Raw genomic sequence first — 48,455 nt, forward strand, 5'->3', positions numbered from 1 at the left:
CTACCGGGCGATCCTGGTGATGCCCGAGACGATGAGTCTGGAGCGTCGCAATCTGCTGCGGGCCTATGGCGCAGAGCTGATCCTGACGCCTGGACCGGAGGGGATGAAGGGGGCGATCCGGGTCGCCAAGGAGCTGGTGGACGGCCATCCCGATTATTTCCCGGCGCGACAGTTCGACAACCAGGCCAATGTGAAGATACATCGGGAGACGACCGGACCGGAGATTGTCGATGCGATCCGCTCGCTGGACGACGATCGGCTCGACGGCTTCGTGGCCGGTATCGGCACGGGAGGCACGATTACGGGGGCCGGAGAGGTGCTTCGCAAGGCGTATCCCGATATCCATATCGTGGCGGTCGAGCCGGCGGCGTCTCCCGTGCTCTCGGGCGGCAGTCCGAGTCCGCACAAGATTCAGGGCATCGGCGCGGGATTCGTCCCTTCCATCCTGGATACGGGCATCTATGACGAGATCATAGCGGTGACCAATGAAGAAGCCTTCGAGTCGGCGCGTCTGGCAGCCAGACAAGAGGGCATCCTTGGCGGCATCTCCTCCGGCGCGGCGATCCATGCGGCGCTGCAGTTGGCCCGGCGGCTTGGCCCGGGCAAGCGGGTGGTTGCGGTCATCCCGAGCAATGGCGAGCGTTACCTCTCCACCGTGCTCTATGCGGAGGAGCAGCAAGTCTAGATTTATCCTACCTGACAGATCTGATCTACTGGACATCCAGAGACATGACTTCCTCTAGCGGAGCATGTCTCTTTTTCACCTTAATTCACATTAAAGGAAGGTTGATCATTATGGCATATACGCTTCAAATCGGCGCAGAGGCGCCGGACTTTTCCTTGCTGGCGACAGATGGCAAGACGTATACGTTGGCTGACTTTGCAGATGCGAAGGCGCTGGTCGTCTGGTTTACGTGTAATCACTGTCCGTTCGTCAAAGGGTCGGATGAGGTGACTCGGATTACCGCCGACACCTATGGTCCGCAGGGCGTCGCATTCGTCGCGATCAACGCCAACAGCGCCACCTCGTACCCGGAGGACTCCTACGAATTGATGATCGAGCGTATCAACGAGCATCGGTTTCCCTGGACGTATCTGCACGATGCACGGCAAGAAGCCGCGCTCGCCTACGGGGCATTGCGGACGCCGCATTTCTACGTCTTCGATGCCGAACGCAAGCTGATCTATACCGGCCGCGCCGTCGACTCCCCGAAGGATGCCGAGAAGATTACGGTCAACGATCTGGAGGCGGCCTTGGCCGATTACCTCGCCGGGCGCGAGGTGGCGGTGCCGCTCACCAATCCGATCGGCTGCAATGTCAAGTGGGAGGGCAAGGACAAGCGGTGGATGCCTGAAGAGGCGTGCGATCTGGTTTTGAATTAAACGGATAGCGGGGTCGTCGCTCTGACGCGCGGCGGCTCCTTTGTATTTTACTGGGGGTGGGAGTATGGCGAGCATCTCGATGCAGCATGTGTACAAACGATACGGCAAGGATAAGCAACTGGTGGTCAACGACTTTCATCTGGATATCCGCGACAAGGAATTCCTCGTCTTCGTCGGGCCGTCCGGCTGCGGCAAATCGACGACGCTGCGCATGATCGCCGGGCTGGAGGATATTAGCGAAGGGGAAGTGTACATCGACGAACAACTCGTCAACCATCTGCCGCCCAAGGATCGCGATATCGCCATGGTGTTCCAGAATTATGCCTTGTATCCGAATATGTCCGTCTACGAAAATATCGCCTTCGGGCTGCGCCTGCGCAAGCAGCCGCGCCACGAGATCGATCTGGCCGTGCGCCGGGCGGCTCGCGTGCTGGAGATCGAGCCTTATCTCGAGCGCAAGCCAAAGGAGCTCTCCGGCGGCCAACGCCAGCGGGTCGCTCTCGGCCGGGCGATCGTCCGCAACCCGAAGGTATTCCTGATGGACGAACCGCTCTCCAACCTCGACGCCAAGCTGCGCGTGCAGATGCGGATGGAGCTGATCAAGCTGCACAAGACGCTTGGCGCCACCTTTATCTATGTTACGCACGACCAGATCGAGGCGATGACGATGGCGGACCGGATCGTCGTCATGAAGGGCGGACTGATCCAGCAGATCGATACGCCGGAGGCGATCTATCAGCGGCCTAGCAACACCTTTGTGGCCAGCTTTATCGGCTCGCCCCAGATCAACTTTGTCGAAGGCAAGATCGTCGAGCAGGCGGACGGTCGTCTGGCCTTCGCGACCTCGCGCTTCATCCTGCCGGTGCCCGGGGACGCGGCAGAGCTGCTGCGCAGGCACAAACGGATCGAACGACGGATCACGCTGGGCATCCGGCCAGAGCATATCGGTCCCGAAGGGCTGTATTCGGAAGCGGTGTTCACCGCCGTCTACAAGCTCGACGAGCTGATGGGAGCCGACCGGTTCCTCCATCTGGACATCGGGCAGCCGAGACCGCTGGTCGTCCGCGTCGAGGCGCATTACCGCTGCGAGGAAAACGAGCGGCTGCGCCTGGTGATGGATCTGTCCAAGGCGCTGTTCTTCGATGCCGACGACGGACAGCGCCTGACGTGAACCCCGGGGGACCAACGATGCACACATCATGGCAGAAAGGGGGGCAGCGTATATGCAAACAAGAGCAAGTCGGCGGCTCCTGAGCGGGACGTTCGTCCTGCTGGCGGCATTGCTGCTGCTGACGGGACTGCTGCTCGCCGCGGCTGCCGGAGGAGGGGCGCGGACAGGCGGCGTCTACGAGCCGGTCGCCGAGCTGGCAGGCTTCCGGGAATGGGAGGACCGCTCGGTCGCCGAGGCGGAGCTCGAGCCGTATTATGCCGAGGTGCTGGCCGGATACGAGGCGGAAGGCGCGGCGTACGGGGAGGAGCGAGTGGTCATCCCCGGCGGCGAGCCGTCAGCCGTATCCGAGGCCGCAGCGATCCGGACGGGGAGCTACGAGGGCAAGGAGCAGGTGCTGCTCTGGGAGTCCAAGTCGACCCACTGGGTGGAATACGAGGTGCAAGTGCCGACGGCGGGACTATATGAGCTGCATGCAACCTATCATCCGCTGATGGGCGAGAGCTACACGCGCCCGATCGTGCTCGATGTGACGATCGACGGGGAGCGGCCGTTCCGGGAAGCCTCGGCGATTACGCTGTACCGGCTCTGGCAGGATCAGGACGAGATCAAGACCAATGACGATGGCGATCAGATCCGCCCCGTCGCCCGAGATATCTCCGGCTGGATGACGCATCCGCTGGTCGACTCGGGGGCGGCCTATGCGGAGCCGCTATTGTGGCGCTTCGCGGCGGGCACGCATACGATCCGGCTGCAGGGCTACGAGCCTGTAGCGCTGGCCGAGCTTGCGCTGGCCCCGCCGCAGCAGATCCCTACCTACGAGGAGGTGTCGGCTGCAGCGCCAGACTCGGCGCCGGCTGTAGGAGAGACGCTGACGCTGCAAGCCGAGCAGATGAGCTGGAAAAATGACCCCTCCGTCGTCGTCATGTGGGACCGCGACTGGCGCACCGTGCCGCGAGCGAAGGGGCGGATTACGTACAATACGATGGGCGGCGTGCGCTGGGACTGGCCTAACCAGGAGGTAGGCTGGCAGTTCAGCGTGCCGAAGAGCGGCTATTACAAGATCGGCCTGCGAGCGCTGCAGGATCGCTTCTCCCAGAAGGCGTCCTTCCGCACCTTCCGCATCGATGGCGAGGTGCCGTTCCGCGAGCTGCTGACGTACCGTTTTCCTTACAGCTCCGATTGGCAGGGTCTCGTCCTGTCGGATAACGACGGCGAACCGTTCCGCATCTACCTCGAAGCGGGGGAGCATACGCTCTCGGCAGCTCTGACGCATGCGGCGGTCAGTCCGATCGTGCGCGGCATCGAGAATCTGAGCGCCCTGCTGCGCGACATCGAGCGCGATCTGAGCTCGCTGACGAGCGGTCTCACGGACCGCAATCGGACGTGGCGGATCGCCAGCGATCTGCCGGGGCTGACCGATCAGATGGCGCAAGCCGCCGACAATCTGGACGTCCTGGCGGCGGAGATGGAGCAGGTGAACGGCCGCAAGGACAGCGCCAGCGAGGGCTTCCGCTCATCGGCCGGCGATCTCCGCAGCCTGCTGGAGCTGCCCGACGAGATCCCGTACCATGTCGACGAGATCGCCTCGATCACCGAGAAGATCAACAACTTTGTCGTCAATCTCCACAAGCAGCCGCTGCAGCTCGATGAGATCTATATCGTGCCGGCCGACGAGCCGCTGCCGTCCATGACGGCCTCGCTGGTCGACAAGGCGGCAGGTCTGGCGGCGAATTTCGCTTATTCGTTCGACACCCGGCAGAGTCTCGGGGATATCGACGACGGGGTGCTCAACGTCTGGGTGCTGCGCGGCCGCGATTACGTCACGCAGCTGCAGGATATCGCCGACGAGACGTTTACGCCGGTCACCGGCATCCGGGTGAAGGTTAATCTGCTGCCCAATTCGCAGCTGCTGGTCATGTCCAATGCGGCAGGGCTGCAGCCCGATGTGGCGCTCGGACTTAATCAGGATCTGCCCGTCGATTATGCGATTCGAGGCAGCGTCTATGATCTGAGCCGGTTTGCCGATTTTGACGAGGTCTACGATCGTTATAGTCCCGGCTCCTGGCAGGCGCTCTATTATGACAAGGGCTATTACGCGGTGCCGGAGACGCAGTCGTTCCAGGTGCTCTACTACCGCAAGGATATCATGCGAGAGCTGGGGCTGGATATCCCGCAGACATGGCAGGAGGTGTACGACCTGTTGCCGACGCTGCAGCAGAACTTCATGAATTTCTATATTGATCCCAATGAATTCCTGCCGTTCGTCTCGCAAAACGGCGTCGAGTTCTATACAGCGGACGGCTTCGCCACCGGCCTGGATACGCCGGCAGGCTTCGCTGCCTTCAAGCAGTGGACGGACCTGTTCAACATGTACGCGCTGGAGAAGCAGGTGCCCAGCTTCTACCAGCACTTCCGCAGCGGCAAGATGCCGATCGGCATCTCCGATTACAACATGTATGTCCAGCTTGCGGCAGCGGCGCCCGAGCTGAACGGCCGCTGGGGCATCGCGCCCATCCCCGGCGTGCCGCAGCCGGATGGAGAGATCAAGCGCTGGGCGGGCGGACAGCAGACGACAGGCGTCATCTTCGAGGCCTCCCGCAAAAAGGAGGAGGCGTGGCGCTTCCTCAAATGGTGGATCTCCACGGACACGCAGGTTCGGTACGGCTCTGATCTCGAGGCGATCAACGGCGTCTCGTTCCGCTGGAACACCGCCAATATCGAAGCCTTTGTCAGGCTGCCATGGAAGCGCGAGGACGCTAATGTCATCCTGCAGCAATGGGCTTGGTACAAGGAGAAGGAAAACCCGCCCGGCGGCTACTTTATGGGGCGGGAGCTGAACAACGCCTGGGTGCGAACCGTCATTGACGGCATGAATTACCGGGCTTCGCTGGAGACGGCGATCCTCGACATCAATCGCGAGCTGCGGCGCAAGCAGCAAGAGTTCGGCTTTGTCGACAGCGAGGGACGGACACTCCGGACGCTCGACTTTCCGGTCGTCACGGAGCCATGGGATGAGGTGAACGACTATGTCAAGTAAAGCGGGAGCAGCCGTCGCCGAGCAGTCGCCCGCAGATCGCTCGGCGGCTCATCCCGTCGCTCCAGCTCCGCTTACGCCCGCGGCTCCAGCTTCGATAGCGGCGCCCGTCGCCGCTCCTGGTCGGCTGCGGCGGCTGTGGCGAGAGGTGTGGGCGTACCGGGTCAGCTATCTGTTTATTTCGCCGTTTTTGTTGTGCTTTGCCGCCTTTATCGTCATTCCGGTGCTGGCGGCGGTGGGCCTGAGCTTCACTTATTTCAATGCCATCGAACCGCCTCGCTTTATCGGCTGGCAGAACTTCCAATACCTGATCTCGCAGGATCTGCTGTTCCTGAAGCATGCGCTGCCCAATACGTTCAAGTTCGCCGTCATTGTCGGTCCGGGCGGCTACATCGCCGCCTTCCTGCTCGCCTGGCTGATCTCGCAGCTGCCGGCGCTCTCTCGCAAGTGGTTCGCGCTGGCGATGTACACGCCGTCGTTGACGATCGGTATCGCCATGTCGATCGTCTGGCTGCCGATGCTGACCGGCGACCGGATCGGCTATCTGAACAGTGTGCTGCTGCGTCTGGGCTGGATCGATACGCCGCAGCTATGGGTGACCGATCCGAGCTATCTGATGAATGCGATGATCGGCGTCACGCTCTGGTCGAGCATGGGCGTCGGCTTCCTGGCGATGCTCGCCGGCATCCTCAACGTGCCGAGCGATTATTACGAAGCGGCGCGGATCGACGGCATGCGAAGCCGATTGCAGGAGATCTGGTACATTACGATTCCCTCGATGAAGCCGCAGATGCTGTTCGGCGCGGTGATGGCGATCGTCACGACGTTCAAGACGGGGGCGATCGGCGTCGAGCTGTCCGGCGTCAACCCGACGCCCGCCTACTCCGGCCACCTGATCATCAACCATATCGACGACTTCGGCTTTATCCGCTTCGAGATGGGCTATGCGGCGGCGATCTCCGTGTTCCTGCTGGTCCTGATGTATGTCTCTAACAAGCTGAGCTGGCGTCTGTTCGGCACGAAGGGAGAGGAATAGATGAAGCGTTCATGGCTGACCCTGCCGCGGTGGCGACGGCGCTCGCGGCTGAGCAGGCTGGACGGCTTCCAGAAGCTGCTGGCGCTGCTATTGATCGTCCTGTCGGTATTTATGCTGCTGCCTATTGTCTACATTATCAATCATGCCTTCAAGCCGTATCACGAGCTGTTCGTCTATCCGCCGACCTTCCTGGTGAAGGAGCCGTCGCTGCAAAACGTCAACGAACTGCTCGCCGTGACGACGCGCTCGACCGTGCCGATGATCCGTTATTTGTTCAATAGCGTGTTCGTCTCGGGGCTGGCCGTCCTCCTCGTCACCGGCGTCAGCGCGTTGTGCGCCTACCCGTTGTCGAAGCACCGGTTTCCGGGATCGGCCTTCGTATTCGCGGCGATCCTGTTGACGCTGATGTTTGCGCCGGAGGTCGTGCAGATCCCCCGCTACCTGGTCGTGAGCGGGCTGGGCATCATGAACACGTATTTTGCCCATCTGCTGCCGCTGATGGCGATGCCGATCGGCGTCTTCCTGCTCAAGCAGTTTATCGACCAGATCCCCGATTCGCTGCTCGAGGCGGCGCGGATCGACGGGGCCAATGAGTTCGTCGTCTTCCTGCGTATCGTCATCCCGGTGTGCATGCCGGCGGTGGCGACGGTAGCGATCCTGGCGTTCCAGAGCTCCTGGGGCAATATCGAGACGTCCTCGCTGTTTATGCTCGACGACGAGATGAAGAGCTTCGCCTTCTTCCTCTCGACCCTGACCAATAATCTCGCCAACAATGTGGCGATGCAAGGAGCGGCGGCCGTCGCCTCGCTCATCATGTTCGTGCCGAATCTGGTCGTATTCGTCATCCTGCAGAGCAAGGTGATCGCGACGATGGCGCATTCCGGCATCAAATAAAAAGGAGGGCGCACAGATGATCAAGCGACTCGCACGGCGCGCATGCCGTCTGTTCGCGGCAGTCGCGCTCGTATCGGCGGCGTTGCCGGCGGGCGGGGCGCATGCCGCTGTGCCTTATCAGACGTATTACAAGGATCAATACGGACAGCAGGTGCCGATGCAGACGGTCTATCGTCCGGCAGGCGTGCTGGGCCGGGAGCTGTCGATATTCGATCCCGAGGCGCCGGGCGGCCAGCGGCTGTCCCCGCTGAGTCAGCCTCAGGATCTGTATATCGATGCTACCGATCATATCTACATCGCCGACACGGGCAACAATCGCATCGTTCATCTGGATGCGAGCGGCGAGCTGGTGCGCAGCCTCGAGTTTCCCGAGGACCCGCTCAACCGGCCGCAAGGCGTATTCGTCCGGGAGGACGGCGATATCTACATTGCCGATACCGGCAACCATCGGATCGTGCGGGCCAATCGGGAGGGCGAAGTGATCGCCGTGTACGGCAAGCCCGAGTCCAAGCTGATCCCGGAGAGCTTCAAGTATGACCCCGTCAAGCTGGTCGTCGACAAACGCGGCTTCCTCTACATTGCAACGCTCGGGGGTTACCAGGGGTTGCTGCAGCTCGATCCCGAGGGGGCGTTCCAGGGCTTCTTCGGCGCTAATCAGACGAGCGTGTCCTTCATCGACAGCGTCAAGCGTCTGTTATATACGCGCGAGATGTACGAGCGGGAGATTAGCAAGCTGCCAGGCTCGATCACCAGTGTCGATCAGGGGTCAGACGGCTTCATCTATACCGTCACCAAGGAGGTGCGGAGCGGTCAGCTCAAAAAGCTCAACATCGCCGGTCTCGATCAGCTCTCAGGCAAGGGCGAATACGCCGACTCGCTCGGCGTCGGCAGCTACGGCGAGCGGATCCTGGATCATTCGACGGGACGGCAGCCGCAGCCGCAGCTCAGCGACCTGACGGTAGACGGCGACGGCAATATTACCGTGATCGACAGCCGCCTGAACGTCGTCAGTCAATACGATGACAACGGCAATCTGCTCTTCTACTGGGGCGGTGCGACCGGCGACTCGACCCATAAGCTTGGTCTCGTCAAGACGCCGACCGCGATCGCGAGCAACTCCAGCCGCGATCTGTTCATCCTCGACGGCGACAATCATGTCGTGCAGCAATACCGGGTGACGGAGTTCGGCGCGCTCGTCCATGAGGCCAACCGGCTCACCCAGGACGGTCGCTATGAGGAGAGCGAGCCGCTATGGCGAGAGGTCTACCGGCAGCATGCGTATTATGCGCCTGCGGTGCTCGGTCTGGCCAAGGCTGCCTACAAGCGTGGAGATTATACGGCTGCGCAGCAGCTGTTCGCCGATATCGGGTGGGCGCAGGGCTACTCCGATGCGTTCTGGCACAATCGGCTGCTCTGGTTCCAGAGCCAGTTCGGACTGTTTATGAATGTCGGATTGACGTTTTTTGCGGGCAGCATGGTTGCGGGCCGAATCGGGCGACGGCTCGGATGGGCGTCGCGCTGGCGGTCGCTGCGGAGCCGTGTTCGCGGGTTGCCGGCGCAGCTCGGTTTTGTCGCTTATGTGCTGAGACATCCGATCGATGGCTTCTATGGCATCCGCCACGAGGGCAAAGGCAGCGTCCTGAGCGGCTCGCTCCTGCTGCTCCTGGCGTGGGCGTCCTATGGCTATTTGCGCGCCGGGACCAGCTTTATCTACAACCCGGCGGTGGTCGTCGATGTCGGCGTCGCCACGCCGCTCGTCCAGTTCGCGGTCGTCTGGCTGGGCTTCGTGCTCGCCAGCTATCTGGTCGGCTCGCTCAATCATGGCGAGGGGCGATTCAGAGACGTCTATATCGCCAGCGCATATGCGATGTTCCCATTCATTCTTATCGGCGTACCGCTAACGATACTCTCGGAGGTGATGACGCTCCATGAGTCGGCCATTTATCATTTTATCGCTTATGGCCTGTACGGCTGGGTAGGTCTGCTGCTGTTCTGGAAGGTGCAGGGTGTGCAGAACTTCAGCGTCGGCGAGACGGTCAAGCATCTGACGCTCACTGTATTGACGATGGCCGTCATCGCGGTCCTGATCTTTATCCTGCTCAGTCTCACCAGCGAATGCATCGATTTTATCTACTCGATCTATCAGGAGGTGGCGATCCGATGAGCAAGCGGACGATAGGGCTGATCGTTACGGTATCGGTGGCCTGCCTCCTGCTGGCGGGCCTGCTCTGGCAGTCATGGCGACAGCCTTATGCGGATGACGGGGTTGCTGACGCTGCTCGGCTGGCCAATAACGCGTCGACGCCATTCGTGGCCACCTCCGCGCCGATCGAGTCGCGATTGCCGGAGCAGGCGGACTTCGCCCTGGTGGCCGAGTCGGAGCAGCTGCGACTGCTGGCTGACCCGCAGACCGGCCACTTCCAGGTGGAGAGCAAGTCGAGCGGCGTGCTGTGGCGCTCCTATCCAGACCCTGCCGGCTGGGAAGCCGAGAGCTCGGGCGGCGTCTGGCGGAGCAATCTGCTCTCCCCGCTCATGCTGGAGTTCATCGATGCCTCCAGCTCCAAGTCCCAGACCAAGCTGTCCAACTGGATGGAGGAGCGCGGCACGCTTGCCTTTGAACGGCTGGCAGGCGGCTTTCGCGTTACCTTTGACTTCCCTGTCTCCGGCTTCCGGGTGCCGCTGGAGGTGCGGCTGGCGGAGGAGCATGTGGAGGTGAGCATCCTGGATGAGGGGCTGCGGGAAGGCGAGCTCAGCTTGCTTAATCTCAAAGCCTATCCGCTATTCGGCGCGGCGCCCTCCGACGGTCGCGACGGCTATCTGCTGCTGCCCGACGGCCCGGGGGCGCTCGCGCGTTTCGATGCCAATCCCAGTCAGGACAAATCGATCTATCGTGAGTCGGTCTACGGCGACGACCTGGCTTTCTACAATGAAGAGACGAATCGCAGCGACGCGAAGATGCCGATTTTCGGCCTCAAGTCGGGGACTCAGTCCTTTGTGGGCGTCCTAACCGGGGGCGAAGCTTACGCCAAGCTATTTGCTGCACCGGCAGGCGCGCTCGGCGTCAACAACTGGATCACGGCGGAGTGGCAGTACCGGATCAAGTTTTTTCAGAGCACTGACCGGCGCGGCGAGGAAGGCTTCTATACCTTCAGCAAGGAGCGCTTCACCGCGCCTTCGCGGACGGTGCGCTATTATCTGCTGGAAGGCGAGGCGGTCGATTATCCGGCGATGGCGGCCAAGTACAGACAGTATCTGATCGACGAGCGCGGCGCCGCGCGTCTGCAGCCGCAAGCGGACGGCATCCCGTTCTACGCCGATCTGATCGCTGCCGATCTGCAGCAGGGCGCGCTCTGGGACGACTATATCGTCGGGACGACGACGGCGCAGGCGCAGCAGATCCTCAGCGAGCTCGAGCAGGCGGGGATCCGCAGCGTCACGACGATCTATCACGGCTGGCAGCGCTACGGCTACAGCTCCTATGGAGGCCTGCTGCCAGCAGACCGCCGGATCGGCGGCGACGAGGGCTTGCGCGAGCTGGCGGCCTATGCCCGTTCGCGCGGAGGCGCGTTATGGCTCGGCGCCAACTACGCACTGAACAACAGCAGACGCGGCGGCTTCTGGAATCTCAACGATGGCTTGCGCAATCTCTCCGGCACCTTGCTCTACGACAAGCTGCCGAACAAGGACGAGGAGGTGCCGATGGTCAGTCCGCGCTACGCTGTGCGCGAAGCGGAGGGCGACCTGGCGGAGCTGGCGGAGCTTGGCATCGCCGGCGTGCTGCACAGCGGCGGCATCGGCAGCGGCCTGAGCACCGACTTCAACAGCCGCAACCGGGCCTCCCGCGAGCAGGTGCTGCAGCTGCAGCGCGAGCTGCTCGCCTCGACCCGGCAGCAGCTTGGCATCGCGGCCGCGGAGCAGGCGTCGTTCTATGCGCTGCCGGAGGTGACGCATATACACCGGCTGGCGGACGATTACTCGTACGATCTGTTCGTCGATGAGGTCGTGCCGTTCGCCCAGATTGCGTTGCATGGACTGGCGACCTACACCTCGGAATGGGGCAATCTGCGCGACGATTACAAGAGCGACTTTTTGCGCAGCGTCGAGTATGGCGCGTACCCTGCGTATGTGTTCACCGCAGCGCCTTCGGAGACGTTCAGGAAGGCTTACTCCGTCTGGTACTACAGCATGCACTACCGGGACTGGCTGGACACGGCGGCCGCGCAGTATGCCCGTCTGGACGAAGCGCTGGGGGGCGTGCAGGATCGCTTTATCGTCGATCACGGCAGCCTGGCGCCCGGCGTCAAGCGCACCGTCTATGAGGACGGCCGGGAGATTATCGTCAACTACAATACGGCGACCTATCGCGGCGAGAGCTACGAGGTGCCGCCGCAGGATTTTGTCATTCGGGAAGGAGGCGGCCGCTAGATGAGCCTGGAACTGGAGCAGCATGATCGGCGAGCGCGCCGCGACGACAGCAAGAGCAGGACGGGGCTGGAGGATGACCTCGCAGGGAGCGAGAGCGCCGGTGGCCGCAACAACCAGTCTGACGGTTGGGTCGGCCGCGAGCGGAGCGGCTTGCTCGGGCTCGGCCGGGCGCGGCTCGCATTCTCGCGGCTTGGCCTGGCGCTTCGGCGCAACCCGCAATGGCGGCGTCAGCTCGAGGGCTCGCTGTTTATCGCGCCCTGGGTCGTTGGATTTCTCATTTTCGTGGCGTTTCCGCTTGTCTACTCGCTTTATATGAGCTTCCATCAAGTTCGGATTACCGTGACAGGGGTGCAGACGGCGTTGGTCGGCCTCGCTTATTATCAGGAGATTTTATTGGCCGATGGCGGTTTGCTTTATGACGATTTGATGCCGTTTCTGCGCGAGGCGCTGGTGATGATTCCGATCATTCTCGTATTTTCGTTGCTGGTCGCTATTTTGCTTAACCTCGATTTTCCCGGGAGGGGGCTGTTTCGGGTCGTTTTTTTCCTGCCGGTCATCTTCGCCTCCGGCCAGATCATTACCGAGTTCATCGCGCAAGGCGAAGGCTCGCTAGGGGTCATCGCGTCTCTGCGCATCGACGATATGATGATCCGTTATTTGCCTGGATCGTGGGCTGGGCCGATCGTCAGCGTCATCGACTCGTTTGTGCTCGTGCTGTGGTATTCGGGCGTGCAGATTCTTATATTTCTGGCTGGACGCCAGACGATCTCCCGCAGCGTCTACGAAGCCTCCCGCATCGACGGCGCCGATCCGTGGAGCACCTTTTGGAAGATCACGCTGCCAGGCATGGTGCCGTTTATTTTCCTCAACCTGATCTATACGATCGTGGACCTGTTCACGTACCCGTCCAATCCGATCATCAGCAAGGTGACGACCGATAACTACGGTCTGTCCAGCGCGCTCGCCTGGATTTATTTCCTGCTCGTGCTGCTGTTCGTCGGCCTGGCGCTGCTCATCTACAGCCGGATCAATCGCAACCTGGCGCCGCCCCGGTGATATTCGATGCCAGGCCGCATCCGATACACAAGAAGCGACCTGTAAAATTACAACGAGGAGGCAACGTCATGAACAAATCGCTGCGGGCTATGCGCATGAAGCTTCTCGGAGTGGAGGCGGATAAAGGGCTGCTGTTCCGCATCGCTCTTTATGTCGTGCTGATCGACGTCGCCTTTATCTACCTGAAGCCGATGATCTATATGGTGACCACGATGGTCAAAGGTACGTCCGATCTGCTCGATCCGGCCGTCATCTGGGTGCCGACGGCAGTCTATGGCGGTCATCTCGCCGAGGCGTTGCAGATGCTGGACTATGCCCGCAGCTTTGGCATCAGTCTGGCGATCGCTACGCTATCGGCGGTGCTGCAGGTATTTTTCTGCGCGCTCGCCGGGTACGCGTTTGCGCGTCTTGACTTCCCGCTCAAGAAGCTGTGGTTCGGCGCGCTGCTGTTCACCTTCATCATGCCGCCGCAGGTGACGATCCTGCCCTCGATCCTGCTCTTCAAGGAGCTGGGCTGGATTAACACCTTCCTGCCGATGATCGTGCCTGCCTTGTTCGGACATGGGCTCAAGGGAGCGCTGTTCGTGCTGATCTTCCGCCAGTTTTTCTCGACGCTGCCGCGCGAGATGGAGGAGGCGGCCCGGATCGACGGCGCCGGGGCGCTGCGCATCTTCTTCCGGGTGATGCTGCCGATCTCGCGTCCGGCGATCATCGTCGTCTTCCTGTTCTCCTTCGTGTGGGCGTGGAACGACGCGTACTTCCCGTCGATGTATATGTTCGCGGCCCAGGATATCCCGCTGTCGGTAGGCATGTCCAAGCTTAATGCGCAGTTAGCGATGGAGGCGCAGGAGGGCGGCCTGCGGGCCTTCCTGGAGCCAGTGAAAATGTCCGCGTCGTTCCTCATCATCCTGCCGTTGCTTATTCTTTACGCGTTTACGCAGCGCTGGTTCGTGGAGGGCGTGGAGCGAACCGGTCTGGTGGAGTAAATGAATCGTCCGAAGGAAGGGATTAAAGTTTGGACTCTCAACGCATCCTGGCCGATTTTTTCAAGAAAACCTGGCCTTATTACGTAGTATCCATCAGCTTGCATTTGCTGGCGAGCGTCGTGCAGGTCAACTTCCCGCGCGTGCTTGGCCGCTTCACCGACGAGCTGAAGGCAGACGCGCTGACGATGGACGGCGTGGTCCGCTACGGCTGGATCCTGCTGGCTATCGGCGCAGGCTACGCGCTCATCGGCGGGCTCGCGCAGTACCTGGTCATGTGGACCGGACGTTTCTTCGAGTATATGAACCGACGCAAGCTGTACGTCCACTTCACGACGCTTAGCGAGCGGTTCTACTCGAGCCATGGCGTCGGCAAGCTGCTCAGTTATTTCATGAACGATGTCACCGCCGTGCGCGAGTCGATCTCGATGGGCGTCAACCAGACGGCGGGCGCTTCGATGCTGCTGCTCTCGACCGTCGCCATGCTGGCGCTGACCGATGCTCCGATCGGTCTGATCCTGGCCTGCATCTTCCCGCTGCTGCTCATCCCCGTCGTCGTCGCCTGGTTCGGGCCGCTTATCAAACGCCGCTCGATGCTGGTGCAAGAGGCGCTTGGCGCGATGACCGAATCGGCGGAGGAGCAATTTGGCGGCATCCGCGTCACCAAGAAGTTTGCGATGGAGCAGGTGATGGCGGCGCGTTTCGGCGAGACGGTCGAGCGGATTCGCGAGCGGCAGCTGCGGCTTGTGCGCGTCTCGTCTTTCTTTCAATCGCTGATCCCGTTCCTTGGCGCGGTCTCGCTCGTCATCGCTCTGGGGGCGGGCGGCTATCTGACGATCCGCGGCGACATCACGCTCGGCAGCTTCGTGGCGCTGACGCTCTATGTACGGATGCTGACGGGGCCTCTACAGCAGATCGGCAACGTCATCAATGTCGTACAGCGGGCCCGCGCTTCGCTGGAGCGACTGAACGATCTGCTCTCGAAGAGGGCGGACATCCTCGAGATCGAGGCGGCAGCGGAGGTAGCGATGGAGGCGGCGACGATCGAGGTGCGGGACTTGACGTATACGTATGAGGGCGATGAGGACGCACTCGACTCCGGCCAGCATCGTTCGCGCGAAGGCGATAAAGCGAGTCCCGGCAATGGTGACCCGCGCGAGCGAGGAGACAGAGATGCGCGTCTCGAGCAACGTCGTCCCCGCGAGGGAGAACGGGGCGACGCTGAAGCCAGCCGGCGCCGTCCGGCGCTGCAGGGCATCGATCTGCGCGTCCCCGCCGGCACGACGCTGGGCATCATCGGTCGTACCGGCAGCGGCAAGACGACGCTCATGAAGCTGCTGCTGCGCACCTACGATCCGCCGCCTCAGACCGTCTTTATCGGCGGCGAGGACGTCCGTCGGCTCAGCCTGAGGAATCTCAGGGAAGGCATCGCTTATGTACCGCAGGACGGCTTCCTGTTCAGCTCGACGATCCGCGAGAACATCGCTTTCTACAAGCGCGACAGCGCGCTCTCGGAGGTTGAGCGTGCAGCCAGGCTGGCGCGCGTCTACGACAACATCGTCGCCTTCCCCGACCGCTTCGAGACGAGGCTCGGCGAGCGTGGCGTGACGCTCTCGGGGGGCCAGCGGCAGCGGACCTCGCTGGCGCGCGGACTGATCAAGGATGCGCCGATCCTCATCCTCGACGATAGCGTCAGCGCTGTCGACACCGTGACCGAGACGGCGATCATGGAGACGATCCGCGAGCTCCGGCAGGGCAAGACGACGATCCTGATCGCCCACCGGATCAGCGCGATTCGACATGCCGATCAGATCATCGTCATGGACGAGGGCGTCATCGTCCAGCGCGGCGACCATGCTTCGCTGCTGGCCGAGGACGGATTGTACCGCACGTTGCACGAGTTGCAAGAGGAGGGGACGCTGCAGCATGGCACAGGCAATTAACAATTGGCAGATGGATCAGAAGGCCGATCTGAACGCGCCCAAGGAGCAGGTGAAGTACATCTCCACGTTCAAGGCGCTCTCCGGTTATATGCGGGCGCATCGGCTAACCTTTGCCGGCTTCATCCTCTGCACGCTGATCGCGATTACTGCGGAGCTGCTGCAGCCGTATCTGGTGAAGATCGCGATCGACGACAACTTGCTGGCGGGACGGGGAGATTATAGAGGCTTGCTGATTATCTGCGGCATCTACATGGGGCTGTCGGCGGCGAGCTTCCTGTTCAGCTACCTCCAGCACAATCTGCTGCAGCAGGCGGGCCAGAGCATCGTCGCCAGCATTCGCCAGCGGTTGTTTGAGCATATCGCCAGACTGCCGATGTCCTATTTTGACCGGGTGCCGAGCGGCAGTCTCATCACCCATGTCTCGAGTGATACGGAGGCGATCAACCAGTTTTTTAATCAAGTGGTGCTCAGTCTGTTCCGGGACGGCTTGACGCTGCTGTTCATCCTCGCGCTCATGTTCGAGCTGGACCCGCAGCTGACGCTCTACTGTCTCATCCTGGTGCCGCTGATCGCAGCGATCGCCATCGCCTTCCGTTCCTTTATGCGCAACACGTACCAGATGGCGCGCACGCGGCTGTCTCGCCTCGTCTCCTTCGTCGCGGAGAATCTCTCGGGGATGCACCTGATCCAGGTGTTCCATCAGCAGGAGGAGCAGCGGCGTCAGTTCCGCGAGCGCAATGACAGCTACTTCCGGGCCAACGTCCGCGAGATTCGCACCAATGTTGTGTTCAACCGGACCTTCGAAATTTTGAACAATATCGCGATTGCCGTCATCGTCTGGCTCGGCGGTCGGGCTGTGCTGGGCGCCGAGCTGGAGTTTGGCGTGCTGTACGCCTTCATAACGTACATCCGCATGTTCTTCCAGCCGATCAACACGATCACCCAGCAATGGAATACGCTGCAGTCGGCGACCGTCGCGATCAGCCGGGTGTGGAGCATCTTCGCCATCCGTCCCGAGATCGATGACAAGCCGCAGGCGCAGTCGGTGGAGCCGCAGAGCGTCCAGGGCCGTATCGACTTCGACGGCGTCGCTTTCGGGTACGGCGACGGCAAGCCTGTCATCGAAGGGCTTGATCTGCATATTCGCCCCGGCGAGCGGATCGGCATCGTCGGCGCCACCGGCGCGGGCAAAAGCTCTCTGATCAGTCTGCTATGCAGGTTCTACGATGTCCGGGAGGGCAGCATCCGCATCGATGGCCGCGATGTCCGCGACATGAGGCAGCAGGAGCTGCATCGGATCGTCGGGCTGGTGCAGCAGGAGCCGTATTTGTACGCCGGTACTGTACTCGACAATGTCCGCATGTTCGATCCGGCGGTGTCGCGCGAGGAGGCGATCCGGGCATGCCGCTTCGTCGGCGCCGACGCCATCATCGAGCGGATGGAGGCGGGCTACGATACCCGGCTCTCCGAGCGCGGCAGCGGCTTGTCGGCCGGCGAGCGGCAGCTCATCTCCTTTGCTCGCATCCTCGTCTTCCAGCCGAAGATCCTCATCCTAGACGAAGCGACGGCCAATCTGGATTCTCATACCGAACAGTTGATCCAGCACGCCCTGCAGCTCGTCTCTGTCGGCCGGACGACGCTCGTCATCGCGCATCGGCTCTCGACGATTATGGGCGCCGACCGCATCCTCGTCATGAGTCGCGGCCAGATCGTCGAGCAGGGCGCGCATCAGGAGCTGTTGGATGCCGACGGCCACTACGCAGAGCTGCATCGGCATGCGCAGGGGAGACAGCGGGCTCAGCACGGCGCGGGTGCGGCTATCGGATAAGCATCGGCTGTGGCTCCGGGCGCAAGGGATGACCAGACGATCGTCGATCTCTCGCTTGCGCTAGTCTTGTCCGCCGAACATCTCGTCCAGCAGCCCGAGGAAGCGAGCGGCAGCAGGCGAGAGGTGGATGCTGCGATGATAGGCGTAGCGGATGCCGCGCAGCATGGATACGCCCTCGATCGGTACGATGACGAGCTGACCGTTCCGCACTTCATGGCGGACGGCCAGGCTGGAGACGATCGAGATGCCCAGCCCGTGGACGACGCTCTGCTTGATCGCCTCCAGATTGCTGATCTCGATCCGCCTTGGCGAGCGGAAGCCGTAACGTTCGAACTCCCGCTCGAGGTAGCTCCGGGTCGCCGATTGATGCGGCTTGAGCACCCACATCTCGTCGGCGAGCTCGGCGAGCGTGCAACTGGTCGCCTTGGCGAGACGATGCGCGGGATGGACGATCAGCACCAGCTCGTCCTGGTAGAAGGTGCGGGCATGATAGCGGCTCTCGTCGATCGGGATGCGGTCGGAGACGACGAGGAACTCGACCTTGTTGGACTCCAGCATCGCGGTCAGCGAGGCCGAGGTCGTAATGTTCATATTGATCGTGATGCCGGGATGCATGCTGTTGAACTCCCCGAGCACAGCGGGCAGCAGGTGGGCGCCGACGAAGTTGCTGGCCCCGAAGGACAGCGTCCCGTAGCTCAGGTCGTCGAGCTGGCGGACATGCTCCTTGGCCGAGTGATACAGATTGATGATCTGCTCCGCATAAGGCTTGAACTGTTGGCCGTGCTTCGTCAGATACAGCTTTTTGCCGATCCGGTCGAACAGCGGCACCCCCATATCCTTCTCCAGACTTTGAATCTGCATGCTGACGGCGGGCTGCGAGCAATATAGCTGCTCAGCCGCCTCTGTGAAGTTCAGACATTCCGACAAGGTGACAAACGTTTGCAGCTTGCTAAAATTCATCCGATCCCTCCTCTGGCGACGAACCCCTGACGGTTCGTCGCCTTCGTCTTTTTGCTTTCATTATACTATAACGATATCTTATAATAATCCAAAATAAATCAAATTGTATTATAATCAGGCCGCGCCTATACTGAAAGTGCGAGTTCAAAAAGGACGGTTATCAGCACCGAGAAGGTTGAATGAAGTTGGAAATGAGGAGCGGAGCGTAGGCAAACCTACGTGAGCACCTGCAATGTTTCCGGAGGAAACATACTTCGAAAGCATAAGCTTAGTTACAACTGAATTCAAGATTCGACGTCGAATCCGCTTCTTAGAGCCACTCCGTGATCAAAAGTGGACTTTTTGAACAACCTCTGAAAGCGAATACACAGACGACCTAGGGAGGTTAAGGCATGGCCGACGAGAACATGCAGAAGAGCGGAGACACAGCTCCGCCCAAAAAGAAAGGACGCTTCGAAGCGGGAATGAAACGATGGGGAATTCCTTTGGCGGCGATTGCCATGCTATTGCTCTTGTTTATGCCGACGCCGGAAGGTCTCGATCCCGCTGCGCAAAAGGCGATTGCGATATTTGCCGGCGCGTTGATCCTGTGGGTGACGACGCCGATTCCGATTTATTTGACGTCGCTGATCGCGATATTGCTGCTGCCGCTCGTCGGCGCGGTCGAGGATCAGGAGGTGGCGTTTGGCACACTCGGCTTTGACGTCATCTGGCTGATGGTGTCGGCCTTCATCCTCACCTCGGCGATGATGAAGTCCAACCTGGGGCGGCGGTTCTCGCTATGGATGGTGACGATGTTCGGCAAGACGCCGACCCGGACGCTGCTGGTGCTGGTCATCATCAACTTCATCCTGGCCTTCTTCGTCCCGTCGACAACCGCGCGCGCGACGCTAATGATGCCGATCTGTCTGATCCTGCTCGATGTGTACAAGGCGATCCCGGGCCAGAGCCGACTCGGCAAGGTGATGATGCTGCAGGGGCTGCAGGCGGATGCGCTGGCGACCTCGGGTGTCATGACAGCTACGGCTGGCAATATTATCGCGGTTGGCTTCATCAACGAGCAGGCTGGGGGCAGCATCGGCTATATGGACTGGCTGTTCGCTTCGATGCCGTCGGCGATCATCACGATGTCGCTCACCTTCCTGATCGGACTGAAGCTGTTCTCGATCAAGGCCGAGGGCACATTCGTCAATGTCATGGATTCGCTGAGGAGCGAGCTGCACAAGCTGGGAGCGTTCTCCGTAGCGGAGAAAAAGGCGATGGCGATCTTCATCCTGACCGTCGTGCTATGGGCGACCGGAGATTATCATGACGCTTGGTTCGGGTTCGAGATCAGCACCGAGCAGACGGCGGTCATCGCGGCGCTGCTGTGCTTGCTGCCAAGAGTCGGGATGCTGCAGTGGAAGGATGCGAATATCAAGTGGGAGCTGATGATCTTCGCGGCGGGCGCGTATGCGGCAGGCAATGCGCTGGATAAGTCGGGCGGCGCCACATGGCTGATCAGCAAGGTTGTCGACGGACTCGGCATCGACCGGATGAGTCCTGCCATGGTCGCGATCGTCGTCATCTTCCTGAGCATGTACAGCCATCTGATCTTCACGAGCAAGACAGTGCGGGTGACGATCCTCATCCCGGCCTTCATCGCCCTGGCGAAGACGCTCGGCATGGACCCGGTGCCGCTGGCGCTTGCCGCCGCGACGACGATGACCTTTACGATTACCTTGCCGCCCCATTCCAAGGTCAATACGATCTATTTCTCCACGGATTACTTCACGATCGTCGATCAGGTCAAGTATGCGGTCGTCACCTGCTTCATCGGCGCATCGGTCATCTGTATCGGTTACTTCACCTGGTACGGCTGGTTGGGGCTGTAATCGGGCTGTGGATGACAGAGCACGAACTTAAGATTACGAGGAGGTGGGCGCATGCTCAGACGAAAAATGATCGTGGCGATCGCTGACGGGCTGGGCGACCGGCCCCATCCGAAGCTCGGACAGCTCACGCCGCTGCAATATGCAAATACGCCTCATCTGGACCGGCTGGCGGCCGAGGGCATCTCCGGGATGATGGACCCGATCGCGCCGGGCATCCCTGTCGGTACAGATATGGGGCATCTGATCCTGTTCGGCTATGAGCCACAGCATTATCCCGGACGCGGGCCGATCGAGGCGCTTGGCATCGGAATGGAGGTAAGGCCGGGCGATATCGTGTTCCGCTGCAACTTTGCCACAGTAGACGATCGCTGCATCGTCGTCGACCGTCGGGCGGGCCGAATCCGGCAGGGGACCGATGCGCTCGCCCAGGCGCTCGACGGTCTCACGCTGGAGGGCGGCGTCACTGTTCGCTTCAAGCAGGCGACAGAGCATCGCGCCGTACTGCTCCTGAGAGGCGAGGGACTGAGCGATCAGGTGAGCGATTCCGATCCGAAGGCGCCCAATGACGGTATGCCGTATCTGACGGTGCGGCCGCTCGACGGCTCCGAGGAGGCGGCCAGGACAGCGTTGGCGGTCAACAGCTTCCTGCAGCAGGCGCATCGCATCCTCTCCGGGCATCCCGTCAATGACGAGCGGGTGGCGGAGGGCAAGCTGCCGGCGAACTTTGTCCTGACCCGGGGCGCGGGGCGGATGGCGGAGCTGCCGCCGCTGGCGCAGGAGCGCGGCATGCGCGCCGCATGCATCGCGGGCGAGAGCACCGTGCTTGGCGTGGCGCGGCTGGCAGGCTTCCGCACCTTCACCGATGCGAGCATGACCGGCAATCTCGATACCAACATCGCGCTCAAGGCAAGTCTGGCGATCGAGCAGCTCGCGGACCACGATCTCGTCTATGTGCACATGAAGGCGCCGGATGTGAAGGGGCATGACAATGATCCGCTTGGCAAAGCGCAGGCAATCGAACGGTTCGACGAGCTGGTCGGCCGCATCCTGGAGCGGTTGCCGGACGATGTGTATGTGGCGCTGGCGGCCGATCACTCGACGCCATGCGAGTACGGCGAGCATACCGGCGAGCCGGTGCCGATTGTGATCGCGGGCCCGAGCGTCCGCCGCGACCAAGTGCAGCGCTACAGCGAGATCGACTGCATGGCGGGCGGGCTGGGCCGATTGAGCGGCGCCGACTTCGTCAGGACCGCTCAGGATCTGCTCGGGTTTGTGAAGAAGCTGGGGAATTAGGGCGTGTCTGCACACCCGCACAGGGGGATTGGGTATTTTAGAAGGAAGCGAGCGTCGTTTTTTTCCCTGCGGGGAAAGAAGCGACGCTTACTTATAGCAGACTGACGAGCAGCGTGCCGAACAGAAAAACGGTCATCGCGGCCCCAGCAACGATGCCGCGAGCGCGGTGGAGCGGGCCGTTCTTTCGCCATGTATAACGATTGTACATTACAGCGCCTACGGTCAGAAGGCAAACTTCCACGATCAGGCTGGCTGTCGGATACGTCCATAAGCCCAGACCCATGAGAGGGAGATTGCCAACGTTTCCGGGCCATACAGGCAGGTCGGGACGATGGACGATCAGATCCAGTATCCAATGACTGAAAGTGACAAGCGCTAGCGCTAGACCGCCTCTTCGGCCCCAGCGCCATGAGCCGAGCAGACCGACTGCAATGGCGAGCATCAGCGAGCCGATCAGGGAGTGGGAGTAGAAGGCTTGAATCCAGGCGTTCCCATAGCCCGTGCCTTCCAGGGATTCGATGCCGGCAGCCTGCAAGGGGATAAACACAATATCATAGAGCTGCGTACTGACTAGAAGCGCCCAAATCGGGACCTCGGGCGTGTTGGATTTTACTGCGGCAGCTACGCCAAAATGACCGGCAAACATAGGAGTCTCCACCTTTCGCATAAGCATGTAATTTTGCAAACAGAGATTCAATGTTGTATTCGCAACGAAAACTAATGTCATTAGTTATGATAAACTAATGACATTAGTTTATCAATATAAAAAATAAAAACGGGTTTCAGATGGCATTCGGGGAAGCGGCGGGCAGGCTCCTCCGACAAAAGCAACCTGTCGCCTGCCCAGTACAAGCTTATAATAGTGAAGGTCGCCCGCTCTTGGAGCAGGCGGCTTTTTTGCGATATTTCAACATAACAGAGAATGGTAGAGATAAGTGCAGAATGTACGCTTTTTAGGATAGGGAGCGGCGGAAAGAGGGTGATAGAATAAATACAGTCAGGCGGAAACTAAACTTGTGAAGGCGGGGATGCGTCATGCGGACAATAATGAAAGCGCTCTATCTTGAAAGGAGGTGCGTGGAATGAGAGGGAGCAATCGATCGCGAAATTGCGCCAAACTGATCCTATGGATCGTATGTGCGGCGCTGGTCCTTGCGCCATTGGCGGCGAAGGTGACGCCAGTCTACGCGGTGGTGGCTGACGATTCCTATTCGACGGTGGACGAAGTTCAAATCTGGGACGCCCTGGGGGGAACGGATGCGCTCGGGCGGCCTCTAGCCGATTACCGGGAGGCTCCGCTGCCGCGGGGTAATCGGTCCGTAGGCGTATTTTATTTTCTGTGGCACGGCTCAAACGACATGCGGGATTACAAAAATATTTACAACAACACAGAGACATTAGCCGCGGATCCGCTGGCGTATCTGAATCCGGCCAGCGATGTGTGGCCGGACCCCGGCCATTTCGCTTATTGGGCTAAACCGTTGTTCGGCTATTACCGCTCCGACGATGCTTGGGTCGTGCGCAATCATATGCGGATGCTGGCCAATGCCGACGTCGATTATGTAGTGCTGGATACGACCAATCTGGAAATCTATAAGGCGCAGGCCGCGCTAGTCATGAGGTCGGTGGCCGAGCTGCAGCTTCAGGGTGTGCATGCGCCGCAGGTCGTATTCATGACGCATACGAACTCGACTGCAACGATGGATGAAATCTATGAAACATTCTATGCCGAAGGCGCGCCTTACCGTTATCCGAGCACTTGGTTTCATTGGCAGGGAAAACCGCTCATTATCGGAGAAAATCCGACTGCGAAGGTGAGCAGCTTTTTCACCTTCAGGTACGCCCAGTGGCCGAACGAGCCGGCCCAGGCCAATAACGGCTGGGACTGGATCAGCTTTGACGAGCCGCAGCGGGTCAATTACAACAGCCTCGGCGAAAAGGAGCAGACATCGGTTTCCGTTGCCCAAAATTCGGGCTCGTCGGCCGTATTCAGCAATACTGCATTTTACAACGCGGATAACCCGCCTTCGCGCAGCCGCAGCTATCACGACGGAGCTGAGGACGAGACGCTGGATGCAAGCCACTACGGCTATAATTTTCAGGAGCAATGGGATCACGCGATCGCCGAAGATCCGCAGACGCTGCTTATCCTTGAATGGAACGAATGGATCGCCGGCAACTGGGCTGGCCGGGAGACCGATCCTCTGACATTCTATGATGCGGTCAACGATCGCTGGAGCCGCGGCATCGAGCCGATGACCGGCGGTTTCGGAGACAACTATTATATGCAGATGGCGAACAATATTCGCACATTCAAAGGCATCGCGCCTCCTCCCCAGGCTGGACCCAAGCTGACAATCGATCTGGCCGGCGGCTTCAGCCAATGGAAGGCGGTAACGACAGCTTACCAGGATTTTAAGGGGGACACGGAAGACCGCTACCACGCCGGTACGGATAATGTAATCTATGAAAACCGGACGGGTAGAAACGACATCGACGTGGCGAAGGTAGCGCGCGACGACGATAACCTTTACTTCTATGTGCGTACAGTTGAAGCGTTGACGCCGTCTACCGACGCCAACTGGATGACGCTTTATTTAAATGTGGACGGAGACGGGGCGAACGGTTGGGAAGGCTACGATTACGCGCTTGGCGTATCCGCATCGGGTGCTTCGATGACGCTGAAGAAGAGCACGGGAGGATGGCAGTGGGACACGGTGTCGGACAGCCTTGCCTACCGCGCAGTCGGCAACCAGCTCATGACAGGCATCCCTCTGGCGCTGCTAGACGGGACGGGGGCTGAAGTCGCGCTGGAGTTCAAATGGGTAGACAACTGGGTGAACGAAGATAACGTAATGGACTTCTATCAATACGGTGATGCAGCGCCGGACGGCCGCATGAATTATGTATATATGACTGGCAACGTGCCGCAGCGTACGGCTCAGCCACCGGCTCCTGCCGCTTCGATCGTCTCCGCTCCGGGGGATGGCTGGCATCTGATCGAGGACGCCGACCGCAGATCGGAATACAAAGCATTCTCTTCTCCGCAGTCGAGCGAATGGATTCAAGTCAACGATCCCGACAGCTCGGGCGGCACGTATTCCTACTTGTATAACCCTTCAGCCAAAAACGATCGGCACTACCGCAACATCGTTCGGGCCGGCTTCGAAGGCCATGCCGTGCGCTGGCTGACGACCAAAGCGCCGGACGGGACGGAAGCGGAAATTTTCATTGACGGTTTGTCCCAAGGGACGGTCAATCTGTACAGCACATCCGTGGAGAAGCAATCCGTCGCGTTTGAGAAGCGCGGCCTTGCGCCGGGACAGCATGAGATCATGGTCGTATGGCTGCCGCAAAGCGGAAAATACGTTCACGACGCTTTCGAATACGCTGCGGGAGACGCGGTCATGCCAGAAGCCGCTCCCGGGCAAAATTTGGCGCAGATCGCTCATGTAGAGCAGTCGTCTTTTGGTCGGGAGCTAGGGTACGGCGTTAACGGCGCACAAGCCGCAGACGGCAGCGTGAGCACGTATTGGCAGGCGGAGGAGGCCCAGGAGCAGGAGCTTGTGCTTCGTTTCGGCCAACCGATCATCTTCGATACCGTGAAGCTGCTGCCGAAGACGGACCGGGCGACCGCCCCCGGTTACGAGCTGTTATACGGAGACGAGACAGGGTGGTACAGCTTGATCGACGGCGGCGTCCTGGAGGAGCCTAAGCAGCACACTTTCGCTGCGGTTACGGCAGATCGTCTGATGCTGCGGCTGGACCCGGCGGCGGGAGTTGCGCCTGTTGAGATCGCCGAGATTGCCGTATACGACAGTGGCAATCCGGGTAACGGCACGACGGGGCCGGTCAGTCACTGGGAGTTTGCGAGCGACACGGAAGGCTGGAGCGGCGGACCCGGACTGGCGGATTTTGGCTGGAAGGCAGGCGGTCAGATCGGAGGGAACGTTGCGGCGGACAACGTACGGCTGTATTCTGCCGATGAGCTGAACATCGACTTGAAGCGGCTGACAACGGTGCGGCTAGGTTTATCTAACAATACCGCCTCTATGTCCGCCAGACTCTATTATACGACGGAAGCAGAGCCTGAGCCGGACGAAGTCCGCAGCGTCAGCTTCGAGATCAAGGCGAATACGTCGCAAAATGCGGAGTATACGCTTAATTTATCCGAGCTTGCGCAGGAATCGGGAAGGCTGAAGCAACTGATCATTGCGTTTGAACAAACGGGCGGAGCAGGCAGCGTCGGCGCTAACTATGTCAGGCTGCTGGAGGATACGTCCGTCGCGGCCTGGAAGTTTGCCGAAGGCACGGAAGGCTGGACAGGAGGCTCAGGCTTCGCGGATGCGGCATGGACACCGGATGGGCATATCGAAGGTAATGTTACAGGTCAACCCGCAAGCCTTACTTCGCCGGACTTGATCGCCGGGGATCTCGCCAATGTGGCGAACGTCGTGCTGAGGCTGCGCAATGGTACGACCGCGACATCGGCCAAGCTGTATTTCACGACCAATACTTCTACGGGCTTCGACGAAGCGAAGAGCGTTGCCTTCGAACTGATGCCGTCCGTAACGGGCTTTGTCACTTACAAAATAAACATGGCGGGAAATCCCGGCTGGAAAGGGCTGCTGAAGCAACTTAGGCTCGTTATCGCCGGGGATGAGGTGTCGGGGACGCTGGCCGTCGATGAAATTAGAGTCGAGCCGTTCTTGCTGACGGATTTGAACACCAAAGCAAACTGGGAGTTTACGGAAGACGCGGAAGGTTGGGGAGATGCAGGTGGATTTTCTAGTTTTGGCTGGCAGGCCGGCGCGTTGGAGGGGACCTTCAATCATGTGGATCCGCAATTCTTGTCGCCGGACGGCTTGTGGCTGGATTTGAAAAATAAGCCGTTCGTCACGTTCGGCATGAAGCTGCAATCGAGCGCTACGCACGGAACGGTATATTTCAGCACGTTGGATTCGCCTAACTTCACCCAAGGGAATAGCCAAGAGTTTGCTCTGGCGCCGGGGCAGGAAGGCTATGCAGAGTATACGCTGGACATGTCGGCCGTGTCGGGCTGGAAAGGCGTGTTGAAACGGCTGCGGTTCGATCCGCAGGAGGGTGTGAACAACGGCTCGTTTTCGCTGGATTACATCCGCCTACAACCGTACAAAATCGCGCCTGTGCATAGGGTGACAACGGTTGGCAGCGCGCCGGAGATGCCTTCGGCGGTAACGACGACACTATCCGATGGAGCAGAGTCGCAAGCATCGGTCATCTGGGAGCCGATAGATCCGGCTGCATACGCGTCGGTCGGGCATTTCCGCGTCACCGGCGAAGTCGGAGGCGGCGAAGCGTACGTTACCGCTACCGTGCAAGTGCAGCGCAAGCCGACAAACTGGGAATTTACCGATAGCTTGGAAGGTTGGGGCAACGAATTCGGCATTAGCAACTTCAGCTGGCAGGAAGGCGGATACATCGGGGGCGACGTCTGGTACGCGGATGCGCAATTTTTCTCCCCGGATAACCTGAATCTCGACCTATCCGGCCGTACGCAGGTGAAGATCGGGCTGAAAAACGCGACGGCCGGAACGAAAGGAACGTTCTACTTCGCTACCGATGCTTATCCCGAATTCAGCTCCGACCGGCAAAAGGAATTCACTTTGCAGCCGTACGACGATTCAGTTACGGAATACGTGCTGGACTTCTCTGATCATGAGCAGTGGGCCGGTACGTTAAAGCAAATACGATTTGATCCGGTAGAGGGGGAGTCCTCGGGAAGCTTCCAGCTTGATTACATTCGCATTGAACCGGCTGTATCGGGCTTCAAGCCCATAAGCGTCTCGACGAGAATAGGTACGCCGGCGCAACTGCCGCCTACCGTTGAACAGGTTTTCGCTGACGGCACGGAACGAACCGTCGCCGTCGTTTGGGATACGATCGATCCTTCAAGCTATGGAGCCGAAGGCAGCTTTACTGTCTTGGGCACTGTAGATGGCGTCGCTGGAGCGGTGAAGGCCGTAGTGACTGTGATGCCGCTTCCGAGAAAAGCGTGGGATTTCACTACCGATACGGAAGGTTGGGGCAGTTACTTTGGGATTAGCAACTTCGGCTGGCAGGAAGGCGGATACGTTGGCGGAGACATCTGGTACGGGGACGCGCAATTTTTCTCGCCAGACCATATCGGACTGGATCTGACGAACCATACAATCGTCAAAATCAAGATGAAGAATGCCACCGCCGCGACGACAGGGACCTTTTATTTTACGACGGACAGCAGTCCGAACATAACCGCGTCCAAAGGCAAGGAATTTACGTTGATTGGCCACGACACCGGATTTACGGAATATGTGCTCGACTTCTCGGACCACCCGGAATGGGCGGGCCAGCTGAAGCAAATTCGCTTCGACCCGACGGAAGGTGTGACTGCAGGCTCGTTCCTGCTCGACCGTATCAGTATCGAGTCGCCGATCATCAAGCCTACCGATCCAGGAACTGATCCCGTCACTGTTCCTGGCTCCAATCCGGGGTGGAGTCCGGAAGCAGGCTCCAATCAGCCACCATCGCCGCCTCCAAAATCGTCTACCGATACGACGATCGATTCTGGCAAGATCATCATGTCCGCCGTGCCCGACGACAAAGGAACCGCGCATTTTTCGGTGGCGCCATCCGATCTGGAAGCTGCGATGAAGCAGGACGAAGAGCTGACCCACTTGCAACTGCAAGCTCGTTCCGCTTCCGCCGATCGCTTGGAAATTAAACTCCCGGCATCGACTGCGGAGATTGCGCGAACGTATGGGATCGACAGAATCGCCATTGATACAGGATGGGCGCATGTATCCATAAGCGTTCAAGCGATCGAAGTCTGGACTGCCGGAACGCCAGACGGCTTTAGCCTAAGTGTATCTAACGTCGACCGCGCGTCGATGTCCGTCCTTCTTCCGGAGCCTATCGTTTTCGGAACTGTGCTGGATTTTGACATCCAAGTAGGCGAGCGTACGATCGACAGCTTTGCTGTCGGGTCTGCAATCGAGATCGAAATGCCTTATTCGCTGCTCCCTGGTGAAAATCCGGACCCTATCGTCGTGTATGCGATAATGGCTGACGGTCGGCTAGAAATCGTGCGCAACGGAAGGTTCAATGAGCAGACCGGTAGGGTCAGCTTCGTTCCGACGCATGTCGGCCAATATGCTTCGGCGTATGCCGCAACGACCTTATCTGATATTCTGATCTCATGGGCTCGCGACAGCATTGCGTTTTTGGCAGCGAGGGAAGTCGTGCGAGGAACAGGAAACGGTCAGTTCAAGCCGGAAGTCGCGGTTACGAGAGCCGAATTCGTCAATATGCTCATGGATGCATTTGATCTGACAGAGAAAGCGGCAGTGAGCAGGCTGCGCGACGTTAAGGCTGGAGCATGGTACGCCGAAGCAGTAGCTACAGCAGAAAAGCTCGGCATTGTGCTAGGAAGCAGTCTCGGTGAATTCCGCCCCAACGCGACGATCACGAGACAGGATATGGCTGTGTTGACGTACCGGACGCTGCGGGTTGTCGCGAAGGATCTGGATGTCGGGCTGCAAGCGGAAGCCGCAGCCGCAGCTTTCCAGGACAACGAAGCTATTGGGACATACGCAATCTCAGCCGTCCACGCATTAAACGATACCGGCATCATGAGAGGCTTCGCCGATGGCACCTTCCGACCTGCCGCGCACGCCTCCCGAGCGGAAGCAGCCACGGTAATCGCTCGGTTAATGAAGCTGGTTTTCGCTTCGGATAGCCTATTATAATAATAAAAAAACAGACTGCCCTCAAAAGGCCGAAGAGGCAGGGAATCCGTAGGCTCCGTTTTGAGGGCAGTCTGATACCTTCATGGCCGAAAGGAGCCCATATGCTGAGACTGCTTATTGTAGACGACGAGGCGACCATATTGGACGGTCTGGTGGAGCTGTTTCATGAAGCGGCACTGCCCGATCTGGAAATTAACTATGCCAGCTCGGGCCTTCAGGCGCTGAGGCTCATTCAGATGAGCAAGATTGACATCGTGCTGACGGATATTCGCATGCCGGGGATGAGCGGGCTGGAGCTGTTCGACTGTATACGCGCCGATTATCCGCGGTGCCGGGTTGTCTTTCTGACCGGGTACAATGATTTTCAATATGTGCAGGAAGTGCTGCGCAAAGGCGGCGTAGATTATGTGCTGAAGATGGACGGGGACGACGAGATCATCGCTGCTGTGCAGAAAGCGATTGCAGCAATTGGCGAAGATATGGACAAGGAGCGGCTAATTCGCGAGGCGCGAGACCGCATGCGCGCCACTGTGCCCCTCATGCAGCGGGAGCTCGTCCAATATCTCATCCTCGGAGAGCCCCTCTCGCAAGAAACGCTCGCTCATCGATTTACTGAACTAGATATTCCGTTAAAGCCCGACCTTCCAGTTTTCATGGTAGCAGGCAGGACGGACAGCTGGAATGAGACGTTGAAGCCGTCGGAGAAAGCACTGCTGTCTTTCGCTGTGCAAAATATAATGGAAGAATTTATGCCGCCTTCTTTCTCATGCCTGGCCGTTACGCTCGATTCGACCTTTCACATGCTATGGCTCATCCAGCCCCAATCCGACATGCTGGCAAGCACTGAGCAGCGACTGCAGGATTTGCTCGAATCGACGCAACAGGCTGCGCGAAGCTTCCTGAAGCTGCCGCTCTCCTTCGCGGCCAGCGGCGAGATGGCATGGACGGAGCTGGGGCGAACGTACGGCAGGCTGAGCGAGCTCAGTTACCGCAGCGCTGGCATCGGCCTGGAGATCGCATTCTTGCAAGATCAACGGGAGCTCGTCAAAGAGCCCGGTCGACAAATCAATGACGAACTTCGGCTCAAGCTGCGCCGGTTCGTCTTTCTTGAGGCGCACTTGGACAATCATCGCGAGAGCGAATTCAAGCGTGAACTGAGCGTCCTCCTCCATAGTGTGGCCGATACCCGTGCTCCTCTTCCGATCAGGCTGGAGGTGTTTCACAAGGTAGCCAGTCTGTTCTTGTCCTATATGAACCGCATGCCTTACGAGGACCTGGATGACAGCTCCCGGGCGATGCAAATGCTGACGCGGTTCGATCTGCACGCATCCTGGGATGAGCTCAGCCGCTACTTTCTCACCTTCGCGGACGAGCTGTTCATTCGACGGCAGAAGACGCAGACGGATCGCGGCCTGGAGATCGTAGCGCAAATTAACAGCTACATCGAGCGGAACTTGGCAAGCGACTTGTCGCTTACCCGTCTTGGCCGGGTCGTCTTCCTGAATCCCGCCTATTTATCCAGGCTGTACAAACAGATCAGCGGGAACGGATTATCGGATGTCGTCACGGAGAAACGGATGGCCAAAGCGAAAGAAATTCTTCGCACGACCGATATGAAGGTGCAAGACGTCGCCGCTGCAGTCGGACTGGAATCTCCTTCCTATTTCGCTCGACTGTTCAAGCGTATGACTTCCTTGTCGCCTCAGGAATACCGTGAATCCCAATGGTAAGAACCGTGTCCAAGCGCAAAGGAGAATGCATGTGCAGACGATACCGCCCTACAACTCGATTTACACGAAGCTCGTGTTCACGTTTCTGCTCGTCATCGGCCCGCTGTACGTCATTGTGCTGCAAATTAATCGATCCGACGCCGACAGCGTGAAGCAAGGCATCGCCCACTCGATCTCGTCCCAATCGGACTTCTATCTGAGCAACCTGGAGCTGGAATTCGAGCAGATTATCCGGTTCCAGCAAGAGCTCGGTTCGGGCACGGAGCTGGATACCCTGAGCAACGCCGCCGAGATTATGACTACCGAAGAGAAGCGCAAATCCATTCTTTCGATCCACCAGCAGCTGCTCCATCTCAAATCATCCAGCAAGCACATCGAAGATGCCAAAGCGTTCCTGCCCCTGCTAGGTACGGTGATCTCCGCCAATCAACCCTATTTCGACATGTCCGTGGAGGAATTCCAGGCGATGCTGGAGGGAGCTTCCACCCCGGCCTCTCCGTTCATTCAATGGCGCAATCGCTTATACATCGCATTTGTTCAACCGAGACTCATCGGCATTGAAGATCCCCCATTGCTGGTTGCTGCGGAGGTCAATACGTGGCGCATGACGCAGACGATGAACAGGTTTCAATATAATGGCGCCGGAGGGGCTGCGCTGATCGGCTCTTCGGGAAGCTGGCTCATCTCGGGGAGTAGTGACAAGGCTTTGATACAGGCCATCGCAGAGAACACCTCGCAGGCGTCAGCTGGAATCAAGCTCACAACGATATCGGTGGACGGACGCAATTACATCTACAACAAAATTGATTCCGAAATGCTCGGCGCTACCTTTATCACCTATGTGCCGGAAGCGGATGTGCTGAGTCCGCTCAAGAAAAATCGGGATCTTATCTGGTACGTGTCCGCCTTTTCCCTGCTCGTCATCATTATCGTCTCCTACTTGATCTACAACTGGATTCACCGGCCGCTGCGCACATTCATTCTCGCCTTCCGCCAGGTCGGCAATGCACAGCTGAATGTCTCGATATCTCGCAACAGCAAGGACGAATTCGCTTATCTGTATGAACACTTCAACCTCACCGTGCGCAAGCTGCGGGAGCTCGTTCAGGAAGTATTCGAGCAGAAGTATCGCACCCAATTGGCCGAATTCAAGCAGCTCCAATCGCAGATCAGCCCCCATTTTCTGTATAACAGCTTCTTCACCATTTACCGGATGGCCAAATTCAAGGAAGTCACGAATATCGAGCGCTTTACCAAGTTTCTAGGCGACTACTATCGATTTATCACCCGCGATCCGCAGCAGCATGACGAGGTTACGCTTGGGGAGGAAGTTCGCCATGCTCGCAACTACGTCGATATTCAGCTGTTTCGTTTTGGCGACCGTATCAAGGTTGATTTCGCGAAGATTCCACCATCCTGTGAGGGACTTGCCGTTCCTCGTCTGATTGTGCAGCCGGTCATTGAGAATGCGTTCCACTATGCCCTTGAAGGACATGAGGAAAATGCCTTGCTTAAGGTGTCCTTCCTGGAGTCAGACGGTCAATTGACGATTCGGGTCGAGGACAATGGCAGCACGCTGGACGACGACACGATTGCCCGGCTGAATCAACGAATGGAGCAAGCTCAACCAACGGGCGGCACGACCGGCCTCGTCAATGTCAACCAACGGCTCCGGCTCAAATACGGCACGCAAGGGTTGATGTTCAGTCGCAGTTCGAGCGGCGGCCTGCAAGTCGACATGGTTCTGACTATACCGGTAGACAGGAGGCAAGAAAGTAGAAAGATTATGATTTAGACGCTTCATCCGCTCCGCTATCATAAGAGATAGATGATCATCTGCTGCTTCACCAAAGTCGCATACAAATGCTGGGGGGATACCATGAAACGCTTGTACGTAACGCTAGTCCTTGTATTCACGCTTGTTATTGCCGCTTGCAGCTCCGGCAACAACTCGAATCTGACCGGCTCTTCTTCGTCTCCGCCATCGGAAGAGGCCTCTGAATCTGCCACGACACCGGTACAGCCCTCCGAGGAAGCTGCCGATCCGCTCGGAAAATACGACCCGCCGATTCAGCTCTCGACGATCAGAAGCTTGAACAGCTCGATTAAATTCGCTGAAGGGCAGTCCATCGACGATAACATCTGGTACCGTGGCTACGAATCAGATCTCGGCATCAAGCTGTCCAACGAATGGAGCGTACCCGAAACCCAATACGCTCAAAAGCTGAATGTGGCCATTACCTCAAATACGTTGCCTGACATTTTTCAGGTCGATCTGACTCAGCTTCAGAAGCTCATCGATGCCGATATGATCGAGGATCTGACAGACGTTTATCAGAACTTTGCCACGCCGCTCACCAAGCAAATCATCGAGGGCGATGGCGGCATAGGCATCAATGCAGCATCCTCGAATGGACGATTAATGGCGATTCCTTCGACCACCTCGACGCTTGACAGCACGCAGATGCTGTGGATTCGCGAGGACTGGCTGCAAGCCGTGGATTTACCTGCGCCGAAGACGCTGGACGACGTGCAAAAAATCGCCGAAGCCTTCGTTGCACAGAAGCCTAGCGGCAATCCGAGAACGTACGGCCTCGGCTTGGGCAAAGATCTGTTCGCTGGCTACGCGGGCATCGGGGGATTGTCCTACGGCTTGCAGGCATACCCAAAAGCATGGGTGAAGGGCGCAGATGGACAGATCGTATACGGCTCCATCCAGCCGGAAATGAAAGTCGCGCTTGGCAAGCTTCAAGAGATGTTCAAGGCGGGATTGATCGATCCCGAATTCGGCGTTCAGGATGCCAACAAAGTGAACGAATCCATTACCTCCGGCAAAATCGGCATGTTCTACGGCCAACACTGGAACGCCTTCTGGCCGTTGCCGGACGGCTTTAAGAACGATCAAAAGGCCAATTGGAACCCATACCCGATCGTTACGGCGGATGGAAGCTCGGGCAAGTCGCTGATGGGCAACGGAGCAGTCGCTTTCTATGTCGTGAAGAAAGGCTCGGCTAATCCGGAAGCGGTTGTTAAGCTGATGAACTACAATCTGAACAAGGCTTACGGTCCGGACGGCCGCGACATGGATTTCCATGGCGACAACGTCGAGACGGCCTACATGTACGCTGCCGTCGCCGCACAACACCCGCTGCAGAACATCAACATTTACCGTGACGTCATGAAGGGCTTGGAAGCGAAAAGCGCGGAAGGACTGAGCTTCGACGGCGCGGACAATTACAACTCGGTCACCAAGTTCCTGGAAGGCGACACCACCTTCTATGGCAGCTATAAATGGTCGGGTCCGGAAGGCGCCCTCAGCGTCGAGGATGGCTACGACAAGAACGGCCTGACCGTCGTCAATGAGTTTCTGGGCGCTCCGACCGAGACGATGCTCAAGAAGGGCACGACCCTCGAAACGCTGGAGCTGGAGACATTTACCAAGATCATTAGCGGAAGCGCATCCATCGATTCATTCGATCAATTCGTCGCCAACTGGAAGAAGCTCGGTGGAGACGATATGACAAAGGAAGTTAACAGCCGGACAAAGTAACGCGCAATAGAACAGGGGATAGGATAATGACCAAGCTGAAGTCGCTGAGCGAGCTGCCGCTGCACATCATGCTGTTGCCCGGCGTGTTGATCGTGCTCGTCTTTTGCTACTACCCGATGACGGGAATACTGATCGCTTTCGAGAATTTCCATCCGAACAAAGGCTTCTTTCAATCGGAGTTTGTAGGGCTGGAGCATTTCGAATATTTGTTTCAACTGCCCAACTTCAAACAGGTGTTGTGGAATACGACTTATATCGCCTGCATGAAAATCATCCTCGGTCTGATCGTGCCAGTCATCTTCGCGCTACTGCTCAACGAAGTGCGCAAAGCTGCCTTCAAGCGCTCGGTGCAAACGATTGTCTACCTGCCTCACTTCCTGTCGTGGATCATACTCGGCGGCGTACTGATCGACATTTTGTCTCCTTCGACGGGAATCGTCAATCGACTGCTGTCGTGGGCAGGACTGTCGCCTGTCTATTTCCTGGGAAATGAGCACTGGTTCCCATACGTGCTTGTCGTCACGGACATCTGGAAGGAGTTTGGATTTTCGACAATTGTCTTCTTGGCAGCGATTACTTCCATCAATCCGGTGCTATACGAAGCCGCGCTCATCGACGGCGCTAATCGTTGGCGGCAAACCTGGCATGTTACGCTGCCCGGCATGCTGCCGATCATCGTGCTGATGGCGACGCTCAGCCTCGGCAACGTCCTCAACGCGGGCTTTGATCAAGTATTCAATTTATACAGCCCGCAAGTGTACAGCACAGGCGATATTATCGACACGCTCGTCTATCGTATGGGTCTTGTTGATATGCAGTATGAGCTGGCGACAGCTATCGGACTGTTCAAATCTGTCATCTCGCTCATTCTCATTACCATATCGTATACGTTAGCCTATCGCCTGGCCAACTACAGAATTTTTTAAGAAGATAGAAATGAGTGATCGCGATGCATGTCCTTAGTATTCCAAGACGCCTGTTCGGATGGGCGAATACGATCTTTCTGTCGCTTGTTTCGCTGCTGTGCATTTTACCGCTGTTGCATGTGCTGGCGATATCGTTCAGCTCCAGCGCCGCTGCGACCGCGGGATATGTGACGCTGTGGCCGATAGATTTCACCTTGTCGTCCTACGAATATGCCTTCGCCAAGCCCGAGTTCATTCGCAGCTTTCTCGTTTCTATACAGCGAGTCGTTCTCGGCGCCGTTGTGAACATGTTTTTGACGATTATTGTCGCGTATCCGTTATCCAAGGAGGTTCGGCAGTTCCGCTGGAGAAGCGTATACGCCTGGTTTTTCGTCATGACGATTCTGTTTTCCGGCGGCTTGATCCCGACCTTCATGGTCATCAAGCAGCTCGGCTTGCTCGACAGCATGATGGCGCTTATCTTGCCAGGCGCGGTCCCCGTATTTAACGTCATTCTACTGCTGAATTTTATTCGCTCCCAGCCAAAGGAGCTGTTCGAGGCTGCGCATGTCGACGGAGCGGGACACTGGGCCGTGCTGTGGCGGGTCGTCGTTCCGCTCGCCAAGCCAGCGCTCGCCACGTTGCTGCTATTTTCCTGCGTGGGCCACTGGAACGCCTGGTTCGACGGGCTGATCTATATGAACAGTCCAACCGGCTATCCGCTGCAGACGTATTTGCAGACGGTCGTCATCAATCGCGACCCGAGCCTGATGACAACGATGGAAGAGTTGAAGCAGCTATCGCAAATTTCCGACCAAACGGCAAAGGCGGCTCAAATCTTCCTCGCCTCGTTTCCGATTTTGGTGCTCTATCCATTTCTTCAGAAGCATTTTATTCAAGGGATTACGCTGGGCAGCGTAAAGGAGTGAAAACGAAATGACCGCTAACCGAAATATTGAAGTTGCCGCTTACTATTTCCCCAACTATCATCGCGATGCCCGCAACGACAAGTGGCATGGCTCAGGCTGGACGGAGTGGGAGCTTGTGAAGCGCGCGGAGCCGCGTTTTGCTGGTCACGCGCAGCCCAAGCTTCCCGCCTGGGGCTTCGGAGACGAGGCCAATCCGGAAGTCATGGCTCATAAGATCGATACGGCTGCCGACCATGGGCTCGATGGCTTTATATTCGATTGGTACTGGTACGAGGACGGGCCCTACTTGCAACGCGCGCTGGAAGATGGCTTCCTCCAGGCGAGCAATGTGGACCGACTCAAGTTCGCGCTGATGTGGGCCAATCACGATTGGCTCGACATCCATCCACTGTCACGCGCGCTGCAACCGGCTACGCTGGCATCGGGAAGCGTGACGGAACAAGCTTTTAGAGCAGCGACGGAGCACATGATTCGGCATTATTTCAGTCATCCTTCCTATTGGCGCGTAGAGGGCGGATTGTACTTCTCGATCTACGAGCTGATTAATCTCGTCCAAGGCTTGGGCGGCATAGCCAATACCAAGCGCGTGCTGCATCATTTCCGTGAGCGTGTGCGCAGCGCTGGCTTGGGAGAGCTTCATCTGAACGCGGTCGTATGGGGCGTGCAGATTTTACCAGGAGAAAAGGAAATTACGAATCCGAACGAAATGCTGGACGTCCTCGGATTCGATAGCGTAACTTCCTACGTCTGGCTGCACCATGTGGGGCTTGATACTTTTCCGGTATCCTCCTACGAGGACTGGCGCGATCAGGCGCTTGTCAAAGCCGAAGCACTGGCCTCCGAGTTCAAGCTTCCGTATTATCCTAATGTCACGATGGGATGGGACACGAGTCCGCGCACCGTCCAGTCCGACGTCTACGAGCCCATCGGCTACCAATATATGCCTACGGTCGGTGGCAACACGCCTGAAGCGTTCGAGATTGCGCTGCAACGTACGAAAGCCAATCTCGAACGCCAAGCGAACGGCCCGCGTCTCATGACGATTAACGCTTGGAACGAATGGACCGAGGGCAGCTATTTGGAGCCTGACCTCGTACACGGAACCGGTTATCTCGAAGCCGTCCGACGCGTGTTTGGCAGCAAACCGTAATTATAGCAAACGCGTGCCCGGCGGCACCGATTGGTCGGGGACGCACAGGGCGACATCGCCTTGCTCATTGTGAAATCCCGTCACCAGGCACTCGGACATCATCGGTCCGATCTGCTTGGGCGGGAAGTTGACCACCGCCACGACCAGCTTGCCCAGCAAATCATCGGGGGTATAGAGGCCGGTAATCTGGGCGCTTGATTTGCGCTGTCCGATGTCTGGTCCGAAGTCGAGCAGCAGCTTGTAGGCTGGCTTGCGTGCTTCGGGGAACGGCTCGACCTCGATGATGCGGCCGACGCGCAGCTCTACCTTCATGAAATCTTCCCATGCTATCGTTGTCATTGATGTACTCCTTCTCCCAGACTGCCCTCAAAACAAAGCCTACGGTCACGGGATCGATCTTCCGATCGCTGTTGTCCCCAGATTTCTTGATTGTTCACCGCTTTAGCGGTTGAAATCCGGGGACTACACGCTTTCTGTAAGAAAGCGACTTCGTAAGCATAAGCTTCGCTTCTACAGATTCGATCCCGTGCCTCTTCGGTCTTTTGAGGGCAGTCATTCGGGCGCGATGATGTTAACACCTTTTTTTAATAGTTAAGAGCGACTTGCCGCCTTCAGTATGGCGGCCATTTCTGTAAAGCCCCGCGACTGGGCATGCGCCAGCGGCGTGACGCCCTCGCGGTCGGCGATGGATGGATCGGCGCCATGGTCCAGCAGCAGCTTGACGATCGTCTGATGCCGCTCCCCGCCGTCGCCGAGGATGACCGCCTCCAGCAGCGCCGTCCACCCCAGGTTGTTAATATGGTCGATGTCGACATCGGACTGCTCGAGCAGATATTGGACGACCTCGACATGCCCTCGATCAGCGGCGGGGATAAGCGCTGTCCCGCCGAAGCGGTTGGTCAGCTTCGTATCCGCTCCCGCCTCGATCGCCAGCCTCACAATGTCCAGATACCCGGATGCCCCGGCATACAGCAGCACATTGTTTAGCAGATGATCGCGAATATTGATATCGGCACCCTGTGTGATTAGCGCCTCGACCGTCTCGGCATGATTGCCATAGGTCGCGGCGACGACCGCCGTTCGGCCGCTTTCGTCTTGTGCCTGTATATCCGCTCCGGCCTCCAGCAATCGCAACACCTCATCGGTATCTCCGCGCTCCGCCGCTGCGATTAATTGTTCGTTCACCTGCATGATCTCCTCCTGTAGTTGGTTTTCCTCTGCGTTCTCCTTCATCAGTCCGGCACTTCCGCTGCATCCGGCACATCCAATAAGCACGGCCAGCAGCAGCGGGAGTAGACGCAACCTGCCCATTGCTATCTCTCCTGTCGTTTGTTCAAGCGGGCTACCGGGAAGTACAAATAAACATCGCCGCTTGTGTCCTTCGGGTCATAAAATTCATGGACGGCCCCGACGATCGGCAGACCGGCTTCGGCCAAATCCGCTTTGGTTCTCGTGAATACATCCAGGTAGGTGTCCAGCGTACAGAGAGCTACCGCGTAGCGGGAACCGGGAATCACCCACTTGGTCCAATTCTCCGGGGCTTCCGCGTCATCCTCCACCTCGCAACCGGCCAGGTATTTGCCTTGCTCGTTCCAGACGGCAAAGGATTCCTCGACATCGCTCATCGCACCCCAAAGGCCGACGAGATTACCTGCTTCATCCCGCTTGGCCCATTCGCTGATCTCACTGAAGCTGCCGTTAGCGGCCTGCCACAAGGGCGGTAGCCAGTCGGCGACTTCCTTCGCCTTGCCGCATCCCAGCTTGCCGATGACGGTAAACGACGGCTTTTCAACATAGAGAACATTCATCTATCCCATCCCTTTCTTTCCTTTTATTCCTCCATATGCCGGCGCTTGATTTTGCAGATGCGCCTTGGCGTATTCGTCATGCAGCCCGGCATTGGGCCCACCGGCAACAAGACCGAGCGGCGTGTCCAGTCCGGCGGCGACGGAGGGGCGGTAGTGCATGCTGCGCACCGGGCGGTCGCCGAAGCCGCTGACATAGCTGATGTCGAGTGCGTTGCGGCCCAGCAGATAGTGGACATGCTCAAGCGCAGCCTCCCGATAGATTGCTTCGCTGCTAAAGCGGTGGGCGAGGAGCAAGAGCATCGCGTGGTTCATCACCACCATATTGCTGCCCCAGATGTAATCGTCGGGCGTCAGTGAGATGCGATAGCCGTCGACCTCACAGCACTGAACCAGCTTGTCCGCTTCGGCCAGTCATTCGGCCAGCAGCTCAGCCCGCCAAGCGGCATCCAGCTTGTCCTGCGGCAGCAGCAGGCACGCGAGGGCGCCGTATCCGTCGTTGTCCGCCAAGCCCAGGCTATACTTGAGGAATCCTGGGCCACGAGCGCTTGCTGCGCCGTATAGTATCCCGCTCGATCGGTCGTGCGGAAGAGCTCGGCCGCCGCCCAATACCGTTCATTCGCATCCTGACTTCGTGTTGTGTAATCCCCATTCATTATAAAGGGTATCGGATGCAGCGTATAGGCAACCTTCCAGTCTATGGGGTATGATTAAGCTAAGGGCGTCTCTCCGCTTAAGCTTAAGGTCGAGCAGGGGCATGAAATCGGCCGGGAAGGCCAGGTCGAGGTAACCGTGTCCGGGTCGGAGGTTGCGATCAGCGGAACAGCCGTGTACGTCAAGGAGATTGAGGTAAGTCTGGCCTGATGAGTTCGGATGCGGGAAAAGTTGGAGGATACCCTTTTGGGGATGAGAAAGGGAAGGCAGCGGAGCGGGCACAAGGGGGCGGGAGCTTGCGGCATGTGGCGAATTGGATTTCGGTAAGCCGGATTGTTTTACTGGTCGTGCTTGTGGGGTTGGTCTTTACGTATGAGAACCGGATGGCGTTCCTCATCCTCTATTTGCTGAGTGGACTGAGCGATGTGCTGGACGGCTATATTGCCCGCCGAACGCATACGGAAAGCAACTTTGGCGCGCGTCTCGATTCTGTGGCTGATCTGCTGCTGACCGCCGTTATCTTAAGCGCCTGCTTCAGTTGGCTTGGCGAGGACCTGTGGACCTTCCTGCCCTGGTTGTGCCTGATTGCCGGGATTCGGGTGGCCAACCTGGTGATTGCTGCCTGCAAGTATCATGTTTTTGCCATTATCCACACCTGGGGTAATAAGCTGACCGGGCTGCTTTTGTTTGTGGCACCGCTGTTTATCGGGCTGGGGGCGTTGGCATTGCTCTGGCCGATTTGTCTGATTGCTGCGGTTGCGGCAATCGAGGAGACATTGATTCACCTCACCTCGCCCACGCTGGATCTCAATCGGCGTTGCTTACTCGGGCGTTCTGCGGTACACCGGTAAGGTGGGGGAGAAGCGTAACGCAAGGACAGGCGTACGGAGTATAGATTAGGATTATGGAGCAGGGCAAGAACGAGAGCGGAGCCAGTGCGGCAAAAGAGTGGGGCAATCGCTGCTCGGAAATGGAGGACCCCCATGACCATCGTATTAATCCCTGAGCAAGTCGATTTTCGCATCTCGACCACCGATCTGAAGGCGACGTATACCGAATCGGGGGGCGTGACGCTGCTCATCGATGGGCAAACGCGCGAGGACATCGCTCTGGATCGCTATAGAGAGGCGGAGCTGCATTTTGACACGGTAGCCGAGCTGCGATGTACGACGCTTAATTTCTTTGAATGCCATGCCGGTCAGGTCGAGGTCAGAGGCAACGCCACCAACGACGATCCGCTCGCCTTCTGGGAAGCCCACGGTTATCACCCCGATCCTGGCTTCTATCAGGTGGCGGAATCGCCGATTCTGCAGGAGAGAGGAAGCCTCTTCGATCCGCGCAATCGGTTTGGCCTGAAGCATTATCTCGTCATCGGCTATGACAGCTATGTCGAGGTGATCGCCGCTTCGTCCCGGATGAGCTGGCCAGCGACCTAATGACCGTTGCGATAGGCTCTCGGCGTCGTGCCGATGTGCTTGCGGAAGATGCGATTGAAGAAGCTGACGGAGAAGACGCTCATGCCGCAGGTGCCTGCCAGCTGGGCAAGCGATAATTCGCGATCGCAGTTCAACTCCACGAAGTTGCGAATCGACGAGATCCATTCATCCTTGCTCAAGTCCCGGGATGTCGGGGTCTCGCTTTGGATCTCGGCGTGATATCGGCTGAGCAGCACCATGCATTCGATCCAGCAGTTTTTGATGATGAACTGGAAGCCGTCGTCCGCTCCCGGTATTCCTGGACGTCCATATTTCATCATAGACCATCAGGAAATACGGGGTAACACTAGATATTCTGACTACGTTTAATAAATATAGAGTTACAAAAGGGAGGGAGGTTATTGTTTAGACTTTTTATGTCACTGGCCATCGTTCTGTTTCTTCTCTTGGATTTGCAGGTTGCGAGTGCGTGTAGCCCGAAGCCTTGGTCTTATGAGGAATTGGCCCAAGAATCGATAGCAATCATTCATGGAGAAGTATTGAGTAGCACTAATAATGAGAGGAAGCCTACCGTTAAGGTCATTCATTATGTTGGACCGGGTACTGCTCCTAAAATTGTACATTTGCCTTCTACAGAATCCAGTCGGAAGACAAAACAAGACGAGTGCCCGGATGTTTCAATGAAATTTCGGCAAGGAGAATCGTATATCTTTTTTTTGAAGAAGATCGGCTCATCACCTGAATTTCTACATTCGGATAGGGAAACTGCCTTAGTCGAAGAGGATGCTTATGCGATTGTTAGTATGCACAAAGATAAAGTAGAGACAGAGGAGCTTATTCAGCAATATGCATCGAATCACCAGCGTCCAGTCCAAATACCGGATCAAGCTGCACCAGAATGGGGATCAGGAAAAAAGAGCATCATTCTTGCTGCTTCGGTTTCGATAGCTGGTATTGTCATCATTGGGGGAGGGATTTATTTTTTTGTGAGGAGAAGAATGTAAGGAAACGCAGTCTGGTTTGTAATCAGACTGTGTTTCCTAATGACCGTTGCGATAGGCTCTTGGCGTCATGCCAGTATGCTTGCGGAAGATGCGATTGAAGAAGCTGACGTCGCGGAAGCCAGCCTCGTAAGCGATAGCGGCGATTTTCATATCGCCTTCGGCCAGCATCCGGCAAGCCCGGGCGATCTGGGCGGCATGCTTGTAGTCGAGCAGACTGTGGCCTGTCGCCTGCTTGAACTTGGCGGTGAAGGAGGAGACGCTCATGCCGCAGGTGCTCGCAAGCTGCGCAAGCGACAAGTCGCGATCGCAGTTCAGCTCGACGAAGTTGCGAATCGACGAGATCCATTCATCCTTGGACAAGTCCCGGGATGTCGGGGTCTCGTTTTGGATCTCGGCGTGATAGCGGCTGAGCAGCACCATGCATTCGATCCAGCGATTCTTGATGATGAGCTGGAAGCCGTCGCGACGCTCCTGGTACTCCTGGAGCATCGTCCGCAGATGCCCGTCGATCTGGGTGCGGTGATAGGCTTTCAGCGGCGTATACGGGACGAAGGAGGCGTGATTGCGCAGGAACGGCGCCAGATAGAAGAAGTCGATAAACGCCGGGACATGCAGCAGCGACTCCAGCTCCCTGCGCAGCAGCTCGCGCTCGAACAAGATATTGTAGACGACCGTCTCCTCGTTCGGCGAGCCGATATAGCTATGGTACGTGTCGGGCTCGATGGCGAATACGTCGCCAGGGGCCAGCGCGTGACGTCTGTCGCTCCACTCATGGACTGCGTTGCCGCTGACGACATAGACGAATTCGACAAATTTGTGGGCGTGGGGCGGGATCAGCTCGCCGCGCTTGATCGTGTACCGGTCGATATAGAAGGGAAAGTCAGCGTCCGCAAAAAATTGCTGTCCTTCGTAGATCGTCATGCGGCTTCCCTCCTCAGCAGATTTGGCAGATCGTCTTAGTATTCGATCATATCCCCCAAGATTGTAAACGGTTGCGAGTGTAAAGTAAAGCTATCCACAGCCGAGAGGGGAATGAACGATATGTTGCATACGAAAGTGCAAGCTACCGAGGAGCAGATCGCCTACTACCAGGAAAACGGCTTCGTCCAGATCGACAATGTGCTGTCGCCGGAGGAGCTGGAGGAGCTTCGCAACTGTCTGAACGAAACGATGGGCCATACAGGCGGCAACTCCCTGCAGACAGATGCCAGCGGAGGCGCGTACTACAAAGTACTGAATCAACGCGTCAACACGTGGCGCGATCACGGCGGCATGGCGAGATTCGTGCTCGGCGACCGCTTCGCCGATCTCGGCAAGCAGCTGACAGGCTTCGCAGGGGTGCGTCTGTTCCACGACCATGCGCTGTTCAAAATGCCCGGCGACTCCAAGCCGACGCCCTGGCATCAGGATCGTCCGTACTGGCCGATGTCGGTCGACGAGTCCAGGCCGCTCCACGGCTTCTCGATCTGGATCGCGCTGGACGATGTAGACGAGCATAACGGCTGCATGATGTTCGTGCCGAAGTCGCAGCGTATCCGCAATCTGAAGTCGGTCGATCTCGTCACGCCGGAGGATATCTTCGCCCAGCAAGGCGCCAGCGATATGGATCGCAACACGGCGGTCATCGTCCGCATGAAGGCGGGCAGCTGCACGTTCCACGACGGCATGACGTTCCACTACGCGCACTCCAATCACACCGACCAGCCGCGCCGGGCGCTGGCGATCATCTACTTCGAGGACGGCACGCAGTTCAGCGGCGCCGATCATGCGGTGACCAAGGATCAAGGCCTGGTGGCCGGCGAACGTCTGGCAGGTCCGCTGTTCCCGAAGCTGGCGTAAGTGCTGGGAGCTGCGCAGTATAATAGATGACTTCTTCGAGCAGCCTCGCCCTTTGGCGGGGCTGTTTTCGTGTTAAAATTTTAGTAGGGATGGATTTCTGTGAAAATGAGATTTTTTCAGGTCTCCAATCGTGTTATATACAGGAGGCGAAAAAATGGAGAACCATTCTTTATTGTGGACGGATAAAGAATTGGCTGAACTCTATCAACGGCATGCAGACCTGGTCTACAGGCTCTGTTATCTATATTTGAAAAATCCCGTTGATGCAGAAGATGCTGTTCAATCTGTGTTCCTTAAGCTGATCAGATCACAAATGATGTTCCATGACCGCGGGCACGAAAAAGCATGGTTGACGGTCACCGCGAGAAACTACTGCAAGGACATGCTGAAAAACTGGTGGAGAACGCGTCGGGTAGCCTTGGATGCTTTGCCGGAGGTTCCTTCATGGAATGGCGATGAGCCGCCGGGAAAGGTGCTTGCCAGACTGCTGGCACTTCCCGAAAAATACAAAACCGTTTTGTATCTTTATTACTTCGAGGCGTACTCGATCAAGGAGATTTCAGAGCTGCTGGAATGCAAAGAAAGCACGATTCAGACCCGACTGTCCAGAGGACGGCAGCGTCTTAAATTGGATTTGGGAGGGAACGGCCTTGAGCCACAACAATATTAATCAGCTTTTTGAAATGTTAACCCCTAAAAACAGCCAAAAAGAAAAAATGCTTCATCACATCTTGGCGAATCGTCAGGACGAGGGCAAGCAGGCTAGAATTCTCCCCCCCTCAAAGCGATTTAAAGTCATTCTGCTGGTTGCCGTGGTGACCATTTGTTTGACTACAACCGCTTGGGCAGCAGCATATATGGGGCTGGACGACATGTTCAGGAACTATCTGAAGCCAAATAGCGAGCAGACACAAGCTTTGTCAAATGGCGCCTACGTCGTTGATAAACAGATTAAAAACAAAAACGGGACGCTCGAAATAAAGCAAGTGATCGGCGATCATCATTTGACCTATATTTTAATGGACTTTATTGCACCAGAAGGGACGTTACTAGACGCAGCGCGGTATCGTTTTGCCGACTATGATCTAACGACCGATCAGAGCTATCAGAGCGTAGAATTTGAAGTGGTCGATGACAGTCATCCAAGCGACAATAAAATCAGCTTGGTGATGAGTATCTTTACGAAAAATTCGATTGCCGGTCAAAAGGTCCATTTCAAGGTCGAGGATTTACAGGCGTCAGATCCATATCCAGGCCACTTCAAAACGGTCATAGGCGGTGATTGGGAAACAGAGCTTCAGTTGGGCTTTACGGAGTACTCGATGCTCTATGAGGTCAACAAAAAGATATCCATGTTTGGTCACGAGGCGATTCTCCAATCGATCTCTATCTCTCCCATCTCCATTTCGTTAAAAATTGAGAGCAGTTCAATGGATGTAATCCATCAGGCTGCAGGGCCATTAAAGGAAATCGGATTGAATCAAAACCTGGATGACTACCCGATTACAATAAAGTACCAGGACGGCACATCAGAAACGACGAGTTTATTGAACGGAATACACTTGAGTGAAAGTCATCGCTATTTATTTACAGTCAAAAGGTTTGAACACGTCATTAATGATAAGGAAATCTCATCAATCGTTTTTTTTGATACGGAAATTGCAATTCGTTGAGCTAAGGGAGAATCGATGAGCAGCTTTTGAATGGCTGTTGCTATATCGTCTGACGAGCCCGCTGTTTCCCGAAGCTGACGTAAGTACATCTGCTCCGGGAAGCGGGTGCGCCACCGGGAGGCGAGAGCGGCGGCAGCCTAAGCCTGATAGACCACCGGGAAATGCTCACCTTTCAATATTTCGCCTTGCGCAACCTCCACGTAGTCCAGCATCGGGTGCCGCGTGGTCGGCTCGTAGCGCGTATGACCGGGCATGTAGTGGACGGCGATCGCGCGCCGCTTGAGCTGGGAACGGTTGTGGGGACTGCCGTGCCAGGTGAGCGAATGATGGTAGCCGACCTGCCCCTTCTTGATCTCAAACGGGACAGCCTCGACGACCGCGCCTTCGGGCAGCAGCTCCGGCTGCTTGTGATACGGCTTGAAATCAGGCGTGTTAGCGAGATACTTCTGATGATCGCCCCACTTGTGGCTGCCGGGTACCATCCACATGCAGCCGTTCTCGATGACGGCATCGTCGAGAGCGACCCAGGCGCTGACCAGGTCGGCAGGCTGGATGATCGGCCAGAGCGGATGATCCTGATGCCAGCCCGTCGGCCCGCCCGATACCGGCGGTTTGTATTGGATTTGATCATGCCAGATGCGGATGGTGTCGGAGGCGCATAGCTGGGCGATCTCCTCGGTGATGACCGGATGCTTGGCATGCTGCAGGAACAGATCGCTGGCCATCCATATGTTGACGATCTGCACGACCTTCTCATTGACGCTCATCTTCATATTTTTGTACAGGGCGTCGCTTTCGGCGCTCAGCATATTATGATTGAGCACGGGTTTCTTGACGGACTTGCCTGCGATGACGAGATCCAGCTCTTCGCGCAGCCGCTCGACCTGCTCATCGTCTAATACGATATCTCCCTTAAGAAAACCGTCTTTCTCAAACTGGGCCACTTGCTGTGCATTTAGCATAGGAATCCAGGCTCCTTTTCAACTTAGGCTAGTAGGGTGTTGCTTAAGCCTATTGTAGGGGATCGGGACGCCGCTGTATTTTCTATTACGAAATGCAATGGTTGCGTTTTCTCAAGATTTCCGTCCGGTCGCTTCGCCGCCCTGCAGTCTGAACTGGGTTGGCGTCAGGCCGGTTTCTTTTTTGAAGTGATGGCTGAAATAGTGGAGGCTCCCGTACTGCAGCTGCTCGGCAATCGTCTCCAGCTTCATGCCCTCGAGCAGCAGCTGCTTCGCTTTTTTTATTTTCTCCTGGATGAGGAATGTCTTGGGCGCCATGCCCATCTCCTCGCGGAACAGCTTGGAAAAGTAGATCGGATGATAGCCGCATAACGCGGCCAGCTGCGGCACGCTCCAGGGATGCTCTGGATGATCCGACAGCGCCTGGACGGCCGGGCCGATCTTCGTCGATTGTTCGCCGGCAGATTGGGCGGTCTGACGCAGCCACAGCGTCAAGCCCTCCATCAGCAAAGCCCGCAGCATGGTCGGATAACCAGGCTTCTCCTGCTTGTACTCCTTGACGATCCGTTCGAGGATCGGCGCGATCGCGGCGAGGGGGAAGCGGGAGGGCACAGCCAGGCGGTGCGACAGATGAAGATCGATGCTGTCCGTATCGGCCGGGAGGTCCAAGGCGTGCTCCGGGACATAACGGATGCCGTGCGCCGGGTGCTCCGGGATCGGCGACGGGCGGTTCCAGTGAAAGTGCAGGCTGTAATATTCCGTATCCTCGGTCAGCGTCAGCAGGTGGGGCGCACTGCCGTAATAGGCAGCTTCGCCGCTCTGCAGGTCGTAGGTATCGGCGCCGAGACGAAGCTCGGCTCTGCCGCTCAGGACGCCGAAAATCTGATAATCCGGAATGACGCGCAGGCCGAAATGGGTTCCAGTAATGTCGCTGGAACGGCTCGCAAAATTAACCGTCGGCTGCAGTGCTTCTAACGAACCGAGATGGATAAGCTCACCCCCTGGTCAGATTAGGAAAAAACAATTGTTTGCTGAGGCTCGCTCCCGTTCTCGATTCGCGCATGGTCTGCGTAGGAGTGATTCTCATGCGGTCCCCTGTTTTGCTTAACTGCAATAGTACCTCTATTTTGGCTTCAAAGCGCGTTCAATCAGGATTTAAATGCAAAAGTGCAGTT

37 protein-coding genes are annotated in these 48,455 nt (G+C 57.7%); 27 read left to right on the top strand and 10 right to left on the bottom strand.

What is annotated here, in order from left to right; translation table 11 throughout:
* The 12 genes from PA598K_RS05850 to PA598K_RS05910 form a co-directional block, all read left to right on the top strand.
* Positions 1 to 685 (top strand): pyridoxal-phosphate dependent enzyme (locus PA598K_RS05850; RefSeq protein WP_260405289.1); only part of this gene is annotated, 685 nt, incomplete at its 5' end.
* Between the two features lie 110 nt (positions 686 to 795).
* Positions 796 to 1,383: a thioredoxin family protein gene (locus PA598K_RS05855; protein ID WP_128656041.1), complete on the top strand. Its 588-nt coding sequence runs from the start codon at positions 796 to 798 to the stop codon at positions 1,381 to 1,383.
* A 64-nt stretch (positions 1,384 to 1,447) separates the two neighbouring features.
* A complete protein-coding gene (locus PA598K_RS05860; RefSeq protein ID WP_128656042.1) occupies positions 1,448 to 2,554 on the top strand; it encodes an ABC transporter ATP-binding protein in 1,107 nt (368 codons plus the stop codon).
* Positions 2,555 to 2,606: 52 nt separating this feature from the next.
* Positions 2,607 to 5,591 carry an extracellular solute-binding protein gene (locus PA598K_RS05865; RefSeq protein WP_128656043.1) on the top strand — a complete coding sequence of 995 codons (2,985 nt, stop codon included), beginning with the start codon at positions 2,607 to 2,609 and terminating at the stop codon, positions 5,589 to 5,591.
* On the top strand, positions 5,581 to 6,624 hold the full coding sequence (locus tag PA598K_RS05870; protein ID WP_128656044.1) for a carbohydrate ABC transporter permease: 1,044 nt from the start codon (positions 5,581 to 5,583) through the stop codon (positions 6,622 to 6,624). Before PA598K_RS05865 ends, PA598K_RS05870 begins: the two co-directional genes overlap by 11 nt.
* The gene (locus tag PA598K_RS05875) at positions 6,625 to 7,518 is read left to right on the top strand and encodes a carbohydrate ABC transporter permease (RefSeq protein ID WP_128656045.1); all 894 of its coding nucleotides are present in this window, start codon (positions 6,625 to 6,627) and stop codon (positions 7,516 to 7,518) included. It abuts the gene before it with no gap.
* A 16-nt stretch (positions 7,519 to 7,534) separates the two neighbouring features.
* Positions 7,535 to 9,682: a YIP1 family protein gene (locus PA598K_RS05880; RefSeq protein WP_128656046.1), complete on the top strand. Its 2,148-nt coding sequence runs from the start codon at positions 7,535 to 7,537 to the stop codon at positions 9,680 to 9,682.
* Entirely contained in the window at positions 9,679 to 11,943 is a 2,265-nt protein-coding gene (locus PA598K_RS05885; RefSeq protein ID WP_185601602.1) for a DUF5696 domain-containing protein, read from the top strand. Before PA598K_RS05880 ends, PA598K_RS05885 begins: the two co-directional genes overlap by 4 nt.
* The gene (locus tag PA598K_RS05890) at positions 11,944 to 12,999 is read left to right on the top strand and encodes a carbohydrate ABC transporter permease (protein ID WP_260405290.1); all 1,056 of its coding nucleotides are present in this window, start codon (positions 11,944 to 11,946) and stop codon (positions 12,997 to 12,999) included.
* A 68-nt stretch (positions 13,000 to 13,067) separates the two neighbouring features.
* Positions 13,068 to 13,985 carry a carbohydrate ABC transporter permease gene (locus tag PA598K_RS05895; protein ID WP_260405291.1) on the top strand — a complete coding sequence of 306 codons (918 nt, stop codon included), beginning with the start codon at positions 13,068 to 13,070 and terminating at the stop codon, positions 13,983 to 13,985.
* Between the two features lie 29 nt (positions 13,986 to 14,014).
* A complete protein-coding gene (locus PA598K_RS37790) occupies positions 14,015 to 15,925 on the top strand; it encodes an ABC transporter ATP-binding protein (RefSeq protein WP_260405292.1) in 1,911 nt (636 codons plus the stop codon).
* The gene (locus PA598K_RS05910) at positions 15,909 to 17,753 is read left to right on the top strand and encodes an ABC transporter ATP-binding protein (RefSeq protein ID WP_128656047.1); all 1,845 of its coding nucleotides are present in this window, start codon (positions 15,909 to 15,911) and stop codon (positions 17,751 to 17,753) included. The genes PA598K_RS37790 and PA598K_RS05910 overlap by 17 nt, the downstream gene beginning before the upstream one ends.
* A gap of 60 nt (positions 17,754 to 17,813) precedes the next feature.
* On the opposite strand, the gene PA598K_RS05915 is transcribed toward PA598K_RS05910, so the two are convergent.
* On the bottom strand, positions 17,814 to 18,713 hold the full coding sequence (locus PA598K_RS05915; protein WP_128656048.1) for a LysR family transcriptional regulator: 900 nt from the start codon (positions 18,711 to 18,713) through the stop codon (positions 17,814 to 17,816).
* 392 nt (positions 18,714 to 19,105) lie between these two features.
* Between PA598K_RS05915 and PA598K_RS05920 the strand changes: the two genes are divergently transcribed.
* Both PA598K_RS05920 and PA598K_RS05925 read left to right on the top strand, forming a co-directional pair.
* Positions 19,106 to 20,587, top strand: coding sequence for an SLC13 family permease (locus tag PA598K_RS05920; RefSeq protein WP_128656049.1), 1,482 nt, complete (start codon positions 19,106 to 19,108; stop codon positions 20,585 to 20,587).
* Positions 20,588 to 20,638: 51 nt separating this feature from the next.
* Complete coding sequence (locus tag PA598K_RS05925; RefSeq protein ID WP_128656050.1) at positions 20,639 to 21,880, top strand: 2,3-bisphosphoglycerate-independent phosphoglycerate mutase; 1,242 nt, start codon at positions 20,639 to 20,641, stop codon at positions 21,878 to 21,880.
* Positions 21,881 to 21,971: 91 nt separating this feature from the next.
* Here the strand turns inward: PA598K_RS05925 and PA598K_RS05930 are convergent, their stop codons facing one another.
* Positions 21,972 to 22,526 (bottom strand): permease, encoded by a 555-nt coding sequence (locus PA598K_RS05930; RefSeq protein ID WP_128656051.1) that lies wholly within the window; start codon positions 22,524 to 22,526, stop codon positions 21,972 to 21,974.
* Between the two features lie 436 nt (positions 22,527 to 22,962).
* Here PA598K_RS05930 and PA598K_RS05935 point away from each other — a divergent pair, with 436 nt between their 5' ends.
* From PA598K_RS05935 to PA598K_RS05965, 7 genes are all read left to right on the top strand, one after another.
* Entirely contained in the window at positions 22,963 to 29,646 is a 6,684-nt protein-coding gene (locus PA598K_RS05935; protein ID WP_128656052.1) for an S-layer homology domain-containing protein, read from the top strand.
* Positions 29,647 to 29,747: 101 nt separating this feature from the next.
* Complete coding sequence (locus PA598K_RS05940; protein WP_128656053.1) at positions 29,748 to 31,376, top strand: response regulator; 1,629 nt, start codon at positions 29,748 to 29,750, stop codon at positions 31,374 to 31,376.
* Between the two features lie 31 nt (positions 31,377 to 31,407).
* Positions 31,408 to 33,171, top strand: coding sequence for a sensor histidine kinase (locus PA598K_RS05945; RefSeq protein WP_185601604.1), 1,764 nt, complete (start codon positions 31,408 to 31,410; stop codon positions 33,169 to 33,171).
* 84 nt (positions 33,172 to 33,255) lie between these two features.
* Entirely contained in the window at positions 33,256 to 34,926 is a 1,671-nt protein-coding gene (locus PA598K_RS05950) for an extracellular solute-binding protein (RefSeq protein WP_185601606.1), read from the top strand.
* Between the two features lie 26 nt (positions 34,927 to 34,952).
* Positions 34,953 to 35,852, top strand: coding sequence for an ABC transporter permease (locus tag PA598K_RS05955; RefSeq protein ID WP_128656056.1), 900 nt, complete (start codon positions 34,953 to 34,955; stop codon positions 35,850 to 35,852).
* 23 nt (positions 35,853 to 35,875) lie between these two features.
* Positions 35,876 to 36,760 (top strand): carbohydrate ABC transporter permease, encoded by an 885-nt coding sequence (locus tag PA598K_RS05960; RefSeq protein WP_128656073.1) that lies wholly within the window; start codon positions 35,876 to 35,878, stop codon positions 36,758 to 36,760.
* Between the two features lie 7 nt (positions 36,761 to 36,767).
* The gene (locus PA598K_RS05965) at positions 36,768 to 37,910 is read left to right on the top strand and encodes a glycosyltransferase WbsX family protein (RefSeq protein ID WP_128656057.1); all 1,143 of its coding nucleotides are present in this window, start codon (positions 36,768 to 36,770) and stop codon (positions 37,908 to 37,910) included.
* On the opposite strand, the gene PA598K_RS05970 is transcribed toward PA598K_RS05965, so the two are convergent.
* From PA598K_RS05970 to PA598K_RS05985, 4 genes are all read right to left on the bottom strand, one after another.
* Positions 37,911 to 38,249 carry a tRNA-binding protein gene (locus tag PA598K_RS05970; protein WP_128656058.1) on the bottom strand — a complete coding sequence of 113 codons (339 nt, stop codon included), beginning with the start codon at positions 38,247 to 38,249 and terminating at the stop codon, positions 37,911 to 37,913.
* A 252-nt stretch (positions 38,250 to 38,501) separates the two neighbouring features.
* Entirely contained in the window at positions 38,502 to 39,095 is a 594-nt protein-coding gene (locus tag PA598K_RS05975; protein ID WP_128656074.1) for an ankyrin repeat domain-containing protein, read from the bottom strand.
* A gap of 128 nt (positions 39,096 to 39,223) precedes the next feature.
* Positions 39,224 to 39,718 (bottom strand): GyrI-like domain-containing protein, encoded by a 495-nt coding sequence (locus PA598K_RS05980; RefSeq protein WP_128656059.1) that lies wholly within the window; start codon positions 39,716 to 39,718, stop codon positions 39,224 to 39,226.
* Positions 39,719 to 40,129 (bottom strand): glycoside hydrolase family 9 protein, encoded by a 411-nt coding sequence (locus PA598K_RS05985; RefSeq protein WP_307719865.1) that lies wholly within the window; start codon positions 40,127 to 40,129, stop codon positions 39,719 to 39,721. It lies immediately after the preceding gene.
* Positions 40,130 to 40,674: 545 nt separating this feature from the next.
* On the opposite strand from PA598K_RS05985, the gene PA598K_RS06000 reads away from it, so the two are divergent.
* Both PA598K_RS06000 and PA598K_RS06005 read left to right on the top strand, forming a co-directional pair.
* Complete coding sequence (locus tag PA598K_RS06000; RefSeq protein WP_221414099.1) at positions 40,675 to 41,220, top strand: CDP-alcohol phosphatidyltransferase family protein; 546 nt, start codon at positions 40,675 to 40,677, stop codon at positions 41,218 to 41,220.
* Positions 41,221 to 41,352: 132 nt separating this feature from the next.
* Complete coding sequence (locus PA598K_RS06005; protein WP_260405293.1) at positions 41,353 to 41,805, top strand: hypothetical protein; 453 nt, start codon at positions 41,353 to 41,355, stop codon at positions 41,803 to 41,805.
* Here PA598K_RS06005 and PA598K_RS06010 read toward each other — a convergent pair.
* Entirely contained in the window at positions 41,802 to 42,122 is a 321-nt protein-coding gene (locus PA598K_RS06010) for an AraC family transcriptional regulator (RefSeq protein WP_185601610.1), read from the bottom strand. The genes PA598K_RS06005 and PA598K_RS06010 overlap by 4 nt on opposite strands.
* A gap of 84 nt (positions 42,123 to 42,206) precedes the next feature.
* On the opposite strand from PA598K_RS06010, the gene PA598K_RS06015 reads away from it, so the two are divergent.
* Entirely contained in the window at positions 42,207 to 42,809 is a 603-nt protein-coding gene (locus PA598K_RS06015) for a hypothetical protein (protein ID WP_128656064.1), read from the top strand.
* Between the two features lie 36 nt (positions 42,810 to 42,845).
* On the opposite strand, the gene PA598K_RS06020 is transcribed toward PA598K_RS06015, so the two are convergent.
* Complete coding sequence (locus PA598K_RS06020) at positions 42,846 to 43,730, bottom strand: AraC family transcriptional regulator (protein WP_128656065.1); 885 nt, start codon at positions 43,728 to 43,730, stop codon at positions 42,846 to 42,848.
* Between the two features lie 120 nt (positions 43,731 to 43,850).
* On the opposite strand from PA598K_RS06020, the gene PA598K_RS06025 reads away from it, so the two are divergent.
* The 3 genes from PA598K_RS06025 (at position 43,851) to PA598K_RS06035 (ending at position 46,321) form a co-directional block, all read left to right on the top strand.
* Positions 43,851 to 44,648: a phytanoyl-CoA dioxygenase family protein gene (locus PA598K_RS06025; protein WP_185601612.1), complete on the top strand. Its 798-nt coding sequence runs from the start codon at positions 43,851 to 43,853 to the stop codon at positions 44,646 to 44,648.
* Between the two features lie 154 nt (positions 44,649 to 44,802).
* A complete protein-coding gene (locus PA598K_RS06030; protein WP_128656067.1) occupies positions 44,803 to 45,318 on the top strand; it encodes an RNA polymerase sigma factor in 516 nt (171 codons plus the stop codon).
* Positions 45,299 to 46,321, top strand: a complete 1,023-nt coding sequence (locus PA598K_RS06035) for a hypothetical protein (RefSeq protein ID WP_128656068.1) — start codon at positions 45,299 to 45,301, stop codon at positions 46,319 to 46,321. The genes PA598K_RS06030 and PA598K_RS06035 overlap by 20 nt, the downstream gene beginning before the upstream one ends.
* A 137-nt stretch (positions 46,322 to 46,458) precedes the next feature.
* Here the strand turns inward: PA598K_RS06035 and PA598K_RS06040 are convergent, their stop codons facing one another.
* A complete protein-coding gene (locus PA598K_RS06040) occupies positions 46,459 to 47,283 on the bottom strand; it encodes a phytanoyl-CoA dioxygenase family protein (RefSeq protein ID WP_128656069.1) in 825 nt (274 codons plus the stop codon).
* A gap of 111 nt (positions 47,284 to 47,394) precedes the next feature.
* Complete coding sequence (locus PA598K_RS06045; protein ID WP_128656070.1) at positions 47,395 to 47,949, bottom strand: helix-turn-helix transcriptional regulator; 555 nt, start codon at positions 47,947 to 47,949, stop codon at positions 47,395 to 47,397.
* Between the last annotated feature and the right edge of the window lie 506 nt (positions 47,950 to 48,455).

It is taken from the genome of Paenibacillus sp. 598K, from assembly GCF_003851045.1.
In the GTDB taxonomy this organism is placed as follows: Bacteria; Bacillota; Bacilli; order Paenibacillales; family Paenibacillaceae; genus Paenibacillus_D.

Bases quoted from the DNA above. Each gene is read 5' to 3' on its own strand.
- PA598K_RS05855 (WP_128656041.1), top strand. From the start codon at position 796: ATGGCATATACGCTTCAAATCGGCGCAGAGGCGCCGGACTTTTCCTTG.
- PA598K_RS05860 (WP_128656042.1), top strand. From the start codon at position 1,448: ATGGCGAGCATCTCGATGCAGCATGTGTACAAACGATACGGCAAGGAT.
- PA598K_RS05865 (WP_128656043.1), top strand. From the start codon at position 2,607: ATGCAAACAAGAGCAAGTCGGCGGCTCCTGAGCGGGACGTTCGTCCTG.
- PA598K_RS05870 (WP_128656044.1), top strand. From the start codon at position 5,581: ATGTCAAGTAAAGCGGGAGCAGCCGTCGCCGAGCAGTCGCCCGCAGAT.
- PA598K_RS05875 (WP_128656045.1), top strand. From the start codon at position 6,625: ATGAAGCGTTCATGGCTGACCCTGCCGCGGTGGCGACGGCGCTCGCGG.
- PA598K_RS05880 (WP_128656046.1), top strand. From the start codon at position 7,535: ATGATCAAGCGACTCGCACGGCGCGCATGCCGTCTGTTCGCGGCAGTC.
- PA598K_RS05885 (WP_185601602.1), top strand. From the start codon at position 9,679: ATGAGCAAGCGGACGATAGGGCTGATCGTTACGGTATCGGTGGCCTGC.
- PA598K_RS05890 (WP_260405290.1), top strand. From the start codon at position 11,944: ATGAGCCTGGAACTGGAGCAGCATGATCGGCGAGCGCGCCGCGACGAC.
- PA598K_RS05895 (WP_260405291.1), top strand. From the start codon at position 13,068: ATGAACAAATCGCTGCGGGCTATGCGCATGAAGCTTCTCGGAGTGGAG.
- PA598K_RS05910 (WP_128656047.1), top strand. From the start codon at position 15,909: ATGGCACAGGCAATTAACAATTGGCAGATGGATCAGAAGGCCGATCTG.
- PA598K_RS05915 (WP_128656048.1), bottom strand. From the start codon at position 18,713: ATGAATTTTAGCAAGCTGCAAACGTTTGTCACCTTGTCGGAATGTCTG.
- PA598K_RS05920 (WP_128656049.1), top strand. From the start codon at position 19,106: ATGGCCGACGAGAACATGCAGAAGAGCGGAGACACAGCTCCGCCCAAA.
- PA598K_RS05925 (WP_128656050.1), top strand. From the start codon at position 20,639: ATGCTCAGACGAAAAATGATCGTGGCGATCGCTGACGGGCTGGGCGAC.
- PA598K_RS05930 (WP_128656051.1), bottom strand. From the start codon at position 22,526: ATGTTTGCCGGTCATTTTGGCGTAGCTGCCGCAGTAAAATCCAACACG.
- PA598K_RS05935 (WP_128656052.1), top strand. From the start codon at position 22,963: ATGAGAGGGAGCAATCGATCGCGAAATTGCGCCAAACTGATCCTATGG.
- PA598K_RS05940 (WP_128656053.1), top strand. From the start codon at position 29,748: ATGCTGAGACTGCTTATTGTAGACGACGAGGCGACCATATTGGACGGT.
- PA598K_RS05950 (WP_185601606.1), top strand. From the start codon at position 33,256: ATGAAACGCTTGTACGTAACGCTAGTCCTTGTATTCACGCTTGTTATT.
- PA598K_RS05955 (WP_128656056.1), top strand. From the start codon at position 34,953: ATGACCAAGCTGAAGTCGCTGAGCGAGCTGCCGCTGCACATCATGCTG.
- PA598K_RS05960 (WP_128656073.1), top strand. From the start codon at position 35,876: ATGCATGTCCTTAGTATTCCAAGACGCCTGTTCGGATGGGCGAATACG.
- PA598K_RS05965 (WP_128656057.1), top strand. From the start codon at position 36,768: ATGACCGCTAACCGAAATATTGAAGTTGCCGCTTACTATTTCCCCAAC.
- PA598K_RS05970 (WP_128656058.1), bottom strand. From the start codon at position 38,249: ATGACAACGATAGCATGGGAAGATTTCATGAAGGTAGAGCTGCGCGTC.
- PA598K_RS05980 (WP_128656059.1), bottom strand. From the start codon at position 39,718: ATGAATGTTCTCTATGTTGAAAAGCCGTCGTTTACCGTCATCGGCAAG.
- PA598K_RS06005 (WP_260405293.1), top strand. From the start codon at position 41,353: ATGACCATCGTATTAATCCCTGAGCAAGTCGATTTTCGCATCTCGACC.
- PA598K_RS06010 (WP_185601610.1), bottom strand. From the start codon at position 42,122: ATGAAATATGGACGTCCAGGAATACCGGGAGCGGACGACGGCTTCCAG.
- PA598K_RS06020 (WP_128656065.1), bottom strand. From the start codon at position 43,730: ATGACGATCTACGAAGGACAGCAATTTTTTGCGGACGCTGACTTTCCC.
- PA598K_RS06025 (WP_185601612.1), top strand. From the start codon at position 43,851: ATGTTGCATACGAAAGTGCAAGCTACCGAGGAGCAGATCGCCTACTAC.
- PA598K_RS06030 (WP_128656067.1), top strand. From the start codon at position 44,803: ATGGAGAACCATTCTTTATTGTGGACGGATAAAGAATTGGCTGAACTC.
- PA598K_RS06040 (WP_128656069.1), bottom strand. From the start codon at position 47,283: ATGCTAAATGCACAGCAAGTGGCCCAGTTTGAGAAAGACGGTTTTCTT.